Source organism: Hydrotalea sp. GW822-HT8A01, assembly GCF_058798575.1.
Map to the genome: position 1 here is coordinate 2,752,571 of NZ_CM179506.1, position 57,671 is coordinate 2,810,241.

A 57,671-nucleotide genomic window follows, 5' to 3' on the forward strand; every position below is an offset into this window, starting at 1 on the left:
AGGTAAAATTATTGTTGATAAATATCAGCAAACTATCATACCCGGTGTTTATGCAATAGGCGACTGTACGCCCGGTCAGGCTTTGGCACATGTTGCCTCAAAAGAAGGAATTAATGCAGCAGAGCATATGGCTTATTTAGAAAAAAAAATAGCACATTTGCCCGATGTAATTGATTATAACAATGTTCCAGGTTGTACCTATTGTACACCCGAAATTGCCAGTGTTGGTTATACTGAAAAAGCAGCAAAAGAAGCAGGGTATGATATTAAGGTTGGTAAATTCCCTTTTATTGCCAGCGGTAAAGCCAGCGCTGCAGGTGCTACAGAAGGTTTTGTAAAAGTAATTTTCGATGCAAAATATGGTGAGTTTCTGGGTTGCCACATGATTGGTGCCAATGTAACAGAAATGATAGCAGAAGCCGTTGTTGCCAGAAAATTAGAAACAACTGCCCATGAAATTTTAAATGCCATTCATCCGCATCCAACCATGAGTGAAGGCTTGAAAGAAGCTACTGCTGCTGCTTATGGTGAAGCAATTGATATTTAGTTGTAAAGTAAATTACTCATAGAAAAAGTTCAGTGCCAATTGAAACACTGAATTTTTTTTATGGTTTTATATGTTAAAAAATTTATATACAATAATTTTGAATGAACGCTTGTGAAAATTTTGATGGGTTGCTTTGTATGGGAGGGTGTTAAAACAAAAAAACCGGGACAAGCCCGGTAATGATTCATTCTGTCTGTTTTTTCTTACTTCACAGAAGCTACTAAAGATTTAAAGCTTTCAGGATTATTCATGGCTAAGTCAGCCAATACTTTTCTGTCTAAATCTATGCCTTTCACAGACAATTTGTGAATAAACTGGCTATACGTTAATCCTTCTTCTCTTACGGCAGCATTAATACGTGCAATCCACAATTGGCGATATTCTCTTTTTTTCAGTTTACGACCAACATAACTGTAGGTCATCCCTTTCTCAACAATGTTTTTAGCTACGGTATAAACGTTTTTACGTTTACCATAGTAGCCTTTAGCCTGATCTAATATTTTTTTTCTTCTTGCTCTTGAAGCAACTGCATTAACGGAACGTGGCATATTTTAATATTTTAACTCTTTTAAAAGAGATGGTGTAATAATTTTATTTTAAACGTAATAAGCGCATTACAAAATCTTTGTTGGTAGGACCAACAAGACCTTTTTTGTTGAGCGTTCTTTTTCTTTTCTTGGTTTTCTTGGTAAGAATGTGTCGTTTAAAAGCTTTTTGGAAGGTTATTTCACCTGTTCCGGTAACTTTAAAGCGTTTTTTTGCGCTTGAGTTTGTTTTAACTTTTGGCATAAATAATCTTTTATTCAGATTACACCCTGCTGGTGGTATCCACGGGGATACACTTGTTGAACCTTACGGGAAAATTTTGGAGTGCAAAGGTAGGTATAAATAAACATATTTAGCAAAATTAGTCCATAATATTTTTTGCAATCATTTTATGATAGCCAGATCAGACTGTATAACAAACATTTTCAAAGAATGGTCGTAACGGTTTACCTATCACTGGTCTGGCTGTGAGTTTCATCTGGTTTTTACTCAATTTTAGTTTTATAAAGCAATAAATGGTTGTTTCTGATTCGCAATCCATTGATTAATGGCAGGAACATTTTTTTGCAGCAGGTTTCTAAAATTGTTGAATTGTATGTCAATTTGCTCTTTTAGATTTTGATAGCTGCTGTACATAGAAGCAGTGGGAGGGGCATCTGCTTGCTGAACGGCTACATTGAGTGCCGACAATTTTTCTTCTAACCGAACCGAAAAACGTAAATCATCCTCACTTGCTAAAATTTTAGGATTCATTAAAGTTGTTTCAACTATCGTTAAACTATCTAATAATGGTTTTGTTAGTGCATTGAATTGTTGAATAGAATCTGAATGGGAAAGTGTGCCGGCAAAATCCTGAATTTTTTTCCTGATCTGCCGTATGTTTTTTGTTGTAGTTCCAATTGCATTGAGTGTATTGTGAATTTGTTGGGCTAATTCAAATTGCTTTGCCAGATCATTTGTTCCAAATGTATTTCTTGGGTCGTTTACAATGGTAAGGGGTTGTTTCTGAATCAATTTATCACTAACATACAATGCAATGGTATAATTTCCTGGCACTGCCATTGGGCCGGTTAAAGCACCTTCAAAAGTGGCAGAAGTATCAGCTTTTGCATCCGGGTAACGCAAATCCCAGATAAATGTATTCATTCCGCTATCTGCTGTTAAAATACCGGATTGTTTTTTCTTGCGATTTTCAATAAAATTTTGAGTGGGGGTGATGGGTTCGCCAAAATAATTTTTTTGAGAAGAATAGGTAATAACACTGTCGCCCTTTTCAGTTTGAATTGCTAAACGAACTTCACCGGATGGTTTATTTTTGAAATAATAATGCACAATAGCACCAGCAGGGGCATTTTGCCCATCATGCACGGGTGGGGTTGGGTTATTATTCCCTAAAGGAGTTCTGTATGTACATTTTGGTTTAAATAAAAAAGCCTTATTCATTGCCATTTGCTCATTTAACTGGTAAAGCGGTGTAATGTCATCTAATACCCAAAATGACCGGCCATGTGTTGCAACCACCAAATCATTATCGCGGGTTTGTACCTGTATGTCTCTTACCGGTGTGTTGGGTAAATTGAGTTGCAGGCTTTGCCAATGTTCTCCCTCATCAAACGAAACAAGAATACCGGTTTCTGTGCCGCAATACAAAATGTTTTGGTGGGTTGGGTCTTGTCGAATACAGCGGTTATAGCTTTGAACACCTTCAGAAATAGATGTCCAGGTTTTGCCATAATCATGTGTTTTAAATAAATAGGGTTTGGTATCATCACTTTGATAGCGTGTAGCAGCAACATAACAGGTAGCTGCATCAAAATGAGAGGGTTCCACATAACTAATGAGTGCCCATTTTGGTAGGGCCGATGGTGTAACGTTTTGCCATGTTTTGCCATCATCTTTACTTACATGCACCAACCCATCATCTGAACCGGCCCATAAAACACCTGATTGCACAGGCGATTCTGCAAATGCAAAAATGGTTCCGTATACTTCGGCTAAACTGTTATCTAAAGTAATGGGTCCGCCACTGGGCTGAAGGGTTGCCGGATCATTTTTGGTTAAATCCGGGCTAATGGTTTCCCAAGTTTGTCCGCCATCGGTTGTTCTGTGTACATGATTAGAAGTAACATACATCATTTTATTATTGTGCGGAGAAAAAGCGATGGGATAGGTCCAATTAAAGCGATATTTCATTACAATAGCCCCTTCTCCACTGTGCTGTTCGGGATAAACGGATATATTTCTGTTTTGATCGGTTGATTTATTGTAGGTACTAAGTTGTCCGTCATATTCTCCTCCATAAGTGATTTGTGCATTCAGGGGGTCAGGTACAATATAACCGGCTTCTCCACCTGCCACCGGGTACCAGTCACGTATACCAATTGCTTCATTGGCAGTTCGGCTGGCAATTCTAACACTTGTATTGTCTTGTTGTGCACCATATACATGATATGGAAATTCATTATCTAAGTTTACATGGTAAAACTGAGCAGTAGGTAAATCAGGTGCAGTAAAATTTTTACCACCATCAAAAGTAATTTGTGGGCCACCATCATCGCCCATTATCCAGTTAGATGGGTTTTGAGGATTTATCCACATATCATGGTTATCGCCATGCCTATTGGTAATTTTTTCCCAGTTACTGCCACCATCAATCGATTTCCAAAATTCTACATTCAACACATAAACTGTATTGGGGTTTTTGGTATCAGCAAAAATCTGGCTAAAGTACCATGGGCGTTGGGTTAAATCGTTTTTGGTACTTACCAATTGCCAGGTAGCACCACCATCCTCTGAACGAAATACACCACTGTGTTCATTTTCAACAATAGCCCAAATTCGTTCATGCTGCACCGGAGAGATGGTGCAAATCATTTTTCCTTTTAATCCCTTGGGCATACCCGGATTTTCGGAAAGCAACTGCCAGGTATTGCCCCCATCCAGCGACTTATATAAACCAGAGCCCCTGCCACCGCTGCTTAATGAATAAGGAGTTCGATAAGCCTGCCACATGGAAGCATAAACAATGAATGGGTTTACCGGATCTATTTTCACATCCACACAACCGGTACTATCATTCACATACAAAATTTGTTGCCAGGTATTGCCCCCATCATTGGAACGATATAATCCGCGTTCTTTATTGGCTCCATATACTTTACCCATGGCAGCCGCATAAACCTGATTATCATTTTCAGGATTAATGGCAATGGTTCCAATGGCATAAGTTTTTTCTAAGCCAATATGCTTCCAGCTTTTACCAGCATCGGTAGATTTGTAGATACCATCTCCAAAAGAAATATTGTTACGCATTTCTACCTCACCGGTACCGGCATAAACTATATTTTGATTGATATGTGCTACAGCAATGGCACCCACTGAACTTGAGGTAAAAAAAGAATCAGATACACATTTCCAGGAATTACCCCCATCTGTTGTTTTCCATACGCCGCCTCCGGTTTGTCCGGCATAGTAGGTGTGTGGATCATTGGGTATACCCATTACCGCCAAACACCGGCCTGAACGCCATGGGCCAATATTACGCCAATGCATCCCATTGTATAAATGAAGGTCATAGACGGGTTTGTTTTTTGAAGTGCTTTGATTCTGAGCAGATACTTGCAGCAATGTGCCTATCAATAAAATACCTAAACAGATTTTTTTAGAAAAGCATTTGAATGGAAGCATAGTGTTAGTCTTGTAAATATGATTAAAATCGGAAAAAATATTTCCAGTATACTAATATATAAATTTAAAATTTATTTTTTTCTTTTAACCAACACTATGCTATTTTAATTGTTTTATAATGTCTGAATTTTCACTTTTTCGCCAAAAGTTTATAAAAAAGCAGCATGTTTTGCAAAAATTGAATCTTCTTTATTACAATTGTAAAATGTGGAAGAAAGTTATTACCGGCTGTAATGCAAGTATTTAAAATAAAATATAATTAAAAAAAATAATAATTTTCTTAGGATTTATCGATAGAATACCGGTTTTATTGAAAATAATGTGTATTTTAACATGCTTATACAATATTTTATTCCCTCTGCCGTTTAATGAAATTAAGTAATTATATAATGGTTTTTCATTGATGCTTATCTGGGTGATAATTCATGAAAAATAAAAAAAACAATTACGACTCCCGGTTTCAGAATAATTTTTTTGAATATAAAACGGGAGTATCACTTTTATTTTGAACGCATGAATAAGTATTTTACTTTATCGTTCTTATTGGTAGTTTTTAGCACTGGTTTACTGGGTTTTGCACCTGGTGGTTTTTTTCATGTACATTCTTTACATAATGCAAACAGTTCATTAGGGGAAATAACATTCCCTTCCTTTGAAAGGAATACATCTGTCAAAATAAAACCTGCATTTTCAAACGAACATAATCCTATATCCATTTCATTTGATAGTGCAATTGCTCCTTTTTCTTGTCCGGCTAAGTTAATTGTACAAAAAGATACCACAATTTGTAAAGGAGATACCGTTACCCTTACTGCCATTAAACCGGTACATGTTGACAGTGAACCACCCGGGGTTTGGGTATTATTAATTAGTGGAAATAATATTGACCAAACTGCTTTTAACCTCAAGGCATATGGTTATGATAAGGTAAATCAGTATTTGTATTCAATCATTAACAAAAGAATTATTCGGTACGATTTAAAGAACAAAACCAGTACCGAAATTTTTGCCAATAACTGGCCGGGATGGCCTGGTAACTATACCGAATTTACGTATGACTATACCAACAACAGGCTGATTTTATGGCGTGCAGGAAAAGACAATGTTTATGCAGTACCGGCTACCGGTGGTGCATGGACACAAATAGGCAACGGTGCTTTTGATAATGCTGACTATAACGCCAGCTCATACTGGAATCCCATAACAAATAGTCCCGGTTTTTATGGAGGTTATGGTGGGTTTACTGTTAAGAACTGGATTTATGAAAATAATTTATCCTGGATACAAAAACGCCCCAATTTAAGTGATTGTAATCCACCAAAAGGTGGAAATTTAATGGGCACATCTGCTGATGGGAAAACTTTATTTTTATTTTCGGGGCAGGGTAGTTGCGATGGGAATGAATTAAGCGGCACCTGTTCTTTAGGAAGTCCTTGGGCTACAGCCAATGGTATGTTTTGCTGGTTGAAAGATTTATATGCATTGGATTTAAATACGTATACCTTTACCAATATTTTGCCCACTAATAACAGCACTATTCAATATGAAGGTGCTATGACTTACGATTATGACAAGAATAGATTTTATTTATTCGGTGGATTTCAACCAACAGGCGATTACCCATTGAATCAATATTTAGTGAATACCAAAAAAACTTTTCGGTTTAACTGGGGAACTGATAATGGATTCAGTGAGTTTGTAGGAACAGGTGCAGTACCACCTGCTGCTCCTTTAAATGCATCCAACGGTTATGCATATTATGATCCGGTTGATAAAAGAGTGATATGGGCTAGAATCGATGGAATTTGGGCATATTATCCTGATTCTTCTCTTATAAAACAACCCAAACCAACATTAGTATGGTCTACCGGTGATACTACTACTACCATCAAAGTTTATCCTTCACAAACTACCACATATTCTGTTACCTATACCGACAGTCCTTATGTTTGTAAAGATCAGGTTACAATAAAGGTGGATGCGCTAAAAACTTTGTTAGCTGCTACCACAACTGTTTGTAATGACACTTCTAAAGTATTGAATGCCGGTACAGGCTTCACCAGTTACTTATGGTCAACCGGCGATACAACGGCATCTACTACTGTTGATTCAAATGGAGTATATAAAGTTAAAGTAACAGATAGTATTTGTACGGTTACCGATAGTACAAAAGTTCAATTTGCAACAAGTCCGAAACCTTTTACCATTCAGGCAACATCAGATACAGTTTGCCCGGGTACAGCCGATACATTATCCATAGTGAATCCTGAAACAGGCGTAAATTATAATTGGTATAAAGTGGGTAACAATACACTTTTATTTACTGGTACTTCATATACAACACAACCCATTAGTCAGGCTACCAATTATGTTGTATTAGCCAACACAAATCCACCTATTTGTGCAGCTACAAATGCATCTATTGGCATTCAGGTAGCTTCTGCATTAAGCACACCCGTTGTTCAGGCAGACACCATAACCGCAAACAGTGTTTTGTTTAGTTGGTTACCGGTTCCAGGAGCAGTGAGTTATTTAATCAGTTTAGACAACGGTGCCACCTTTCAGTTACCCGCTGCCGGCCTCACTGCCTTAGAAGAATTGGTAACCGGATTAGTACCCAACCAAACTATCAATTTTAAAGTAAAAGCCTTAGGTAAGTTGGCTTGTCAGGAAAGTGCACCGGGCAGTATTACAGTTACAACTTTAAACCCTATTGGTGATGCCATTTTTATTCCTAATTCATTTACGCCCAATGGAGATGGTAATAATGATTTATTCTTTGTTTATGGGAATACTATAAAGACAATGAAATTGTCTATATACAATCAGTGGGGGCAATTAATTTTTTATACTTCCACACAATCTCAAGGATGGGATGGAAGTTATAATGGTACAAAAATGCCGGTAGGTGTATATTATTATTCCTTCGAAGCAACATTACAGAGTAATGAAAAAGTAAAACGAAGGGGTTCAATAACACTTATTCGTTAAGGAAATCAGGATTGTATGATTAAAATGAGATACTTAATGATTGGTTTATTATTTTGCGTTTCTATTGCAGAAGCGCAAATAGACCCTCATTTTACACAGTATTATGCAAGCCCTATGTGGTTAAATCCTGCAATGACAGGGGTAATAGACGGAGATTATCGAACTACAGCTAATATTCGTAATCAATGGGCATCTGTTGCTACACCATTATTAACGAAAGGGATTAGTTTAGATGCAGCATTACCGAATAGTTTTGGAGTTGGTTTAATGGTTTTAAATCAATCAGCGGGCGATGGTGGTTATAATTACACCAATAGTTATTTATCACTTTCTTATCAAGTTCATTTAAGTGAATATAAAAGATTAAGTGGTGGATTTCAATTCGGATTTATTTATCGGGGTGTTGATCCTTCCAAACTAAAATTTGGCAACCAGTTTAATCCATTGGTAGGTTACGATCCCACCTTTCCGTCGAATGAAATTTTTTCAAAAACATCAGCATATACTTTGGATGCAAGCGTTGGCGTAATGTATTATGATGGTGATCCTAATAAAAAAGTAAATCCATTTATTGGAGTAAGTTTATACCATCCCACACAACCAACTGATAAATTTTTACAAGCCAGTAATAGTTTTATACCGGTACGTTATTCCATTCATGCAGGTACCAGAATTGCAGTGAACGATTTATTGCAATTAACGCCACATGTTATTTATGAAAGACAGGGTGCTGCATCTGAAATTGCCGGTGGATTATATCTAAATTATACACTTGATTATACCAAAGATCTTATTGCAGGGGTTATGTACAGAAACAATGATGCCATTGCGCCTAATATTGGAATTAATTTAAATGGTTTTATTGTGGGGCTTAGTTATGATATCAATATTTCAACCCTAAACAGTGCGTCGGCTTACCGGGGCGGTTATGAAATTTCAATCAGTTATGTACATCGCAAAAAAATACCGGCTACTAAGTTTATTTGTCCCCGTCTTTAATCCAACTGCTATTCAGGTTAGTGAATTGTTATTCTGTTGCATTACAGAATAACTTTTTTATTTTAATACTGCACACTTTGCATGCTTCGTCGGTATAATTTCTAATAAATTTTCAAATATGCAATAAATGTTACCCACATAATGTTAAAAACTTATTGGGCTGTTTTTACATCCTTCCTGTAAAGTGTGCCTATATTCATACATAGAAAATCTCTTTTATAACATTAGCATGCTGTATAGAGTTACATTACTAACCTGTTTTTTATTTAAACGCATTACTATATTTTTAGTGGTGTTTTTTTGCGTATCTGTTGTAAATGGTCAATCTGTCAGAGCTTACACGAAAAGAGCAGACCAGTTGTTCAAGGAAAAAAATTATTATGGAGCTGCACAGTTGTATCATAAAGCACTTAATGGTAACATTGATAATGGGAATGGAGTATTGCCTTATATACCTGGAGTGCATAAAAGCGGCAGAAAGCCAAAAGGGGCAAAAGAAATTTATATTACCTATCAATTAGCTGAATCATACCGGTTATACCACGATTATCAGGATGCTTTGCCAAACTATGAACGATACCTAAGTCTTGAAAAAAAACCGGATATCATGGCCTATTTATGGTATGGAATATCACTGCGTGCCATGAACGAACCGGATAAAGCGATTAAAGCATTATCGAAATTTACGGCAGAACATACACAGGAAGATGCTTACTCAGCTTTGGCTTTAAAAGAAATGGCAGATTGTCGTTTTAATATTGAACAACAACAAAACCTGCAACGTTTTTCAATACAAAAAATGCCTGCACCTGTGAATGCGTTAGGGTCTAATTATGCGTATACTAAATTAAATGACAGCATTTTTGTTTTTAGCAGTTCCAGACCAGATACTGTTGGAAAAAATAAACAGGTAGTCTATCGATCAACACTGTATCAGTTTAATACCAATCAAAACAATATTAGTAAAGCTTTTCCGCAAGGTTTAGCTTATGATGCTGCCGCAGCACAGTTTTCGGCAGATGGATTGCATATTTATTTTACCGGATGGAATGAAGATCAGCAAAACGAAGCCAATAAATACATCATATATGCCGCAACACGTTCAGGTTTGGATGCTCCGTGGGATGCGCCTTATCCTTTAGATACTTTGGTGAATGCAAAAGGCCACAATGCACGTCATCCATTTGTTACAAGAGATGGTAAATTTTTATTTTTTGCTTCAGACAGGCCCGGCGGCATGGGAAAATATGATATCTGGAAAATTGCTTTAGAAGATGGTTTACCAACCGGTACACCTGATAATTTAGGTGCCGCCATTAATACCAGTGAAGATGATGTTGCGCCAGTTTTTATTGCGGATAGTGCCCTTTTGTATTTTAGTTCGAATGGAAGAGTTGGTTTAGGTGGTATGGATATTTATAAAAGTAAAGGCAACATCGTTACCAACCAGTGGAATACTGCTCAAAATTTGGGATTACCCATTAACTCTGTAAAAGATGATATTTATTACAACAGCATTGGCGATGCCGATACTGCTTATTTTACTTCCGATCGTGAATCACCCTGTTGTTTAGAAGTTTTTCAGTCTATTAAATTACCACCATTACCAGATACTTCAAAAGAGTCAGCTATTGATACATCAAAAGCTAATCAAACAGATAATACTACTGTACAAAATGCACCCCCTGTTATTACAGTGCCGGTAAATAAGTTAAGTGATGAAGAACAAATGCGCAGGCATATACTCGATTCATTAAACAACGCAACTGTAAAAAGAGTATCTGTTAATTTTGATTTCTACAAAGCGAAAGTACGTTCGGAAGATAGGAATAGTTTAGATACCATTATACACTTATTGAAAGAAAATCCGGAATTAAATGTAGTAATTGGTTCGTTTACCGATTGTAAAGGCAAATTTGAATTGAACCTGCGTTTATCGAAAGCCCGTTCATTGGCAGTAAAAATGTACCTGATTAAACATCATATTAATGCATCCAGAATTAATGTTGATTTTTATGGTGAACAGCATTTAATATTGCCTTGTAAAGATGATGATACTTACGATACTGCACAACAAATTGTAAATCGCAGATCGGATGTAATTGTAACCAGATCTAAAAATCCCAAATGGGTTCCATCAGGTAAGGAGTTGGATATTGACCAAATTTTAGATGATATTAGAAATGGAAGGCGTCCGTACAGATTTGAGCCGGATGAACCCACAACTAAATCCAACAACAATTTAAAAGCAGAAAGACAATTACTACGGGAAGAAAAAGCACGAGCCAGAGCAGAACATTTAGCTGAGGTGAGAGCAGAAAGAAAATTAAAACAACAACAGCAGGAAGAAGCTGCACGCTTAAGAAGAGAAGAAAAAGCAAGGGCAGCAGCTGAACACAAAGCCAGATTACAGGCAGAAAGAGAAGCCAAACAGGCAGCGCGTAAACAAAAAGAACAGCAAACTGCTGCGAACAATAATCCGTATGTAACTGCAAAACCATCAAAAGTTAACAATAATGCAGCTATTACTAAAAATAATATACCACCGCATATTGAAAACGAGTTGTTACAAAAAGACAAAAAAATTGCCACACTCGATTCTATTTCACAAATCAAGAGCAGATTGTTGTTAACTGCCATTAATCACAGATCCATCAATCAGGTGTTTACGGTTTATACTACCTCCGATTCTGTACATGTTGATTTGTATGACAATGGGACTTTTGATCACGATAGTGTATCTGTAATTTACAATTCAGAAATAGTGGTGTACAAACAGGAATTGAAAACTGATAGAGCCATTACTTTTAAAGTGCCAGTAGAGCCGAATGAGAAAAAGAATGAGATGATATTCTTTGCTGAGAATTTAGGCGATATACCACCTAACTCTGCATTGCTGGTAATTACAGATGATCAGGGAAAACGCACTGAAGTAAGTATTTCGAACGATTTAATGCATAATACTATTATTTACTTTGTAAAATTGAAGAAGCAATAATTACTAACCATTTCTATTCCTTTGGTATTGCAAACCCTTTTTAAATTTTGTTTGAAGAGGGTTTTTTATATACAACAGGTAACTGGATGAACGGGAAACGCGTAATCATAAATTTTGGATGTGATGAACATGTATACACATATGCCTGCTGCCAAATTTTCGGAACGATGAAGTGATTGCGACGCAACAGGCGATGCCATGTAAAACAAATGCCGGTATTATTATTTTATTGAGCTGGCATTGATGCAAGAAAATGGAGAAGCCAATTTATATACTATATAAAAACCGATGATTTATTTTTTGCCTGTTAGCAAAAATATAATCCAACCTAAAATAATTAAACTAACGGATCCGGCTATTGCACCAGGCCACAATGCCCATTTCCAAAGCAACAGCCCCATTGCAGAACCCAATGTGGTGCCTACAAAACTAAGACTCATGAAAATAGTATTTAATCTATTTCGGGCTTCGGGCATCAATGCATAAACCCTTGTTTGGTTGGTAACGTGAACGGATTGCTGTGCAATATCAATCAAAATGGTGCCAATAATCATCAGTATAACACTGCTTCGGCCAAAATATAAAACCGATAAACTTATGAGAAACAGCAATAACCCTACTTTTAAAGTGTTACGTGGTGTGCCCTTATCGCTCAATTTACCAACAAAAGGTGCAGTTATGGCACCGGCCGCACCGGCAATACCAAATAAACCAATTTGATGAGTAGCAAAATGAAAGGGAGCTTTGGAAAGCAGTAAAACCATGGTTGTCCAAAAACTGCCAAACACGGCAAAACAACACATATTAATGGCAGTAGCTTCTCTTAAAATAGGTTGCTCTTTAATCAGATGAATTAAAGATTGCATCAGGTGGCCATAGTGGCCTTCAAAAACAACCTGATTTTGAGGAAATCTTTTTTGCATGAAAAAGGCTAAAAAAATGCACAGTATGGCTGCTATCCAAAACATACTTCGCCAACCCAGCCATTCTGCAACAGCTCCACTTAATGTTCTCGAAAGTAAAATGCCCACCAAAAGCCCACTCATAACGGTTCCCACTACTTTACCTCTTTGAGTGGGATCGGAGAGGGTAGCTGCCAATGGCAGAATAAGTTGTGGTACAATAGAGCCTGCGCCAACAAAAAAACAGCAAATCTGCAAGGTTAAAAAATTGGGCGATATGGCTACACCTATCAAAGCAACAATTGCCAATACTGTGGTGGCAATAATTTGTTTACGACGCTCCATCATATCACCTAAGGGTACTAAAATCAGGAGCCCTGTTGCGTAGCCGGCCTGTGTTAAATAGGTTGTGCTTCCGGCTACATTTTCCGGCACATGAAAACTTTGTGCAATTAAAACAATCAGGGGTTGTATGTAATAAATATTGGCAACAATTAATCCGGTGCAAATGGCCATTAAAACCACATCTTTCTTTTGTAAATGCATGGCGCAAAATTGGGGATATTGTATGTAGTCTGCAAATTCTGTTTTGAATACATTTTTACAATGTTTTTTTAGCTGCCAGAGATCGTAAATATGGATGATATTTTATATCAATTGCTAAATTATTTAATTATGATAAAAATATTTAAAAACGGTTTTAAATTCAATAATAATAAGCTATTTTTAAGATTCAGATTTTTCACCAAAACTACACTTATGCAAAACAAATCAAGTATGTTGCTATTGTGTTGGCTATTGTTGCTTTTGCCCGCAATAGCATTTGCACAACAAAAAAACATTAGCGGAAAAATTACAGACCAAAATGCAAGTCCTGTAGCGGGCGCCAACATTGCAGTAAAAGGCAGTACAGGTGGTACTATGAGTGATGCGCAGGGTAATTTTTCATTGAAAGTATCTGTTGGTGCAACCATTGAAATTAGTTTTACCGGTTTTAGAACACAAACTTTAAAAATTACGAATGAAACCAATTCCTTTAATATTGCTTTAAAGGAAGACTATGCTCGTTTAGATGAAGTAGTTGTTACGGGTTTGGCAACTACAGTTAAAAGAAGCAATGCTGCCAATGCAGTTGCTGTAATTGGTGCCCGTGAGTTAGCAGGTACGGCACCGGCTCAAACTTTTGATGCTGCTTTGAACGGTAAAGTAGTGGGGGCAAATATTATTGCCAATTCAGGTGCGCCCGGTGGGGGTACATCTATTAAATTACGTGGAGTTACTACCATTTTTGGAAATTCGCAGCCCTTGTTTGTGGTAGATGGAGTAATTGTGAACAATTCAGCCACTTCTGCCGGTTTGAATGCAGTAACTGCTGCTGCTGCCGCCGGGAATTCATCCAATCAGGATAATGCATCGAATCGAATTGCTGATTTAAATCCTGAAGACATACAAACTGTGGAGGTATTAAAAGGTGCTTCTGCTGCCAGTATTTATGGTGCACAGGCTGCTGCCGGTGTGGTCATTATCACCACAAAAAGAGGTCGTGCAGGTAAAACGCGTTTTAATCTTTCACAGGATGTTGGATTCAACTCAATTATTAAATACTTAGGTCAGCGACCATTAACCGATAAAATAGTGCAGGATCAGGGTTGGGATGTTGCAGCTTTTGATGCAGCCAAAACAGCAGGAAAATTATATGATTATGAAAAAGAAATGTATGGACAAAAAGGCTTTATTCGCGACTCCCGCTTATCTATTAGTGGCGGAAATGATAAAACCACTTTTTATATGGCTGGTGGTTTACGAAATGAAGATGGAATTATTAAAGGTACCGGATATGCTAATAATTCATTGCGGGTAAATATTGACCATCATATTAGTGATAAAATTAAACTAAGTTATAGTTCAACTTATATAAATTCATCTGCAAACCGAGGGCTAACCAATAATGATAATGCCGGTGTTTCATTTGGAGTGGCATTATCTTCTACCCCTTCTTTTGCGCAATTGTTTCCAGATGCCAATGGTATTTATCCCAATAATCCTTTTGCGGCTTCCAATCCTTTGCAAACAAGAGATTTGATGACGAATAATGAATTAACCAATCGGTATATTGGTGGAGTAAATGTAGAAGCCATTTTGCAGGAGTCAGCAAAAATGACAACAAAACTCATTGCACGTGGCGGTTTAGATTACTATAATTTAAAAACAACAGCCTTATTTCCATCTTCATTACAATTTGAGGTGAACACTACAAAGGGACATAGTATTCAGGGAAATACCAATAATGTAAATACCAATTGGGCTGGCTTTTTGGTAAATTCTTATAAGCCTTCAGATAAACTTTCATTTGTAACTACTGCCGGTATTACGCATGAATTTGGCAAGTATGATAATATTCTGAATGTTGCAACGCAATTAATTGGTATACAAACAAATCTTGATCAGGCAGGCGCCATCAATGTATCGCAGTTTAGAATAAAATATAAAAACGATGGTGCATTTGTGCAGGAAGAATTTGCTTTGAATAATTATTTGAACATCACTGCCGGTGTTCGGTTTGACCAGTCAACCAACAATGGGGATTATAAAAAATACTTTACTTATCCCAAAGCCAATGTGGCCTGGAATTTATCTAAAATGAATTTTTGGAAAAGCAATACCATTAATGATTTGAAATTAAGAGTTGCTTATGGTGAGTCAAGTAATTTTCCTGCTTACATCAGCAGATTTACACCACTGAATTCTGCTAATATAGGAGGTTATGCAGGCTCGTTGGTAACTACTGTTTTAGGAGATGGCAACATTGGTTCAGAGCGGCAAACAGAATTAGAGGCTGGTGTGGATGTAAGTGTTTTAGAAGGTAAACTAAGTTTGGAAGCAACTTTCTACAATAAAGTAGTGAAAGACTTACTGTTACAAGGTCAGGTACCTGCATCAACCGGTTTTAGTACCCGCTATTTGAATGCAGGCAGTTTAAGAAACAGAGGTGTTGAACTAAGTTTAAAAGCCATACCGGTAGATAATAAAAATTTCAGATGGAGTTCAACTACTAATTTTTGGATGAACCGTTCATTGATTACACAGTTAAATATACCTGCCTTTCCGTTAGGTGCATTTGGAACCACTCTGGGTACCTATTTCATCCAGCAAGGTGCCACTGCTACCCAAATTGTAGGGCTGAATGGGAATGGTGGAGTTGGTAAACTTGGCGATGCTGAGCCCTATTTTCAAATGAATTTTCTGAATGATTTTACCATTCACAAAAACTGGTCATTGCGCTTTTTAATACATTGGAAACAAGGTGGCGATGTGATTAACTTAACACAGTTGTTAACAGATTTAGGTGGTACCAGTCCTGATTTTGATGTACTGCAAAGCAATGGCAAAACTGCAGGAGCAAACAGAATTGCAGCTTTAGGTGTTTCATCCAGACCATTTGTGCAAAATGCAAGTTTTGTAAAATTCAGAGAAATTGGTTTGTATTATACGCTACCATATAAAATAAAAAATATTGACAGAATTCAGTTAGGTGTATCCGGTAATAATCTTATTGTAATTACGCCATATGTTGGTTACGATCCAGAAGTCTCAAATTTTGGTGTGGGTTTCTCATCCGGAGTTGATGTAACACCATTTCCAACATCTAAACGTGTTCAGTTTCATGTATCCATTGCATTCTAATTTTATAAATAAAAATATTTATATATGAAAAAATATCTTGTACGAATCGGCATCATTAGTATATTTATTCTAATGAATACTGCCTGTAAAAAAGAACCCATCCCTTATTTGAATGGCCCTACTTCACAACAAATAACCACAGATGCTACGATTAGCGAATTGAATAATCTGGTAACCGGTACTGAATCGTCTTTGCGCAATAATGTTTCTATATATTTGGATGTGGTAAGCATGATTGGACGAGAAGGATATCGTTTTTCCGGTTCTGAACCGCGTTATACATCCGACTTACTGGGCGCAGGGAGTGCAATTTTGGATAACAATACATTTTATTTAACCAATCCCTGGGGTTCTCGTTACAATACCATTCGTAATGCTTATATCTTAATTCAGGCAGCAACGAATTCATCTTATTTAACTGATGCACAAAGAAAGGCTTATACCGGATGGGCCAAAACCATTATTGCGTATCAACTGTTATTGAATTTAAATTTAACCTATGAAAATGGTATCAGAGTTGATGTGGCTGATTATAATAAGATGGGACCGATAGTTAGTTTGAATGAAGCATTAACGGCAATCACTAACTTGTTGAATCAGGGCCAGGCAGATTTAAACGGAAGTAATGTTATTTTTAATTTGTCATCTGGGTTTAGCGGCTTTACAACAGCCAGCGGTTTGGTTCAGTTTAACAGAGCTCTGGCTGCAAGAGTAGATGTTTATCAACAAAACTGGACGGCAGCTTTAACTGACTTAAATGCATCATTCTTTAATTTGAATGGAAATTTTAATACAGGTATTTATCATGTTTTTTCTACTGCATCCGGTGATCAGTTAAATCCACTGTACCTGCCTTTAAACAATACCGGTGAAAATCGCCTGGCGCAACCATCCTATGTTACTGATATTGAGCCTGGTGATGACAGAATTCATAAAGTAGCTTTACGATCAGCACCTGCTACACAAAGTGGTTTAACCAGCAATTACGATTTGGCTATATTCAAAACAAATATAGATCCGGTTTCAATCATTCGTAATGAAGAATTGATATTAATTTATGCTGAAGCAAAAATTCAAAGTAATGCTTTGACCGATGCACAAACTGCTATTAATATTATTCGTAACGGGCACAACTTGCCGAATTACAGTGGCCCTTTAACACAGACAGCCTTGCTTACCGAAATGTTAAAACAAAGAAGGTACTCATTATTTTATGAAGGATACAGATGGATTGATGTGCGCAGGTATAATTTACTGAACACATTGCCTTTAGATCGCCCTACCGATCATATCTGGAAAGAGTTTCCTTTGCCTTTCTCAGAAAATTAATTATACTAATATTTTCAGAAAACAACCGCAGTTGAATTGCTGCGGTTGTTTTTTATTTGCCAAACTTCTTTTTTAATAATGAAAGTGCATCGGTAACGCTTAAATTACTTAAATCGTCAGTTTGCTGATGCTGTTTTTTGTGGATCGGTTTATTTGTTTTTTTATACTGTTGTGGTGTTTCCTCGGCCTGTTTAATGGATAGGGCAATTCTTTTTCTGGTTGCGTCTACTTCTAATACTTTTACTTTTACCTTATCATTTAGTTTTAATGCTTCTGATGGATCTGAAATAAACCGATTGGCAATTTCACTCACATGCACCAAACCATCCTGTTTTACACCAATATCCACAAAAGCACCGAAGCGGGTAATATTGGTAACAATACCGGGTAAAATAACACCCGGTTTTACATCATCAATGCTGTAAATACCTGCAAATTCAAATTGCTCTATTTCATTTCTGGGGTCTAAGCCGGGTTTTTTCAGTTCATTTAAAATATCCTGAATGGTTAAAGTACCAATGGTTTCAGAAATGTATTTTGAAGGTTTTATTGATTGCAATAAAGTTTCATTACCAATAATGTGTTGCACATCTGTTTGTAAGTCTTTGGCAATTTGTTCAACAATTGGATAAGTTTCCGGATGCACGGCACTGGCATCTAAAGGATTATCACCCGCTTGTATCCGCAAAAAGCCTGCACATTGTTCAAAAGTTTTTTGACCTAATCGCGGTACATTCAATAATTGCTTTCTATCGGTAAATTTTCCAATGGTGTTTCTGTATTCAATAATTTGTGCCGCCAATGTGCCACCAATACCGCTTACATAACTTAATAAATGTTTGCTGGCAGTATTTATGTTTACGCCTACCGCATTCACACAGTTAATGACAGTCTGGTCAAGCTTTTCTTTCAATCTGAATTGATTTACATCGTGCTGGTACTGGCCAACACCAATGCTTTTAGGATCAATTTTCACCAATTCGGCCAGAGGATCCATTAACCTTCTGCCTATACTTATTGCTCCGCGAACCGTAACATCATAATTACCAAATTCTTCTCTGGCAATTTCAGAAGCAGAATAAATAGAGGCACCATCTTCATTTACCAAAAACACCGGCAATCCTGTTTGCAGTTGTTTAATGAATTGCTCTGTTTCCCTACCGGCAGTACCATCGCCAATTGCAAATACCTGAATAGCATATTTTTGAATCAATGATACAATAACGGTAGCGCTTTGCTGTTTTTTGTTGGCTTCATGTATATAAATCAAATCGTGGTGTAATAAAGCTCCGGTTTCATCTAAGCAAACTACTTTACATCCGGTTCTGTAGCCGGGATCAATTGCTAAAATTCTTTTGCTGCCTAATGGCGCACTCAACAATAGTTGTTTTAAATTTTCAGCAAATACCTGAATGGCCTCCTCATCTGCTTTTAGTTTTAAGGCGGTTCTTAATTCCGATTCAAGACTAGGCTGCAAAAGTCTTTTATAGGCATCTTTAATGGCTTTTTTGATTTGTTCGGCCGATGGGTTTCCAAAAGTTGTAACATATTTTTCTTCTATAATAGCAATGGCTTCCTCTTCGTTGGGGGCAATGCTGATTCGTAAAAACCCTTCTAAAAATCCGCGAAGTATTGCCAGGATGCGGTGTGAAGGAATTTTGGAAACAGGTTCCTGAAAGTCAAAATAATCTTTAAATTTAATTCCCTCATTTTCTTTATCAGTGAGTACCTTACTTTGAAATATCGCTTTTTGTTCAAACAAATACCTGAGTTTGGCTCTTATTTCAGCATCTTCATTTATGGTTTCCGCAATAATATCTCTGGCGCTCTGCAGTGCTGCATTGGTATCTGTGATGGTTTCATTCAAAAATTGAACAGCAGCCTCTTCGAGGTCAATATTTTTTTGTTTCAGAATTAAGGTGGCTAAAGGTTCTAATCCATTTTCACGGGCCGTTTGAGCTTTGGTTTTTCTTTTGGGTTTAAAAGGAAGATATATATCTTCTAAAGTTGCAACGGTGGTGGCTTTGTTTAATTGTTCCTGTAAAGCCGTTGTCATTTTTCCCTGTTCTGTAATAGTTTTTTCAATACTGGCTTTTAATTGGAAAAATTGTTGTAAGCGTTTATGCTCTTCCTGAACTTTTTCAATTTGCACTTCATCTAAACCACCGGTACGGTCTTTTCTGTATCGGGCAATGAATGGAATGGTGGCACCTTCGGTTAATAACTGAATAACAGTTTCAACCTGCTTCAATGAAATTTGAACGTTAGCAGCAACCAGCGAAATAATGTTTTGTTCAGACATAGTTTTATGAATTATTTATATACAAATCAATTAGGGCAGCGAATATATGGGCTGTGCAGTAAAAAAAAATTTTTAAAATAAATAGAGAATGTTTAGCGGGAAGCAATATCAAAATGAATCACATCCTCCGGATGATTGCGGATATATTGCTGAATTAAATGTTTAATAACATCATTTTCCGGATAGGGTGTTAAAGCATTTTTAAGGGTTTCTATTGATAAAGTAGTTTGTTCCGCTTCTATCAACCCCATTCCAAAGAAAACACCTTTTTCAATCAGAATATAGTGTGCGCCATCTTTAATTGAACAGATAATGGAATCTGCTTCTAATGATTGTATTGCTGCTTGTACCCGTATATTGTATGATTCAGCATCGGGGATGGGTTGGGTAATTGCTGTTTTATCGATAAAACACAATCCGGGTAATAATTCAAACCGGCGAATCAGATTCCATAAAAGATTGTAAGCTTCCGGCAAATGCCTAAACGATGCCAAAGGATGTAATTGTTTCTTCCATTTATCAATGGCCAGTCTTTCATAGCCCTTGCTGTCAACAAAATGGTATAAGCCATATTTCTGTTCCTTAAATTTTTGGCTTTTATTGTATTTAGGCCACCATTTTTTTATTTCAATACTTTCTAAAATTGATGCAGTAAACTCACTGCTGCATGTTTTATAATTAATTTCATGTATTTCTCTTAAAAAAGCCTGTTTTTGTGCAGTGGTTTTATTATTGGCAAAATGCTGCGTTACTCTTTTTTTGATATTTTTTGCCTTGCCTATATATATAATTTTTTTTGTCTGGTTGTAAAAATAATAAATGCCCGGTTGTTCCGGCAATGCCTTAAACTGTTCTTCCTTTATATGCGGCGGCAAATATGCTGTGGCATTCTTCCCCTTCATCATTTTTTGCAAATGCCCGCTGGTATCATTTTGTATCAGAAATTTTAAAAGTTCGGTAGTAGCTAATGCATCGCCTGCAGCCCTGTGTTGCTGTGTGTGCTGTATTTGCAAGGTATTACAAATACTACCTAAACCGTATTTCGGCAAACCCGGGAAAATTTTTCTTGTTAAACGAATGGTGCATATTTTATTTGTATTCAATTCAAATCCGCAAAGTGCCAGTTGTTGTTTTACAAACGCGTAATCAAAATTTACATTATGTGCAACAAAAATTCTATCTTTTAGTAAATGGTAGATATGTGGTGCAATGGCCGGGAATACCGGCGCTTTGGCTACCATTTTTTGGGTAATGCCAGTTAAGGATTGCACATAGGGCTGAATGGGCATTTGCGGATTTACTAATGTTTCATAAATGCCTTCGGTTTTTTTACCGTCAAATAATACCACCGCAATTTCGGTAATACCACTATACTGTGCATGCCCTCCCGTTGTTTCAATATCTACAATTGCAAACATGTTGGTGTGAAATTAATATTTTTTTCTTTTCTTGGTTAAATTCAGTGCTTTTAAATCTATCATGCCCGAGGCATTTCCTTACATTTGCAGCATTTCAATGTTGTAAATGTATGTTTGAATTAAGTAAAAATTTTATTCCGGGAGCGATAGAAACCAAATGGTATACCCATTGGATGGAGCAAGGTTATTTTAATAGTAAACCCGATGACCGGGAACCATATACTATAGTGATGCCTCCACCAAATGTTACCGGTGTTTTGCACATGGGGCATTGTTTAAATAATTCTATTCAAGATATATTGGTACGAAGGGCAAGAATGCAGGGTAAAAATGCATGCTGGGTGCCGGGTACTGATCATGCATCAATTGCAACTGAGGCAAAAGTAGTGGCTATGTTGCGGGAAAGGGGTATTGCAAAATCTACCTTATCTCGCGATAAATTTTTAGAATATGCCTGGGAATGGAAGGAAAAATATGGCGGTATTATATTGGAGCAACTTAAAAAATTAGGCTGTAGTGTTGATTGGAACCGAACCACATTTACAATGGATGATGATTATTATAAATCTGTTATCCGCGTATTTATCGATTTATATCAAAAAGGGTTCATCTATCGCGGACAGAGAATGATACACTGGGATGTGAAAGCAAAAACTGCATTAAGTGATGAAGAAGTAATCAGAATAGAAACCCGTCAAAAATTATATTATATCAGGTATGCACTTGCTAACGCTGATGGGCTTACGCAGGAATATATTACCATTGCTACTGTAAGGCCCGAAACAATTATGGGAGACGTAGCAATTTGTGTACACCCAGATGATGAACGTTATCGGCATTTGCATGGTAAAAAAGTCATTGTGCCATTAATACATCGTGAAATACCTATTATTACAGATGAATATGTAGCAATGGATTTTGGTACAGGTGCATTAAAAATTACACCGGCGCATGATGCCAACGATTATATGTTGGGACAAAAACATCACTTACCTGTTATTGATATTTTGAATGAAGATGGTACTTTAAACGAAGCTGCGCAAATAGGAGTGGGCTTAGACAGGTTTGAAGCCAGAAAAATGATTGTAGAAAAATTAACTGATGCCGGCCATATTGTTTCAACGGAGGATTATACCAGTGAAGTAGGGTATTCAGAAAGAACAGATGTGGTAGTAGAACCAAGGTTAAGTTTGCAGTGGTGGGTAAAAATGAAAGAGCTGGCCGAACCGGCATTGCAAGCTGTAATGGAAGATGATATTTGTTTTCATCCTGTAAAATTTAAAAATTTATACCATCATTGGATGGCCAATATCAAAGACTGGTGCATCAGTCGGCAGTTATGGTGGGGGCATCGCATACCGGCCTGGTATGATCAGCAAGGCAATTTTGCAGTTGCAGAAAATGCGCAGGATGCTTTCATACAATTACAACAAAAAAATCCACAACTTACGCCGGAAGATATTGTTCAGGATGAAGACTGTTTAGATACCTGGTTCTCATCTTGGCTATGGCCTTTTGAAGTGTTTAAAGGGCTCAGTAAACCAGGAAATGAAGAGGTTCAATATTATTATCCCACCAACACTTTGGTAACTGCACCTGAAATTATTTTCTTTTGGGTAGCCAGAATGGTAATGGCTGGATTCGAGTTCATGGGTAAAAAACCCTTTAACAATGTTTATTTTACCGGCATTGTAAGAGATAAGCTGGGAAGAAAAATGAGTAAGAGTCTTGGTAACTCGCCCGATTTGCTGGGTTTAATTGATATGTATGGTGCCGATGCAGTGCGTTTCGGTATCATGATTGCTTCCCCTGCAGGCAATGATATTTTATTTGATGAAAGCAGCCTGGAACAAGGAAGAAATTTCAATAATAAAATTTGGAATGCTCTCAAATTAATTAAACTATGGGAAAGCAGAATTGCAGATCATACAGACACATCTAACGACAATGCCTTTGCGTTACATTGGTTTGAAAATAGATTGATACAGGCTCAATTGGAAGTAGAACAATTAATGGTTCAATTTAAATTAAGTGAAGCATTGAAAGTGATCTACTCACTCATTTGGGATGATTTTTGCAGTTGGTATCTGGAATGGGTAAAACCAGGTTTTGAAAAGCCGATAGATAGCAAAGTATATCAAAAAACCATTGCATTTTTTGATGAATTATTGCAGTTGCTGCATCCTTTTATGCCCTTTATCACAGAAGAAATTTATCACTTATTGGCAGATCGGACAGATGATTTGTGTGTAAAGCAAATTACACCTGCTAAAAATTATGATGCAATTATTTTACAGGAAGCTGAGTTTTTAAAAAAAGTGATTACAGCCATTCGTGAAACACGGGCAAAAAACAATATAAAGCCCAAAGATGCGATTGAAGTTTTTGTACAAACACATCAGCCCAAAGTTTTTAGAAGTATACAGCAAATTATTTGCAGGCAAATCAATGCTTCCTCATTTACAATTGTTGAAAGTGCTGTGCCCAATACCATTGTTGTAGCCATTGAAACAGATAAATTTTATATACTTTCTACAGCCGCATTAGATAATGACACATTAAAAGACACATTATTAAAAGATTTGGCATACCAAAAGAATTTTTTGCAAAGTGTAGAGAAAAAACTCAGAAATGAAAAATTTGTTCAAAATGCGGCCCCGGCTGTTGTTGCTATTGAACAAAAGAAAAAAACAGATGCTTTGGCCAGAATTAAAACCATTGAGGAATCACTTCAGGCATTAAGCTAAACAATTTGCCAGGCACTCAATCAAAAAATATGAAAAAGTATTTTCCTTTATTTGTTTTGTTGTTCGGTATATACCAGGTGAATGCCCAAAATATTGATATCAATATTTTGAAAAACATCAACCCACAACAACCCAATAATATTATTTGGCGGGGTGCTACCAGTTCTGCATATCCTGTTAGTATTGGTGTACCGGCAGGTATTTGGCTGGTTGCAACCATACAGGGCAACCAATCTTTGCAGCAAAAGGCTTATGCGGTTGGCAGTGGTGTTATTCTTTCGGCCGGAGTGGCTGAACTGCTCAAGCTTTCGGTAAACAGGGCGCGGCCTTATACTACTTATCCGCAATTGATACATCCTTTTGATGCCTCTGAAGCTGGTTATTCTTTTCCCTCTGGTCATGTTTCATTGGCTTTTGCCAATGCAACAGGACTGGCTTTGTCATTTAAAAAATGGTACGTAACGGTACCGGCTTTTGCATGGGCTACTGCGGTTGGTTATTCCCGTTTATATTTGGGTGAACATTATCCAAGTGATGTTTTGATTGGTGCTGCAGTTGGCTCCGGTAGTGCATTTTTGAGCCACTGGCTCACTGAAAAATATTTTCAAAAAAGAAAAAATAATCGTGCAAAACAAGAATAATTTATGAGCACTGTTATTCAAAAAGCAAAACTTTCTGATATTCCGGTTATTCAACATATTGCTTACGCAACCTGGCCGATTGCATATGGTACTATTTTAAGCAAGGCGCAAATTGAATATATGCTGAATTTAATGTACAGCAAGGATGTATTAATGAATCAGTTGCATGATGGGTACACCTATTTAATGGCAGTTGAAGATGAAAAATTGATAGGTTTTGCAGCTTACAATGCTATAACAGCAGTACAGTATAAGTTGCAAAAATTATATATTTTACCTACAACCCAAGGCTCAGGTATTGGTAAATTATTGCTGCAAACTGTTATAGACCAGGTAAAATCAGCAGGTGCCCAACAATTAATTTTAAATGTAAACCGACAAAATAAAGCCATTGGGTTTTATACCAAAATGGGTTTTCAGATTTTGAAAGAAGAAGACAATGATATAGGAAATGGGTATTTTATGAATGATTATGTAATGGCAATTGAGCTCAATTAAATTATTTTATCCTGATACATTCATTGCATCACTTTTATCAGTTATGATAATAAAGTATGGGTTTGTTTCACAATACCCATAACAAACACACTTTGTACATGACCTATGTTTTCAGCTTCGCTTAATTGATTTACATGAAAATCATAATATGATTCCATGTTTTTTACTGCCACCTTCAACATAAAATCAAATTCACCTGATATATTATAACATTCTTTCACTTCAGGCATGGCCTGTATGGCTTTTATGAATTTTGATCCTGCACTTTTATTGTGTTGTTTTAATGATACATAACAAATTACCCATAAACCTTTATTGACCTTGGCGGCATTTAATAAAGTAACATATTGCTGAATAATGCCGGATTGTTCTAATTTTTTTATTCTGTCATGAACCGGTGATGTACTTAAATGCACTTTGTCGGCTATTTCTTTAATCGTCATTCTTGCATTGGATTCCAACAATTGTAAAATTTGCCAGTCAATTTTGTCTAAATCATCTGGTAAAATGTTCTTTTGTTCTTTTTTCTGTGCTTCCTGCATACCATTTCAGTTTTTTATACTGTTATAATGAATAAAAGTATAATAATTTCCTGATTTTATAGCATTAACGAAGCTTTTTATTCTTCTCAACTATCTTTGTACGGAAAAAATACGCTAATATGTCAAATACCACTTATGCAATTGATTTTAAATTGCCTTATAAAGTTGCCGATTTAAGTTTGGCCGAATGGGGTCGTAAAGAAATTAAACTGGCTGAAGCCGAAATGCCCGGTTTAATGGCTTTAAGGGCCGAATATGGAGCCTCACAACCATTAAAAGGTGCCAGGATTGCCGGTTGTTTACACATGACTATTCAAACAGCAGTACTCATAGAAACCCTCGTTGCTTTGGGCGCTGAAGTAAAATGGAGTTCCTGCAATATTTTCTCAACACAAGATCATGCTGCTGCTGCCATTGCTGCTGCAGGTATTGGTGTATTTGCCTGGAAGGGACAAACCGTTGAAGAATCTGACTGGTGTATAGAACAAACATTATTCTTTGGTAGTGCAGACAAACCATTGAACATGATTTTGGATGATGGTGGGGATTTAACCAATATGGTTTTAGATAAATATCCAGAATTGGTAAAAAATATTCGTGGCTTATCTGAAGAAACAACAACCGGTGTACATCGTTTATACGAAAGAATGGAAAAAGGCACTTTACCTATTCCCGCAATCAATGTAAATGATTCCGTTACCAAATCTAAATTTGATAACAAATATGGTTGTAAAGAAAGTTTAGTGGATGCCATTCGCCGTGCTACGGATGTAATGATGGCCGGTAAAGTAGCCGTTGTAGGTGGTTATGGTGATGTGGGTAAAGGTTCAGCCGCCTCATTAAGAGGTGCCGGTTGCCGGGTAATTGTAACTGAAATTGATCCTATTTGCGCTTTACAGGCTGCAATGGATGGATATGAAGTGAAACCCATGATTGAAGCAGTGGAAGAAGCTGATATTGTGGTAACAGCATCGGGTTGCCGTGATTTAATTACGGAGCAGCATTTCCTTAAAATGAAAGATAAAGCCATTGTTTGCAATATTGGTCACTTTGATATTGAAATTGATATGGCCTGGTTAAATGCCAATTACGGGCATACCAAAAACACCATTAAACCACAGGTTGATTTATATACCATTGAAAACAAAGACGTAATTGTTTTGGCCGAAGGCCGTTTAGTAAATCTGGGTTGTGCAACAGGGCACCCCTCATTTGTAATGAGTGCCTCTTTCACCAACCAAACATTGGCACAAATTGAACTTTGGAACCATGCTGATCAATACGAAAACAAAGTATATGTGTTGCCCAAAGTATTGGATGAAAAAGTGGCACGCTTGCACTTAAGCAAAATTGGTGTTCGTTTAGATGCTTTAACCGATACGCAGGCCAGTTATCTGGGTATTCCTAAAAACGGACCATTTAAAGCAGAAATGTATCGTTATTAAAATTACTTTATTGATAAAGAAAAAAGCCTGTGGGATATACCTGCAGGCTTTTTTGTTGCACACTTCAATATTAAATTTTCTTAATTAGTAAATGGAAGTGGTTGCATTTTCGCCGCTTTATCAGAACTTGCAACCTTTAATGATTATACTATGGCAGGTATTTTAGATTGTATTGGTAATACTCCTTTGGTGGAACTAACATCAATTACCCAAAATAAAAATGTACATATTTTCGGAAAATTAGAAGGTAATAATCCCGGTGGAAGTGTGAAAGACAGGGCTGCCTATGGTATGATAAAAGGTGCAGTTGACAGAGGCGAATTAAAGCCGGGTATAAAATTGATTGAAGCTACAAGTGGCAATACCGGAATTGCATTGGCTATGATTGCACGATTATTTAATGTGGAAATTGAATTAGTGATGCCCGAAGATGCTACACGTGAACGCGTATTAACCATGCAGGCTTATGGAGCCAAAGTAGTGCTAACCCCAAAATCAGGTTCAATGGAAGCTGCCATTGATTATGCCAATGCCCAGGTGGCCAAAGGTGGTTATTTAATGTTGAATCAATTTGCCAATCCGGATAATTATAAAATGCATTACGCTACCACAGGCCCGGAAATATGGCGCGATACAAAAGGAGCAGTTACTCATTTTGTATCATCAATGGGTACTACCGGAACGATTATGGGTGTTTCCCGGTTTTTGAAAGAAAAAAATCCTAGCATACAAATTGTAGGTTGTCAGCCTACTGATGGGTCTAAAATTCCAGGCATTCGTAAATGGCCGGAAGCTTATTTGCCAAAAATATTCGACAGGAGCCGGGTAGATAGAATAATGGATATTGATGAGAAAGATGCCCGTATTATGGCGAAGCGATTGGCAAGAGAGGAAGCAGTTTTTGCCGGTATGAGCAGTGGTGGTGCGGTTCATGCTGCATACCGGCTATCTGCAGAATTAGATAAGGGGGTAATTGTTTGTATTATCTGCGACCGTGGTGACAGATATCTGTCTTCCGATTTATTTGATTAAATTTTTGATGTTTTTATTGCGCATAGCTTTTGATATTGGTAAACATATTGGTTAATAGCCCCATCCTTTCATAATACCTAAATTTTCTTTGGCACAATCCAATGGAGCTTTTCCCTGATATGATTCCTGCTCAATAATAAATAAATGGGTGCCCCCTCTTTCTCTACCAAAATCAATCACCTCCTTCACCGGTACAATACCATTATTGAGTAAACTGCTTTCATACATTTCTTTACCATCCGTTGCTTTTATTTCATTCTTTACATGCATGGAGGCAAACCTGCCAGGATACTTTTCAACAATGGGCATTACAGTGGCATTGCCATTGTACAGGTTACCCATATCTAATTGCTGAATTACGAGGTTGGGGTCTGTATTTTGAAGAATTACATCATAGATGGTGGTGCCCGGTATAATTTCTTTGAATTCAAAATCATGGTTGTGATAGCCAAACTTCAATCCCCATCTGTTGCACAGCATACCACATTTATTAAAAACATCCATAAAGCTTTTTAAGCTATCTATATTGGTACGCATAGAATTATCCAACCAAGGACTGATTACATATTGCTGGCCTGCAATGGCTGCATCTTCAATGGTATGTTTCCATTCTTTGGTAAAATCTTTTTTCTCTCCATTCCAATGTTTGGGCTGTAAAACAGTATGTCCACTGGGCATATTCATTCCCAGATTACTCAATATTTTTTTAAATGCTTTTGGCGAATAGCCATAAAATTTTCTTTCTATATAATTCGCATGCTCCACTTGTGTATAGCCCATTGCAGCCAATTGTTGTAATGTTTGAAGTGGATTTAGTTTCATGTCATCACGAACCGAATAAAGCTGTAGTCCGGTAATAAATGGATTTCCTGTCAATAATCCGGTTACGTATTTGGGTAATACAGCTGCGCTAATGGCCGCCATTGAACTGGTATATAAAAACTTTCTTCTTGAGGTTGGCATAAGCAATTTTTTAGAATGATTTGTAATGTTCTAAAATTATGGATTTTTTTTTAACTATCCACATGCTATCTTTAACAGGTATAAATCTTTTGAATTGAATATTTTTACGCAATCATTTTCATTATACAATTTCACTTCATTACTCAAATCTTTTTATGGTGTCAGGAAAATTTTTATTTAGTATCACTCTATGCCTGGGCAGCCTGTTCCTATTTTCATGCAATAACGGTTCTCAGCAATCCAAATCTGCCGATTCAACACAAAAAAAAGCAGTAGTCAATACCATGGTTCCGGGAACACCCATTCATTATGATAGTTCAAAACGATATATATTTTTAACCTGGGACGATTCTCCGCAACCGCCCGGTACCCAAAACTGTGCACGTACTTTTAGAGAACAAGGTGTAAAAGCTACTTTTTTTTCAGTGGCGGCTCATTATAATATTGATCCGTTGCGTAAAAGAATTTTAGACAGTTTGAAAAAGGCGTATCCGGAATTTTTGGTAGCCAATCATAGCTATACCCATGCATTCAGAGATAATTATAGTTTTTATTATACCCATGTTGATAGTGCCGTGAACGATATTTTAAAAGCGCAGCAGGATATGCAAATTCCATTGAAAATAGTCAGGCTGCCCGGAAGAAATACATGGGCAGGAAACGGAGAATTCAGAGTACCTAAAACCAGCGAAAAGGTAGCACGCAGGTTAGATTCGCTGGGATATAAAATTATTGGATGGGATATAGAATGGCAATTCATTAAAGGTAATATTCCTAAACAAAGTGCAACTGCTTTGGCCAAAGAAGTTAATGATAAATTTGATATTGGTTACACCAATCAGCCCAATACCATGGTGATATTGGCACATGACAGGATGTTTGCCAAACAACAATACGTTGATTCTTTGAAAACATTTATTCAACTACTTAAGCAAGATCCACGCAACGTTTTTGAAACCATTGATCATTATCCAATTGTTCAACAAAAATAACATATATTAAAAATTAATTTTATTTTCAGCACTATTCAGCAATGTTTTTATTAGTTTACAAGCATGTGCTCATGATAAAAGCAAGCGACCAAGTCCGCCTGCTACCGTTACTACTACAACCAATATTCTGGAGTAACCATTCAAATTGATTATAGCCAACCCGCGGTAAAAGGCAGAACCATTGGTAAAAATATTGCACCTTTTGGTGCAATATGGCGCACCGGCGCAAACGAAGCCACTGTATTTCAGGTAAATAAAGATGTTATGATTGATGGTAAAGCACTGAAAGCAGGAAAATATAGTTTATCATTATTGTCCGGCAAAACTTAACTTAAAAATTGCTGTAATACTTTGCTGTAAAGAATTACAGGCTAAAAAATGATTGTTTCAAAATTGGAGGGAGTGCCCCATCTTTTGAAATCGACTGAAATATGGTTCTGTAAAGGGTTTTAACCATTATTTTACAATTTTAGTCGGACAACAATGATAGTTTATATAGTATTCCAGGAGCAAATGAATAGACTATTATATTGAATAAATCCTGGAATCAGTGGGGAACCATTTATAATCAAAAGGATGATGTAATGCGCATTCAGGTAAAGCCCATGCAGCATGCATTTACAGAAAGAATGACTTTTACCATCAATCAATCAGGCGGGGTTGCTTTGCTATGGGGTAATATACATGTAGATTTTATAGTTAAATAATTGTGATATCCATATTTTTAAAACTCCGGTGATTAATCCGGAGTTTTTTTATAAGCTGTTTTAGGCAACACCATCTTATAATTTTGATGATCTTTATTATTTATCTTAACTTTCTATTGATTATATTGCCCGGCTATAAACAAATTCACCAAACCCGTCAATGCGGCTTAACAAGCATCATATAAGTCCCTATATTCTAAGTATATGTATGCTGCTTTTCATAGGTACAGCATCTTCTGCGCAGGAAAAAAAATCGGTAGAGGATACTACTTTGCAGTTTTTAACACCCAAAAAAGGGTTGTTGGAAAAATTGGTGAAAAGCATTACCAACAATAATCCTGTTCCGGAAGATACTGCAATTGTTACCATCAATAACATTACACCATTTGCTTTGTACCGGGGTGCTATCATTCGTAGTGTTAATATTGTAAATGTGCGTTTTGGCGAATCGGTGAATGATACTGCCATTAAAAAAAAGAATTTGTTTGATGAAATTGGAAATTCCATTCACCGTAAAACAAGAAAAACTTTCATCAACAATAATTTATTTTTTAAAGCGGGAGAGGAGCTTTCCCCTTATCTGGTTGCAGATAATGAACGTTTTTTGCGCGAACAGCCTTATTTGCAGGATGCCAGAATTCAGATCACCGGAATTTCTCCCAACAATGATTCAGTTGATCTTACCGTATTTTATAAAGATGTATTCTCTATTAGTGGCTCCGGTGATGCCGGTAGTGGCAACAGTATTTATGCAGAAGTGCAGGATGAAAATTTTATGGGTGATGGGCAACGAGTGAAAATAGAAAACCTGTACGATTTAAACAGGCGCAACAGATACGCCTTTGGTATGGAATACGTGCGCAGAAATATTGCGCACACATTTGCAAATATTACAGTGGGCTATCAGGGCAATGCACCTGCCTTTAACAGTGGTAGAAGAGAAGAAACTACTGTTTATTCTTCTTTAGATTTGCCATTGGTGAGTCCGTACGCTTTATGGACGGGGTCTTTTAACGCAGCATTGCATTATACCACCAATCAATACATCAGCGATTCATTGTATAATGCAAACTTTAGGTATCGTTATGCCTCATACGATTTATGGGCCGGCTATAATATTTCTGCAAGAAGATTATTGCATGAAACTACTTCCAGAAAACCCAAAGATTTTGTAGCACTTCGGTTGGTGAAAAATGATTTTTTAGAAATACCCAATATTTATGAAACCCAATACAATTTTCAATATGCCAATTTGGTAAGTGTATTGGGGGCATTTACCCGGTTTAAACAAGATTATTACAGAACCAACTTTATTTATGGCTTTGGCCGAAATGAAGATATTCCATCCGGATATAATGTATCAGCATTGGCCGGATGGACTAACAAACAAGGTTACACCCGTCCTTATGCCGGCTTCGATTTGCAGAAATATGTAGTTACACCCAAACAGGCCTTTTTCAATTATGAACTAAAATTTGGTGGTTATTTTAATGATGGAAATTTTCAGGATATCAGTTTTCTGGCCAGTTTAGAATCCTTTTCAAGGTTAAGAAGATTGGGTAATAGCAGATGGTTAGTGCGCCATTTTATTAATGGTAGTTTTACTCAACAAATTAATACTTTTTTAAATGAACCATTACGGGTAAACAGTACTTTTGGTATTCCTTCTTTCAATAATATTATTGGATACAATGGTTCCAGCCGCGCAACCGGTAGTTGTGAATCTGTTTTTTATAATACCTGGAAATTTTTTGGATTTAGTTTTGCACCCTTTGCATTTGGAAATGTTTCTTATTTAAAACCAATAGGGCAGGGGTTTAGTTATGGTGATGTATATACCGCCTGGGGTGGAGGTGTACGAACCAGAAATGAAAACTTAGTTTTTGGTACCATTGAATTGCGTATTCAGTATTTTCCCAGAACTACAGTCGGCATGTCGCCCTGGAATATTGGCATTCAATCTAATTTACAATTCAAGTATAACAGTCAGTATATTAAAAAACCCGATTTTGTAACTGTAAATTAATGTGGATGATTATTGATTATTTAAACAATATGCCTAATTATAATTTTCAACAGCATTTATTAGATGCTATTTCATTTTTAAAACAACCGAATTTAGAAAATTTGCCCAATGGAAAATATGCAATTAAAGGCAATGATATTTTTGCGCTGGTAAGTACATATGAAACAGTGTTGCCTGAAGAGGAATGGATGGAATCTCATCTTGTTTATACCGATATTCATTACATCATTGATGGGAAAGAGCAGATTGGTCATGGCTTTTTAAACCAACAGCCCGAGCAGCAATTATTGGATGTTGCCAATAATTGCATAACCTATCAAACACCTCCTTCTTTTTATTCTATATTAGAGCAGGGTATGTTTGCTATTTTTTTCCTGCTGATATACATATGCCGGGCATTTACTTACATGAAAAATCTTTTATAAAAAAAATTGTTATCAAAGTGAAATTATAATTCGCAACAAATTGGAGTTGCAATTGTAATCATTACAATTTTAAAATGAATAGAGTAAGCAATGGTACAAGCGTATAATTTTTTAGCCAGTTGGCAATTATTTCCTGAAAAATGTGTGTACGAATCCGGAATTGTACCCAAAAGCGGCAATTACAAAATAGAATCTATTTTAAATGGAAAATCGCTTCAAATTAGCATAAACTGGATTACAGTTGAAAATGAAGCCTATTATGCACAGTTTTCGGTAGTTCCTGATGGTAGCCAGCAACCCTGTGAATACCAGGAATTAGCAGATACCGTAACAGCAGTTATACCCGATACCTCCACGCTAATTCATACTTTTTATAAAAATGAAGCTCAGGTGTTATCTGTGCAACATCGCATTTTATCAAATTGGTTTCTTGAATTGGTTTATGAGGGCATTACTACTAATGGCGCTGCATTTGTGAATAAAGAGGTATATCACAAACAAATGAGTGTATTGCCTTATGCTTCATCAGTGGGCAGTGTAGTCATTCAACCAACCAAACAAGGAATGATTAAGCATAAAGCATTAACTGCAATGGAAGAACAAACCAATATGCAGTTAGAGCAAATTAAACAACAAATTGAATTACTAGCCAGACAGGCTCAGGAAATCAGAAAACGCCGGGAATTAAGTTTAATGATTTATGATGCCCAAATCAACTTCAAACCACAAATTGGACAGGTGTATTATTTATATGAGAAAAAAGATGGTAATTATTTATTGTCATTGGTTGCACCCAAGGAGTGGGCGGGCAGTGGGCCCTTTAAACAATTTTTGGCATCTGTTCAGTTATTAACTGATCATACCTGGGTCGAAGTAGCCTGAAACCTAAATATAAATAATTGATACAAAAAAAGAGGATGTATCAAAAGCAAAATGAAGGGGCTGAGATTTGCATAAACGAAAATTTTCTCCAATGCCCCAATGCCCTCTCTTACCGAGTAAAAAGAGGCTGCATAGCACTTTTGATACAGCCTCTTTAAATTTTTTGTGACCCCGTCAGGATTCAAACCTGAAACCTTTTGATCCGTAGTCAAATGCTCTATTCAGTTGAGCTACGGGGCCTTAGCCCTAATTAGGGCTGCAAATATAAAGGGTTAATCTTTAAAAGCAAAAAGGTAATGAAAAATTTTATTCCTTATAAATTCCTGCAGCAGCTTTTTCAATCCATTTTTTAGGGAGTAACCAGGCAAAAAATACACCTAATTGGTTCATCCAGCCTGTAATTTTTTCTGTTTTGCCGGCATACATGGCATGAATTGCCATAGTAGCCACATCTTTAGCAGACATGTTTAAACGCGCTGCCGCTTTTTGTGCTTTTAAACCAACTTGTGCTCTGTTCGGAAAATCAGTATCTGTTGCACCGGGGCAAACAACGGTTACTGTTACATTGGTATTTTTTAATTCATATTGTAAACCCCTGCTAAAACTGAGTAAAAAAGATTTGGTGGCAGCATATAAAGTTAAACCCGGTACAGCCTGATAGGCTGCAGCACTGGCAACATTCAGAATATAACTTCTGGCTTGTTGTTTTAAAAGTGGAAGTAACAAATAAGTAAGCTGCACGGGTGCCAGCATGTTTAAGCGCATCATATCTTCATGTTGCATCAGCGGATACTTTTCAAAAGAACCGCTTAATCCATAACCGGCATTATTAATCAGGGCCTGTATAGGATAGTTGTTGTGTTGTATCCAATTATATACTTTTTCAGCTGCATTTTCTTTCGCTAAATCTATTACCAGATATTGCACATCAATGCCACATTTATCGGCCAATTCTTTTGAAAAACTTGCTAAAATTTGTTCGCTTCTTGCAATCAGTAACAGGTTGTTTTTTTGTTTAGCTAATAATTCGGCCATGGCTTTGCCAATGCCTTTACTGGAACCTGTAATAAGTATATAAGGTTTCATATCAAAATGCAATAAAGATTTACTGCAATATAACAAAGCCAGGTTAATTAAATAGCTTTTCTTTTAATGGTGTACGGCACTTGTAAAACGGTGGTAAAAAGGCGTTTTACTTTTTTCGTGTTTGGGTTTAAATTTACCGGTAATAATGGGTACATACATTACTCTTCTTCTGCTGGCTTCACCCACTAAAGGAGATTGCTTTACCCGATGCCAGGTACGACCATCATGTACAGTTAAATCGCCGGCAAAAATATCAAACCCAACTTCTCTGGGGTCATCGCTGTAATCAACAAAATACTTTTTACCAAACAGTAATTGTAAAATGTTTTGCTTATGTGTTCCGGGTAAAACACGCAGACCGCCATTTTCAAATAAACAAGTATCTAAATGTATACCCACATTCAGCATGGGCATAATTTTTTGTCCTAAAAATAAATCTCTGGGACTGTCGGTATGCCAACCCATTTGGGTAAAAGTACTGTTGGGTATATTGATATAATTATTGATCACCAAACCATCTTTTTCATTTTCTGCTATACGACCTTCATAAGGACCCAGCAGAGCTATCAAAGCTTTTAAGCGCTCATCCCCTAGTAAATTATGAAGTGCATCGCTGTACAATGATGTAAAGCAAAGCCTTTGTATGGTTTTGTTATCTTGTTCATCCTTGCCAAATTTTAATGGAACGCCATTTATTTTATCGCGTCCTTCAGCAAGCCAAACATGCTCAAGCCGGTGTAATTCATTTAAATAAAGGGATATTTCTTGGGGAGTTAGAAAATCTCTAAAAACAATGACACCGTTTTTATCGAAAAATTCTTTTTGTTCCACAGTTATAATATCACCTAATTTAAAATTACTATTCCATTTGTTCATTCGAGGGTTATGTTTATCAAAGTAACTGCAATGTTAATTAATTATTATAAAATTGTAAACATTACGTGAACTAAAAGTAAATTAAATCTTTCAATTTAGCATCCCTTTCGTGTTTTACATCGTTTTTACCTATATTTTTGAGTACTAACCCATATGTTGAAGATAGCTTACTTACTGTTTTTTTTATTTTTTGTGCTGATGAATGGCTACTCATTTGCGCAAACGTTTAAAAAAGATACCCTTCCTTCAAAAAAAATATTGTATTTCCCGGTTATTGCAAAATCAATTGAAACTAATTGGTCATTTGGACTGGCCGGTTCGGCAACTTTCCGTTTATCTAAATCTGATACCACTTCCCGAACATCTAATATACAGTCGGTTGTGTTGTATTCACTAAAAAAACAATTTATTACAGCAATCAATGGTGCTGAATATTTTAAGAATGAAAAATATATTTTGAATGAACAAATTTCGTATAGTTCTTTTCCTGATAAATTTTGGGGTATTGGTAATACAACACCAGATTCTATAGTGGAGCATTATAGTTTTCAACAGTATTATTTATACTTGCATTTATTGCGGAATTTAGGGCACCATTTTTTTGGTGGGGTGTTGTATGAAATGCAACATGTTTATAAAATTAATTATATAACTGGTGGTTTATTTGATCAGGAAAATATTGCAGGCCGATCAGGGTATTTTGTTTCTGGCCTGGGATTAAGTTTAACGTATGATGACAGAAATGATGCATTTGCGCCGGATAAAGGCAATTTTGCACAGATCTATTTTAATCATTTTGATCCTTTAATCGGTTCCTCTTTTAATTATACCAACTTAGTAGTTGATCTACGCAAATTTTTAAGGATTTACCGAAAACAGGTATTGGCATTACAGGGATTTAGTTTTTCTAATATTGGCGCTGAAGTGCCATTAAGAAGTTTGGCCTCGTTAGGTGGTGCCAATAGCATGCGTGGTTATTATGGCGGCAGGTACAGAGACAAACAGGCTTTTGTTTTGCAGGCTGAATACAGAGTACCTATTTATAAAAGTGTAGGTATTGCTTTATTTGGTAGCAGTGGTGAAGTGGGGCATGCAATAGATGATTTTGCTTTAAACGGATTGAAGTATGCTTATGGTGCAGGTTTGCGAATACGATTAACCAAAAAAGAAAAACTAAATCTTCGTTTAGATTATGGCATAGGGCAGGGTAATAATCAGGGATTTTATTTACAGTTAGGAGAAGCCTTTTAAATTAAGCGGCATGAGGATAGGATACAGCAGGCGCAACCCATGCTTTGGCAATTACAAATACAGCATATGCAAATAGTGGTGCAGAAATTACATCTATGGTGTAATGTATATGTTGTATTAAAACCAATATGCCAATTGCAATTGTTGAAAGTAATGCCGCCAGTTTTAAATTTTTATTTTTAAAGCAAAGAAACATTAGAAATTGTGTAGATGTATGCCCTGAATAAAATAAATCTTTAGTCACGAAGCCTCCACCATAAAATCTATTACTTATAGGGTCTACCAACGGAATTAAATCATTAGGCGGGTTTAGCGGCACAAAATAAATGGTCAATAACCTGGAAATGGTTAAAAAAATAAATGACCATAAAAACAAAATGAAAATATTCGGATCTATGAGGGCATTCCGAATAAGCATTCCTGCCATAATCCAGATGATAATAAAAATGGGAGTGGATACATTCATGGGGGCAAAATGATTCACCAGCCAATCATTTAACTGAAACCCATCTCTGTTTTCAATATTTTGAAAATAAAAAGGCAGGATAACCAGTAAAATAATCAGTAAAAGCACACCGCTAATTAATTTCGATTTGAAATAGTGTTGTTGCCATGCACTTTTCCATTGCTGGTGCAGTATTTTTTTCTCATGCATCACCGGTGCAAGATAGCAGATATTTTTTTAATAGTGCCATCTTACGAATGCTTCCATTGCTGCATATTGTGTAAGCCCAAGGCTGGCATACAGTTGCGCAGTGGTAGCATTTCTGTCTTCAGCCCTTTGCCAAAATTCTCTGCTATCACTTCCCTGAAAAGGCACCATGTCTTTTTGTGATTGATGAATAAAAATACCAAAACGTTTTTTCATGACCTGATCGGGACTCATAGGTATGGCCATTTCTATTTCAGAAATATCCCATTCCTGCCAGGCACCTTTGTACAACCATAACCAGCAGTATTCAATCCATTTTTCGCCTGAAGCTTTAATTCGTTTCAAACTTTCTAATACAATATCTAAACAAACTTTATGAGTGCCGTGTGGATCGGCTAAATCGCCGGCACAATACACCTGATGGGGCTTTAATTTTTGTAAAAGTTCAATAGTAATTTCAATATCTTTTTCTGTATAGGGATTTTTTTCTATGGTACCTGTTTCATAAAATGGCAGGTTCATAAAATGAGCATTTGAATCGCCAATACCTACATATCGGCAGGTAGCACGGGCTTCGCATCTTCTTATCAATCCTTTAATGGCCCTAATTTCAGGTGTATCAATTTCATTTTTTTTCTTGGAGGCTAAAAATCTTTTAGCTTCTGAGAGTATTTGTTCGCTTTTTTTATTGTCAATACCAAATTGTTCTTCGAAGCCTACGGCAAAATCTAAAAACCGTGTTACAAATTCATCGGTTACGGCAATATTTCCGCTGGTTTGGTAACCCACATGCACATCGTGTCCCTGATCGTGCAGGCGCATAAAAGTGCCACCCATGCTAATAATATCATCATCAGGATGAGGAGAAAAAATTAAACATGTTTTAGGATATGGCTTACTTCTTTCTGGATGCCCCGGAATAGCGGCATTGGGTTTTCCACCAGGCCATCCTGTAATGCTATCGCGTAGCATATAATAGACTTGCAAATTAATATCGTAAGCATCTCCTTTTTCAACCAATAAATCACTCAGGCCATTTTCATTATAATCATGTGTTGTTAAACTTAAAACAGGTTTGTTCAATTTTAAAGCCATGTTTACAACTGCCCGTTTAATCATATTCGGAGTCCATTCAATCTCACCCGTTAACCATGGTGATTTTATCCTGGTAAGTTCGGCTGCTGCACTTTGGTCAATCACAAAGGTGCAATCGTTGTGCTGTTGTAAAATACTGGCAGGGATTTGTTCTGTTACGGCACCTTCCACGCTTTTAGCAATAATGGGCGCTTTTAAGCCCCATGCCATTAATAATATTTTTTTTGCTTTTAAAATTGTGCCGATACCCATGGTAATGGCCATCCGAGGTACTTCTGATATATTTTGAAATTCGTATGCATTATTAATACGGGTTGAATTATCTAATGATACCAACCTGGTTTTAGAAAAAATACTGGAGCCGGGTTCATTAAAACCAATATGTCCATTGGTACCAATTCCTAAAATTTGCAAATCAATACCACCGGCATCTTCTATCATTTGTTCGTATATTTCGCAGGCTTTTTTTGTTGCTTCTTTCGATAGTTCGCCATTGGGTAAATGAATATTTTCCGGTAAAATATCAATGTGGTTAAATAAGTGTCGATGCATATAGCTCCAATAGCTTTGCAGGGCATCTCGCTCAATGGGATAATATTCATCTAAATTGAATGTAATTACATTTTTAAAACTAAGCCCTTCATTCCGATGCATATTCACCAAGTGTGTATATAACCGTAATGGCGTTGATCCGGTGGCCAATCCCAGCACACAGGTTTCATTTTTGGCTTGTTTTGCTTTAATCAAAGCGGCAATTTCACGGGCAACAAATAAAGAGCCATCATTAGAACTATCGAAAATTTTTACAGGAATTTTTTCAAAACTGTCAATTAAATCAATGTCTAATTTGTGTGGTTTGACTGGTGCGGACATAACAAAATAGTTTGCGTTTTTTTGCAGGCTAAAAGTACAACTCTTTATTTAAAAATGGATAATAATGGCAAGCGTTTGCGTTTTTAATTACTTGAATTTGCATTTTGATTCCATTTTTCGTTGAAATGAACTTGCCATAGCTGATAGCGTTTGGTATCTTTTATTAATTTATTTTCAAAATTGTTCCAATTCTTTTTATTGGCAGGACTCCAAAGCACTTCACTCAAAGCACTCATCCGCGGTAATATCATGTATTCAACTTTTGTGGGATATTGCATGTATTCTGTCCAAACATTGCCTTGTGCACCCAAAACATATTTTGCTTCATCCGCACTTAATTCTTTGGGAACGGGTTCATAACTGTACACTTTTTGAACAGGGGTATAGCCTCCAATGGTAAGTGAATCTTCCTGCTTATTGGGGCTGTGGTCAAAATAACACCATGCACCGGGTGTCATAATTACATTGTGTTTTTGTTGGGCAGCTTCAATACCTCCTTTTTCGCCACGCCAACTCATTACCGTGGCATTGGGGGCAAGGCCGCCTTCTAAAATTTCATCCCAACCAATAATTTGCCGGCCTTTGATGTTAATATATTTTTCAATGCGCTGAATAAAATAGCTCTGTAATTCATGTTCATCTTTTATTCCTTTTTCCTTCATCAGTTGCTGGCAAAATGGCGATGCTTTCCAATAGTTTTTGGGACATTCATCACCGCCAATATGAATATATTTTGAAGGAAATAATTCCATTACTTCATCTAATACATTTTCCAGAAAATGAAAGGTGTAATCACTCGGACAAAATACATCATCAAACACACCCCAGCTTTGTTGTACTTGTTTGCCGGTGGTATCGCCACTCCATAAATTTTTGTTTTTGGGTGTAGGCGTATTTTTGTCGGGAAAGCAACTTAACTCAGGATAAGCAGCTATGGCAGCAGATGCATGCCCGGGCATTTCAATTTCGGGTATTACTGTAATAAAACGATCGGCAGCATATTGTACTACTTCTTTAATTTGTTCCTGGGTATAATAATCACCATATTTTAAACCATCATTTGCTGTACCCGGCGCATGGCCAATAATGGTACCGTTGCGATATGCGCCAACAGAAGTTAGTTTAGGATATTGTTTAATTTCTATTCTCCACCCCTGGTCTTCGGTTAAATGCCAGTGGAAGGTGTTCATTTTGTACAACGCAATTAAATCAATGTATTCTTTAATAAAGTCAACCGAAAAAAAGTGTCGTCCTACATCTAAATGCATTCCTCTGTATGTAAAACGTGGTTGGTCTTCAATATTCACTGCAGCAATATTGAGTTGGTTTGCGGTAGCATTTACCGGTAATAATTGAATTAAAGTTTGAATGCCATAAAAACTGCCTGCGTAGCTATTACCTGAAATATCAATACCCGATGGCTTTGATTGGAATGAATAAAACTCAGGATTATTGGGTGCTTCGATGAATTTTTTTGTATGGATGGTAATACTGCCGGGTGTGGGATGTTCTTTTATCTGTAATTGAAAATGATAATATTTTTTCAGGTATTGATTGAAAAAATTTGCAGCATGTAAATCGCCTTTATCAGAAACTACCAAAGCCGTTTTTGGGGTAATGGTAAAAATACCTTTTTGAACGGTGAGTTTTACTGGTTCCGGTATAATGCGAATGTTTGCATTTTGGGCTACAAGCATTTTTGTGGCGAAAAGCAGAAACAGATATAATGTTTTTTTCATGATGGGTTGTTTATAAAAATTGTAATGATGTATTCAATTGGATAGTATGGATGAATAGCATATTATCGTCTTCAATTGTTATTTAAAATTGGGTAAAATAGGAAGCTGTACATACGAATCGTGATGAAAGACTCGAATGGTTGCTTTTTTAAAGTCGCTGTTTTTTGCGTGGTATATGTCAATAAATTGTTGTGGGTTTCTATCTGCCAAAGGAAACCAACTGCTTTGTACCTGTATCATTATTTTATGACCTTTTTTAAAAGTGTGTGCAACATCGGGCATTGTGTATTGCACAATAGTGGGTACGTTAGGTATAAAAGCCTCCGGTTTTTCGAAACTGTTTCTGTATCTGCCACGCATAATTTCACCACGAACCAGCATTTCATATCCGCCCATTGGGTAGGTTTGGTGTATGGTATAACTAAAATCTTCCGGAAAAGCATCAATTAATTTTACCACAAAATCGGCATCGGTAGTTGAAATACTTACTTTTAAATGTGCCATAAGCGGCCCTGCAAGTGTTATGTCTTCTTCTAACGGTGGTGTTTCATATACCAAAACATCCGGCCTTGTGGCGGCAAAACGCTGATCATCATCCATATATTCCCTGGTTCTGTATTCATGTATACCGGCAGTATACGGTACCGGCCTTGCGGGATCACTGATGTATTCATCATAACTAATGGCTTTTTCTTTTTTAGATAAAAAAGAGAGCACTCCATTTTTTTCTAAATAAACAGGTTGTGGTTGTGTGTTATCGGGTGGCCAAGCATTGAAACGGTGCCACTCATTTGCGCCACTAAAAAATATATTGGCTTCTGCAATACTATCAACTGTTCCAATTCCTTTTAAGTAATAATTAAAATACGGAATTTCAATATGCTGTGCATACCAGTCTGACGTATTGCTATTAAAATAAATATTTCCTAAATGTGTGCCATTACCGCTTGCCCATTGGCCATGATACCATGGGCCTATCACTAATTTGTTATTGTTTTTTGCATTGCTTTCAATGGCTTTGTATAAATTCCATGCACCAAAACAATCTTCTGCATCAAATAATCCACCCACCACCAATGATGCTGTTCCGGGTAAAATATGTTGCATAAAATTCCGATCATTACGTTCCTGCCACCAGGCATTGTAGTTGGGGTGATTCATCAAATTATTCCAAAATGCAATGCTATCGCCCAATAAACGGGTTAAATTGGGTAATGCGCCGGTGGTAAGATAAAACCTGTAATTATCTTTGATTGGGTAATTAAAAGCAGTTGGACCAACGGTAGTGGGTTTAGGTCGCGGTTTTCCAAACGATGAGTAAAAAGCAAATGCATCCATGGCAAAGAATGCACCATTATGGTGAAAATCATCCCCCATAAACCAATCGGTAACCGGTGCCTGCGGACTTACTGCCTTCAATGCAGGGTGATTACTTAATGCAGCCATAGCGGTATAAAAGCCGGGATAAGAAATGCCAAATACGCCTATGTTACCATTGTTATTGTTTATGTTGTGTATTAACCAGTCAATGGTATCATAGGTGTCTGATGCTTCGTCAATATCTGTTTTATTTTTTTTATTGGGTAGATAGGGACGAATATTAACAAATTCTCCTTCGCTCATCCAGCGTCCTCTAACATCCTGTATCACCATAATAAAATTTTCTTTTAAATAGGTTTTATAATGGTTACGCCAAAATTTTCTAAATTCATTTTCGCCATAAGGGGCACAAGAGTAGGGGGTGCGTGTCATTAAAATGGGATGTTTTTCTGAAACATCTTTTGGAATATAAACAGATGTAAATAATTTAACACCATCCCGCATAGGAATGTACACTTCTTTTTTGATGTAGTTTTGTACAATCCAGGCAGAATCAGTGTTTTGTGCAATAGAAATGATGGGGATCAGGAAGAGTAAGCAAAAAAAATTTCGCATGGCAGTTTATTTTGTTGAGCGTTATGAAAATAAAAAAGATTCTTCATTTGAAGAATCTTTTTTTATGAAAAACGAATGATTTGCTATTAATCAATTTTTGTAACTTTTAATACGTTGGTAGGCAAATGTTTATCAACAGGTGTACTTCCTGTATTTACTACCACATCATTTGGTTTTATGAAACCACGTTGTTTTAAAATATTAATTTGATCGAAGATAATATCATCCAAACTTTCTTCTTCATCATAGTGAAAAGCCCTGACACCCCAGCTTAAACTTAATTGGTTCACCAAAGTTTTTTCTTTTGTAAAAATATACAATGGTGCTCTGGGTCTGTAACTGCTCAACATGAAGGCAGTGTAACCACTTTGCGTCATACCAATCAATGCCTGTGCATTTACATCTTCTGCCATTTTACAGGCATTGTAACAAACGGCATCACTTAAAAAGGAAGGCGAGTGGGGCTGTGGTTTTAAATCTTCTTCGCGGTTATATCTGTATTCCGTATTTTCTACTTCTGTAATAATTTTACGCATGGTTTCCACCACCAATTGCGGGTGATTACCTGTTGCGGTTTCACCGCTTAACATTACTGCATCGGCACCTTCTAAAACAGCGTTGGCAACATCTGTAATTTCACTGCGGTTGGGTTTTACCCTGTCCATCATACTTTCCATCATTTGTGTTGCAACAATAACGGGCTTGGCTCTGTGTATGCATTTGCGAATAATATCGCGTTGTGCCATCGGTACTTTTTCAACCGGTAATTCAACACCTAAATCGCCCCTGGCCACCATAATACCATCCGATTCAATAATAATATTTCTTAAATCAACCAAAGCGGAGGGCATTTCAATTTTTGCCATCACTTTAATTTTGCTTTTCTTTTCCTGCACTCTTCTTTTCAGGTCAATAATATCTTCTGCTTTTCTTACAAATGAAAGGGCTATCCAGTCTAATTCATTGTCAACAATAAATTCAAAATCGGTAATATCTTTTTCCGTCATGGAAGGAAGGGATATTTTCGTATCGGGAAGATTGACGCCTTTTTTGGGTAATAATATTCCGCCATAAGTTACTTTTACTTTTACATCGCCGGAAGCAGTGATGGAATCTACTACCACTTCCAACTTGCCATCATCAATTAAAATTTTATTGCCAATCTCCACATCATTGTGCAGATTGGGATACGATACATAAATTTTTTCTTTTGTACCTACTACTTTTTCTTTTGAAGTAAAAGTGAGTATATCGCCCGGATTAATTTGCAGCGAACCATTTTCAATTTCGCCTACGCGTAATTTAGGGCCTTGCAAATCGCCTAAAATGGAAATGTTATAAGGTTGTGTTGCATTAATTTTTCTGATATATTGAATAATTTCGAGTTTATCTTCATGTGTGCCATGAGAAAAGTTAAGCCGAAAAATGTTAACACCTGATTTAACGAGGCCCAACAATTTATCATAAGTATTACAGGCGGGGCCAACTGTTGCAACAATTTTGGTTCTGTGATAAGCGTGTTCAATACCTGCTTCTTTGTTCATTTCTGAGTATAGGTACTTGTCAATGTTTTTAGACATATAGTTGGTTTGTTTGCTTTGCTAAATAATTAAGATGCAAGAATTTTTACAATTTTCATCCATTCCTGCCCAATAGCCTGCCTTTCTTTTACGGCCATATCCAATGGGGTATAATGAATTTTATTATTGATAACACCCACCATTACATTATGCCTGCCAATTAACAAACTTTCTACAGCATAATAGCCCATGTGGCTGGCTACCAGTCTGTCGTGACAGCTTGGAGCGCCCCCGCGCTGAATATGCCCCAGAATACATACCCTGGTATCGGCGTTGGGCACTCTTTCTTTAATTACTTTGGCAATTTCTTCTGCACCGCCAAATTCTTCACCTTCAGCCACAACAATTAAATTTACTAATTTTTTCCGTTTTTCTTTTTCTGTTAATGAATGTATGAGTTCTTCAATATCAGTTTTAGTTTCGGGAATTAAAATATTTTCTGCACCGGTTGCAATTCCGCTGTGTAAAGCAATGTAACCCGCATCACGGCCCATTACTTCTACAATAAATAAACGGTCGTGTGCATCCATTGTATCTCTTATTTTATCAATGGCATCCACAGCAGTATTTACGGCAGTATCGAAACCAATGGTATAATCAGTACCTGCCATATCTTTATCAATAGTGCCGGGTATACCTATGCAGGGAATATCGAATTCGTTGGCAAAACGTTGTGCGCCTCTAAAACTTCCATCTCCTCCAATAATCACCAGTCCATCAATGCCATATTTTTTTAAATTGGTATAAGCCCTCTTTCTGCCTTCGGTTTCAAAAAAATCTTTGCTTCTGGCTGTTTTTAAAATGGTGCCGCCACGTTGAATGATATTGGCAACACTTCTGCTGTTCATGGGTATAATATCATCTTCCAACATACCATTATACCCCCGCATAATACCAAATACTTCCAGGCCATAATATAAGCCCGTTCTAACAACAGCTCTAATGGCTGCGTTCATACCGGGGGCATCACCACCCGATGTTAATACACCTATTTTCGTAACTTTTTTCTTGTCTGTCATTTTTAATTAAAAAATTATCGGCTATCAATGGTTTTGTTAATAATTTTTAAAGCACAAGGCTTTTTATTTTGAAGGTGCAAAAGTAAGCAATTACCGGTATACCACCATTTAGCCCCGGGGTATTAAATTTTTCTTTATCAAAACATAATGGCAAATTGGTTTGTAGGGCATATTTGCTGTATCATTTGATTTTTGTCAAATTAATTGATATACATATCCAATTATGGGTTAAGAAGTGTTTCTATGTGTAGAATATGAATATGTTGGGGGATATACTGTCGTTAAAAATATTTCTTTCAAAATGATGCAATAGCAGAAAATAGTTTCATCCATGTATTAATTTTGTAGTATTGGTGATGAAAATTTTAATTACCGGTGCCAACGGTTTTATTGGTGCACATTTCATTCAATATTGTTTACAACACAAATTAAATTTTGTGGCTACAGGAACCAAGCCTGTTTGTAGTATTGATATACCGAATGGTTATGCCACGATGGATATTACCAATAGAAAAAATATTCGGAAAGTATTGGAGCAATATCAGCCCAATGTGATATTGCATGCTGCAGCCATGAGTAAGCCGGATGAATGCCAATTGAATCAGGAAGCCTGTCTGCAGGTAAATTTGTTGGGAACACATCACCTTTTAATGGAGGCAGCAAACCTGAATCAGGCTGTACATTTCATATTTATATCAACCGATTTTGTGTTCGGGGGTAATGGGCCTAATGCGGAAGAAGATGTAAAGCAACCACTTAATTTTTATGGTGCTTCAAAATTGATGGCGGAATTATGTTTATTGCAAACATCCCAACCGGTTACAGTAGTGCGGCCGAGTTTTGTTTTTGGCCCGGAAATAAAAGGTGTGAGAAAAGATTTTTTGCATCAGGTGTATGATAAAATTCAACAGCAGGAAGTGTTTCCAATTGTAAACGACCAGTACCGCACTCCAACATTCATTGTAGATTTTTGTAAAGGCTTGCATCAAATTATAGACACTGGTTCAACAGGTACATTTCATTTGTCCGGCAGTACCTACATTACGCCTTACCAAATGGCAGTTACAATGGCAGACATACTGCAATTGCCTAAACATACCCTGAAAGCCGTAACAGCAAATGATTTTCCTGAACCGGTAAAGCGAGCAAAACAAGGTGGATTAAACATTCAAAAAGCAGAAAAAATATTGGGTTATACTACTACTGATTTTGAAACAGCCATCCGGTTGAGTTTTGAAAAACAGGTTTCATACCAGTAAAATGATGCTGTTTGATAAGTTCAAGCCATAAAATATGCAGGAATGAAACCGTTGTTGTAAATTTATGTGCCAATGTAATAACTATTTTATTACATAAAAGAGGTATTCAATTTTTATGGCATCGCCATTTCAAAAATATTATGCACTCAGGGTAAAGAATGTTTTCAACAATCTTTATGAGGTAGAATTAACTGCCAGCAGCACTGCACTGCATGATATGCGGATTGAATTGAAGAAATTCAAAACCATTTTACATTTTTTAAAAACAGTTTATCCCAGGCATCGCATCAAAAAAGCAGCGAAATTAGTGGCTTCTGTTTTTGATGAAGCCGGGGTATTACGTGAAACACAATTGTTGCAACAATGGCTGCAGCAGCATAAAATGAACGAATTAGAAACCATGTTGGGGTTACAAGGTTCTTTATTGTATTCGCAACATATTTTTTTACAACATATACCAAAACACAAACAAGCCCTGCAAAAGGTGATTGATATTTGTGGCCCTTTGGTTGAGGAAACCAATGCGCTTTTACCCGAACAATACATGCAAAAATTGAAAATTGAAATTCAAGAACAGTTGAAAAAAAATTTAACGATAGAAGAGTGGCACGACTTCAGAAAAAAAATTAAACGTTGGATGAATGCTATTCGATGGGTGGCTATTGAAGGGGATGATTTTGAAGAAGCGCATTTTCCTTATTTTAATAATTTGCAAGAAGCAATCGGTAATTGGCACGACCTTATTATTATACAAGATTACTTTGTTGCATTACAGGCACAGAAATCAATTGACAAACAATTGCAGCAACAATTAAGTGCCGCACAACTCACATTATTATCGGGTTTGCAATACCGCGAAAAGCAGGTTAAGCACCTGCTGCAAATGCCGGTGCAACCTGCTCAGCTAAAATAGTTGTTATTTATTGTGCCTGTTGAACTGGTAAAAACACTTCTGCCAGCATACATCTGGCGCTGCCACCGCCATTTGTTTCAATAGTATTTAAGCTGGAATGAATGATGCGATTATAATTTTCTAAAATTTTTATTTGGTCAGCAGTTAAACTTTCATAGGCCTGTGTTGACATAATCAGCAGTTTTTCGCCCCTATTGTTTTGCACCTGTAACATATTGCCGGCAAAATGTTCCATTTGATGGAAGCTAATGGGGATAATGCTTTTATCCGTTTTATGAATGGCATCACGCACTAATTTTTTTTCATTTTCATCCGTAATACTTTCCATGCAAACCACAACAAATTGATCTGCCACACACATCATTACATTGGTATGGTAAATGGGCAAACCATTTCGATCGTTTGCGTGAAAAGCAACTGTTGTAAAACCGGTTTTTTCAGCAAAATTGTTTAATGCACTCATGTGGGTTCTGGGCGATAAACAGGCATAAGCAATTTTATGATCACGATCTAAAACCATACTGCCTGTACCTTCCAAAAATTGATGGTTGGCTTCTAATGCAGTTAAATCAATTTTATTTTGAATCCTGAATTTTTTTTCAATGGCTTTCAATACATGTGGTTTCCGCTCGGCACGCCGGTTAACTGCAAACATGGGATATAAAATAATGTTTCCATCTTCATGAAAAGATATCCAGTTGTTCGGGAAAATTGAATCTGGTGTATACGGTTCGGGGGTATCTTCCACAATGGTAACATCTACACCATTGGCCTGTAATTTTTGTGCAAAAGCATCAAATTCACGGGCTGCCATTTCTGCTACATTATTGTTGGTATCATTTTGCTGAAAAGCATTATTCACGGCAGTTTGTTCATTAAATGAAAACTTAACCGGACGTATCATTAATAAATGGGAAGTGTTTTGCATAACTTATTCATTAACTGTTTCTCTTAATAAGGGCATACTCATACAATGAAAACCGCCTCTGGCCCTCGATAATTCTGCAGATGGCATTAAAATAAGGGTATCCGTAATTTGTTGTGTATTAATTTTTCCTAAAACAATTTGTGGAATTAATTCTTTGGCATGTATTACCTGAAAACCTGCTGCTTTAAATGCTTCGGCGGTTTTGTCGTTTCGGTCGTAGCCCAAAACTACCCCTTCTTTAATAGCCAATAAATTACAGGAGTCTGTCCATTGCTCTCTGGCGCTATAAGGAAATTCATTATTGCCCGAAAAAATAATTTTAATATCTGCTTCCCTGCAATGAAAATCGTTTTTACTGATATCTATCAGCAGTTCTTCAAGACTATCGAAATGTACACTATTTTCCGGATCGTTTTTATGGAATTGTTTAATCTTTATTTTTTCATCTTTTTTCAGTTCCAGTGTGCGTTCAATGGCATCTTCATCTTCATGTAAAACTGCCTTTTTTGAAAAATTACCCAACATTACCCATACATTTTTTTTTACCTGTGTAAAAACGGTATCAATATGCATGTAATCGCGTTTTTTGGGTATTTTAATGATGGTTACTTTTTCCATCAGGTTTTTCTTAAATACGATATGTGCAATTTTAGCTGCTGCTTCCGGCGATGTTCTTTCACTAACCCCCACCAGTAAATGATCATTACTGATCACCATAATATCGCCTCCCTCTAAAGTAATTTTTCTCTCATCTTCCTCTTTTGGTAATAAAAGATTTTGATAGGTATCGGTTAATTCAATGATATTCTGCTGGTATGCCTTAAAAAATGGGTGGTTAAAGAAAATATATTTCGCCAGCAAAGCTTCTCTGGTTCTTGCTTTTTTAGCAGGTTTGTTCAATAAAACATGATCTTTAATAGTAATGCCAATATCTCGTGTAAAAATAAAATTGGGTATGGGTGCAAACAGCATTTCTTTGTTTTTTGCTGAACCGCTGATAAATGTTTTGGCTAATGCAACTGCATCATAATCCATTAATGCATTCTGTGTTTTAAAAGTGCAACCCTCTATGGCACAAACCGAAGCAACTAAACTGTGTTTAATAGCATCATTCATTAAAATTTCAGCCAGTAACCATTCTAATTCAATTACTTTATCCGATTTGAAGAAGGCAGGATTATCCGGTTTATAAAAACTTCGGTTGGCTTTTTCTGCATCAATTTCAGGAAGTTTATCCTTTATTTTTTCGGGATCTAAAAAAAGCAGCAATATTTTGGTGTAATAATCATATTCTTCTTTCCGAATGGTATTTAAGTGCACAATATCTTCAAATAACCAGTCCTGCGCTTTTGAAGGAACTACTTTCCCCAAACCGCTATCCGGACTATGAACCAATAATCGTTTTAGGGTACCAATTTCAGAGTTTACAAATAAACTTTGCGCATTTTGCATATACAAAAAATTTTATGTTATAAGTAATGAGGAATACGGAAAAACACAAGTGGTAATCCGTTGTTATAATCAAAAAAATATGGGAAGTATATAGCTGCCAAGCTAATGATCAGGCATTGCATTTAGACCGGCGTAAAGCCAGGCAAAATGAATAATGTAGGGTAATATGTTTCTAAAAGTTCTATTCATTGAGGCGCAAGTTACAATTTTCCGATGAAAGGATCAATGCCCTGCAAAGTTCCTTCAGCAGCTAAAGGTATAAAACGTACAAACATATCTTCTGCATACCAGTTTTCTTTTCTGGTTTTCACAATTACCTCTTGATGAAAAGGTTGTGAATAGGCAAATGAGTGCATGTGTGCTTTTGTTTCCCAAACACTTAATGTTCCACCTCTGAACCAAGGCATCTCTCCAATGCCAATAGAAGTAATTAATCCCTGTGCCTGTTGCATTTCTACTGAAACAGCATCTACATGTTGCCAAAATCGTTTTACTTTTCTGCTACGAATGGTAGCTCTTGTTAATATGGCAATCGGGCCCTCATATTCCGACTTTTGGGGTAACTTTCCAAAACAGTATTGTTTATCCCATTTGCCATGGCCTTCAATAGGTTGCAGTTTTAACCAGAGTAATTCACATTTAAAAAATTGCCACCACCATTGAATGAATGGGGTTATATGATGAACTCTATCTTCTTGTACACTTGAAATGGTTAGAACAGCCCATTGCCGCCAGTCGGGTTGTAAATCGAAACTGCCATTTTTACCGCAGCCCAGCAGTTTATAAAAATGAACCGATTTGTTAAAAAACAGTGGAATTCTGAAAATAGCCATAGAAAGCATTCCAAAAAATCCCAAATATTTTGGGTATCTTACAATATGTACATAACAAATCATATTTTTAGCCGGTTCCATTGCAATATAAGTGTAACAAGGTTTATATTAGAATTTGTTTTAGAACCGCAGTTGCATAAAAGTATACAGGCATGCATTTATTAATTACTAACATACATCAGTTGCTAAATGTTCGGGCGCATACTGTGTTGCTTAGAGGAAAAGCGATGACTGGTTTACCAATAATTGAAAATGCTTTTATGGTAATACATAAAGGCAGAATTGATGCGTATGGCAGCATGGATGCATTGCCTGAAAAGGCTTATGATGCCGTGTATGATGCCGGTGGCGCCACGGTACTGCCTGCCTGGTGCGATAGCCATACCCATTTGGTATTTGCAAAAAGCAGGGAGCAGGAATTTGTGGATAAATTGAATGGCTTGAGTTATGCCGATATAGCTGCAAAGGGTGGGGGAATTTTACATTCTACCGCTGCATTACAGGTAACATCTGAATCCGTTTTATTTGAAGCTGCCTTTATGCGATTACAGGGATTAATGCATTTAGGAACGGGTGCTATTGAAATAAAAAGTGGTTATGGATTAACGGTAGCCGATGAATTAAAAATGTTACGGGTAATTCGGCGTTTGAAAGAGGTTGCACCCATGCCTGTGAAAGCTACTTTTTTGGGAGCACATGCTATACCGCTCACTTATCGTGAAAATAAACAGGGCTATGTTCAACTCATTATTCAGGAAATGCTGCCCGAAATTGCAGCGGAGAATCTCGCCGATTATATTGATGTATTTTGTGAACAAAATTTTTTTTGTGTGAGCGATACAGAAAAAATTCTGGAAGCTGCTGATAAATATGGATTACCTGCCAAATTGCACGCAAATCAACTGTCTGTTAGTGGTGGGGTAGAAGTGGGAGTAAAATACAAAGCCGTATCCGTTGATCATTTAGAAGCGATGAACGAAAAAGCCATTCATGCCCTTGCAGCATCTGACACTATCGGAACCATATTGCCTACTGCTGCTTTTTTTCTACGGATGCAATATGCACCGGTACGTAAAATGTTACAGGAAAATTGTGCGCTGGCATTGGCATCTGATTATAATCCCGGTTCATCGCCAAGTGGTAATATGAATTTTGTTGTTTCATTAGCCTGCATACAAAATGAATTTTTACCCGAAGAAGCCATTAATGCAGCTACGCTGAATGGTGCTTATGCCATGGGGGTAGAAAAAGAAGTTGGTAGTATTACCATTGGTAAAAAGGCAAATCTTATCTTCACCAAACCAATACCGTCAGTTGCTTATTTACCTTATCATTTTGGAACGCCGGTAGTTGATAAGGTAATGATTGAGGGTAAATGGGTTTAACCAACAATTTCAAGTAAGAATAGCGCGAATGTTAAAATGCAATCACCAAATTTTTATTTAAAACTTTTCTGTTATATTGCTTTAATAAATAAAACAGTTAACATTTAGCTTTTAATTTTTGAATTTATGAACGATTTTTTCAAACATTTTATCCATGAATTTCAATTACCGTTACAAAATCCTGTATTGACATTTTCATTAATATTATTTATAATATTATTATCGCCCATTATTTTAAAAAAATTAAACATACCCGGAATTATAGGTTTAATTATTTCAGGAGTTATTATTGGGCCACATGGTTTTAATGTACTTGAAAAAAATTCGGCTGTTGATTTATTTTCAACCATCGGCTTACTATACATCATGTTTATAGCAGGATTGGAATTAGATATTAATGAGTTTAGGGCCAATAAAAATAAAAGTTTCCTGTTTGGTTTTTTAACATTTATCATCCCATTGGGTATTGGTTTTCCGGTATGTCATTATTTATTGGGATACGATGTAAATGCCAGCTTTTTAACTGCGAGTATGTTTTCTACACATACTTTGGTAGCATACCCTATTGTCAGCAAATTAGGGATTGCTAAAAATCAGGCGGTGGCTATTACTGTGGGGGCAACGGTATTAACAGATACTGCAGTGCTGATTATTTTAGCCATTATTATGGGTAATCATGCAGGAACATTAAACTCCGATTTTTGGATACGGTTGCTGGTATCGCTCTCTATTTTTTCAGCCATCATGTTTTTATTGGTTCCACGAATTGCCAAATGGTTTTTCAGAGAATTAGAAAGTGAACGCCATTCACATTATATATTTGTTTTGGCTGTAGTTTTTTTTGCTGCCTTTCTGGCTGAAGTAGCCGGTGTAGAGCCCATTATTGGTGCATTTGTTGCGGGCTTAGCACTCAATAAACTCATTCCACATTCATCAGCCTTAATGAACCGGATTGAATTTATGGGTAATTCGCTGTTTATTCCTTTTTTCCTGATTTCCGTGGGAATGATTGTTGATGTGAGTGTAATTACGCATGGACCGGCTGCTTTAATTGTTGCAGGTACTTTAATTGCAGTGGCATTATCTGGCAAGTGGCTTGCAGCCTGGCTTACACAATTATTTTTAAAGTACTCAAAAGCGCAGCGCCAACTTATTTTTGGTTTAAGCAGCTCACATGCTGCTGCCACTTTGGCTATTATTTTGGTAGGGTTCAGAGCTAATATTATTGATGAAAATATTTTAAATGGTACCATTATTCTGATTTTAGTGACTTGTGTTTTTTCTTCATTTGCAACTGAAAAAGCTTCCAAAAAAATATTGCTGAATAAGGAAAAAAATGAAATTGATATCTTGGAATCGAGTGTAATGAACAGTGAACAAATTTTAATACCTACTGCAAATGTTGAAACAGTTGATAAAATATTGGATTTGGCTATTTTAATTAAAGACAAAAAATCAGCTAATCCCGTTACTATTTTAACAGTTGTTCCTAATGATGAAACTGCAGAAAAAAATATTATATTATCGAAAAATAAATTAGAAAAATATATACAACAGGCATCTGCTACTGAAAATAAGGTTAATACCGTTACTACCATTGATCATAATGTTTCCAGCGGTATTTCAAGAATTACCCGCGAAATATTGGCTGATTATATTTTATTAGGCTGGCCTCATAAAAATGGAATTTTGGAAAACCTGATTAGCGATAAATTTGAAAATATATTAACAAAAGTTAATAAAAATATTTTCATTACCCATTTATCGAAGCCATTTGTTTATAATAAGCGTATTGTTGTAATTATACCGGCTCTTGCCGAACTGGAAATAGGCTTTAATGCCTGGTTAAAGAAGTTAATTTATCTGTCGCAGGAACTCTCAATCCCTATTTTAATATTTGGAAGCAACAAAACCTATACATCCATTCAACAATTTTGTACCCTCAATAAAATTAATTTTGTTCCTTCTTTCAAAGAATTTTCAAATTGGGAAGATTTCCTAATTTTATCAAGAAATATTGTAAAAACCGATTTGTTGTTTTTTGTGTCTTCCCGAAAGGGAACAATGTCTTATAATAGCTTTCTCGAAAACATTCCCTATAAATTGGAAAAATATTTCGATGAGAATAATAAAATCATTATTTATCCGGAGCAAAATAATGCATATCAGGAAAATGAATATGATGGCATTCCATTAGCGCCCATAGCAAAAGGAATTGAATCCTCCATCGGAAAGGGAATTGACCTGATTTTTAAAAAGAAAAAAGATGGAGATAAATAAGCTTCGAATAATTTTATATTACTTATAAACTTTTTAATTATGCCCTATCTGCACCCATTTAAAAAAGAAGACATTTTATCGTTGGTTCGTATACGCAGGTACGAAACGAAATTAGGGGAGCGGGTGCAGACCATGCATCAGGTGCAGCAATTTAGAGAAAGTATGATGGAATCGGATGCGGATTTTGTTGTGCTGGGTATTCCGGAAGATATTGGCATAAAGGCCAATGAAGGGATTGGTGGCGCACATACCGCCTGGTCAGCATTTTTGCAAACTTTTCTCAACATTCAAAGCAACGATTTTTTAGATGGCCGGGAAATACTAATGGCAGGCTATTTCGATTTTGGTTCTTTACAGGATATAATTGAAATGAATGCATATAATTATGAAGAAAAAATAGAAGCATACCGACATGCAGTAAATACCATTGATGATGCTGTAGAACAGATGATTCATGAAATAACTCAGCAAAAAAAAATTCCCATTATTATAGGCGGTGGCCATAACAATGCCTACCCCTGTATTAAAGGTGCTGCAAAAGGCTGGTATAAAGCCGGTATGATTGATTTGCCGCAGATAAATGTAATTAATTTAGATGCGCATGCCGATTACCGTGCCATGGAAGGAAGGCATAGTGGCAATGCTTTCCGCTATGCGGAAGAAGATGGTTATTTGGAAAAATATTGTATTCTGGGCCTTCATGAAAATTATATTGCACAAAACATCTGGATGGATATTGTGAACAATCCCTTTATTGATTGCATTACGTACGAAGATATTTTTCTGCACGAAAAACGTAGTTTTCAACAGGCAATGGCACATGCTGCCGGTTTTACGGAAGGAGGTTTATGTGGCATTGAATTAGATGTGGATGCTATTGAAAATGTATTGAGTAGTGCCGGCAGCCCAACAGGTATTGGTGTTATCCATGCCCGGCAATATGTTAATTTTATGGCATGGAATACTCGGCCTGCCTATTTACATATCTGCGAAGCTGCTACCAGACTGGAAGATGGCCGTCAGAATATTGCTTCCGGAAAATTAATCAGTTATCTGGTGTCCGACTTTATTAAGGCCATGCTGGCGCAACTGTGAATAAAAAGAAAAAAAATAACAATGGTTTTAAAAAGGAGGCATAGCAATAACGATACCGTTTTTTATACCTATTTCCAATCCGGATTTGATGGGTTACCCAATGCCATTAGTGAATATCAGGCCGCTTTTGATAATGTAAAAGCTGCAATGGGAGAGGGCTATGTTTATTATTTTCAGAAAAAACAGCCCTGCAGAAGCAAAAGTTGTATTTGCAAAATTTTCTGATATTACCAAAGCAACTTATCCGGTAGTTACCATGCAATTACAAAAAAATATCAACATTGCCACGCTTTCAAAACAACAATATAAAATTGTGCTTGAGGTTGTAATGCCGGGCTATTAACCCTCTAATTCCATCAATTTTTCAAATAAAATTTCATATTGCTGCTGAGCGGCATCCCATTCATTTTGAATCGCAGTATAGGCTTTTTCAAATTCAGAAAATTTTGCAGGATCCTTGTACAAATCGGGGTGTACCAATGATATTTCCAAAGCTGATTTTTTCTCGTTCAGTGTTTCTAATAAAGCCTCTGTTTGTTGAAATTTTCTTTTTACCTGTGCTAATTCCTTTTTTTGTTGTTTTTCGGGTTGATTGAATGGGGTGTTATTTTTTTGAAAAGCTACTTCCTTAACCGGCTGAGGTGTTGCCGCTTTTCCTTCTTTTTTGGAAGAATTTTGCTTCGCCATTCTTTCATTCCATTCTACCCATTCCTGATAAGTTCCTTTAAATTCTTTAATCTGATGGTCAACAATTTCCCAAATTTTATTGGCTGTTTTTGAGATAAAAAACCGGTCGTGACTAACTAATAAATAACTGCCTTCATAATTATTCAGTGCCTCGGCCAATAGTTCAACAGAATGCATATCTAAGTGGTTGGTAGGTTCATCCAGTAATAGAAAATTACTTCGGCTTACAATTACTTTGGCCAAAGCAACACGAGCTTTTTCACCTCCGCTGAGTAATCTGATTTTTTTATCGCTGTCGTCCCCGCTGAATAAAAAACAACCTAACAAGGTGCGCAGTTCCAATTCATTTTTGTTGCTGCCACATTCTTTCATTTCATCCAGAATTGAATTGTTGAGGTTTAAGGCCTCTAATTGGTGTTGCGCATAAAAA

The 57,671-nt window shown here is 36.6% G+C and carries 44 protein-coding genes and 1 tRNA gene (2 of these 45 running past the window's edge); 24 read left to right on the top strand and 21 right to left on the bottom strand.

Features of this window, described 5'->3' with window-relative positions:
* Positions 1-547 carry the 3' end of a dihydrolipoyl dehydrogenase gene (gene lpdA / locus AC3QLY_RS12285; protein ID WP_492989816.1) on the top strand. It extends 860 nt beyond the left edge of the window, so only the last 547 of its 1,407 coding nucleotides appear in the window; its start codon lies off the left edge, out of view; its stop codon occupies positions 545-547.
* 203 nt (positions 548-750) lie between these two features.
* Here the strand turns inward: lpdA and rplT are convergent, their stop codons facing one another.
* The 3 genes from rplT to AC3QLY_RS12300 form a co-directional block, all read right to left on the bottom strand.
* On the bottom strand, positions 751-1,095 hold the full coding sequence (rplT, locus tag AC3QLY_RS12290) for a 50S ribosomal protein L20 (RefSeq protein ID WP_068241817.1): 345 nt from the start codon (positions 1,093-1,095) through the stop codon (positions 751-753).
* Positions 1,096-1,138: 43 nt separating this feature from the next.
* The gene (gene rpmI, locus AC3QLY_RS12295) at positions 1,139-1,336 is read right to left on the bottom strand and encodes a 50S ribosomal protein L35 (protein ID WP_074417781.1); all 198 of its coding nucleotides are present in this window, start codon (positions 1,334-1,336) and stop codon (positions 1,139-1,141) included.
* Between the two features lie 258 nt (positions 1,337-1,594).
* The gene (locus AC3QLY_RS12300; RefSeq protein WP_492989817.1) at positions 1,595-4,780 is read right to left on the bottom strand and encodes a WD40/YVTN/BNR-like repeat-containing protein; all 3,186 of its coding nucleotides are present in this window, start codon (positions 4,778-4,780) and stop codon (positions 1,595-1,597) included.
* Positions 4,781-5,293: 513 nt separating this feature from the next.
* Here AC3QLY_RS12300 and AC3QLY_RS12305 point away from each other — a divergent pair.
* From AC3QLY_RS12305 to AC3QLY_RS12315, 3 genes are all read left to right on the top strand, one after another.
* The gene (locus tag AC3QLY_RS12305; protein WP_492989818.1) at positions 5,294-7,771 is read left to right on the top strand and encodes a T9SS type B sorting domain-containing protein; all 2,478 of its coding nucleotides are present in this window, start codon (positions 5,294-5,296) and stop codon (positions 7,769-7,771) included.
* Between the two features lie 15 nt (positions 7,772-7,786).
* On the top strand, positions 7,787-8,770 hold the full coding sequence (locus AC3QLY_RS12310; protein ID WP_492989819.1) for a PorP/SprF family type IX secretion system membrane protein: 984 nt from the start codon (positions 7,787-7,789) through the stop codon (positions 8,768-8,770).
* A 229-nt stretch (positions 8,771-8,999) separates the two neighbouring features.
* On the top strand, positions 9,000-11,768 hold the full coding sequence (locus AC3QLY_RS12315) for an OmpA family protein (protein WP_492989820.1): 2,769 nt from the start codon (positions 9,000-9,002) through the stop codon (positions 11,766-11,768).
* A 293-nt stretch (positions 11,769-12,061) separates the two neighbouring features.
* On the opposite strand, the gene AC3QLY_RS12320 is transcribed toward AC3QLY_RS12315, so the two are convergent.
* Positions 12,062-13,216 (bottom strand): MFS transporter, encoded by a 1,155-nt coding sequence (locus AC3QLY_RS12320; RefSeq protein ID WP_288096280.1) that lies wholly within the window; start codon positions 13,214-13,216, stop codon positions 12,062-12,064.
* A 213-nt stretch (positions 13,217-13,429) separates the two neighbouring features.
* Between AC3QLY_RS12320 and AC3QLY_RS12325 the strand changes: the two genes are divergently transcribed.
* Both AC3QLY_RS12325 and AC3QLY_RS12330 read left to right on the top strand, forming a co-directional pair.
* Positions 13,430-16,354: a SusC/RagA family TonB-linked outer membrane protein gene (locus AC3QLY_RS12325; RefSeq protein ID WP_492989821.1), complete on the top strand. Its 2,925-nt coding sequence runs from the start codon at positions 13,430-13,432 to the stop codon at positions 16,352-16,354.
* Positions 16,355-16,378: 24 nt separating this feature from the next.
* Positions 16,379-17,683 carry a RagB/SusD family nutrient uptake outer membrane protein gene (locus AC3QLY_RS12330; RefSeq protein ID WP_074417787.1) on the top strand — a complete coding sequence of 435 codons (1,305 nt, stop codon included), beginning with the start codon at positions 16,379-16,381 and terminating at the stop codon, positions 17,681-17,683.
* 52 nt (positions 17,684-17,735) lie between these two features.
* On the opposite strand, the gene AC3QLY_RS12335 is transcribed toward AC3QLY_RS12330, so the two are convergent.
* On the bottom strand, positions 17,736-19,985 hold the full coding sequence (locus AC3QLY_RS12335; RefSeq protein WP_074420786.1) for a Tex family protein: 2,250 nt from the start codon (positions 19,983-19,985) through the stop codon (positions 17,736-17,738).
* Positions 19,986-20,077: 92 nt separating this feature from the next.
* Positions 20,078-21,403, bottom strand: a complete 1,326-nt coding sequence (locus tag AC3QLY_RS12340; RefSeq protein ID WP_288096275.1) for an exonuclease domain-containing protein — start codon at positions 21,401-21,403, stop codon at positions 20,078-20,080.
* Between the two features lie 110 nt (positions 21,404-21,513).
* Between AC3QLY_RS12340 and AC3QLY_RS12345 the strand changes: the two genes are divergently transcribed.
* Genes AC3QLY_RS12345 through AC3QLY_RS12355 form a run of 3 tightly spaced genes read left to right on the top strand, consistent with a single transcriptional unit; the run spans position 21,514 to position 25,289 of the window.
* On the top strand, positions 21,514-24,150 hold the full coding sequence (locus AC3QLY_RS12345) for a valine--tRNA ligase (RefSeq protein WP_074419527.1): 2,637 nt from the start codon (positions 21,514-21,516) through the stop codon (positions 24,148-24,150).
* Positions 24,151-24,179: 29 nt separating this feature from the next.
* Complete coding sequence (locus AC3QLY_RS12350) at positions 24,180-24,791, top strand: phosphatase PAP2 family protein (RefSeq protein ID WP_074419528.1); 612 nt, start codon at positions 24,180-24,182, stop codon at positions 24,789-24,791.
* Positions 24,792-24,794: 3 nt separating this feature from the next.
* A complete protein-coding gene (locus AC3QLY_RS12355; protein WP_074419529.1) occupies positions 24,795-25,289 on the top strand; it encodes a GNAT family N-acetyltransferase in 495 nt (164 codons plus the stop codon).
* Positions 25,290-25,330: 41 nt separating this feature from the next.
* Here the strand turns inward: AC3QLY_RS12355 and AC3QLY_RS12360 are convergent, their stop codons facing one another.
* Positions 25,331-25,831, bottom strand: coding sequence for an Lrp/AsnC family transcriptional regulator (locus AC3QLY_RS12360; protein ID WP_074419530.1), 501 nt, complete (start codon positions 25,829-25,831; stop codon positions 25,331-25,333).
* 119 nt (positions 25,832-25,950) lie between these two features.
* Here AC3QLY_RS12360 and ahcY point away from each other — a divergent pair, with 119 nt between their 5' ends.
* Both ahcY and cysM read left to right on the top strand, forming a co-directional pair.
* A complete protein-coding gene (gene ahcY, locus AC3QLY_RS12365) occupies positions 25,951-27,276 on the top strand; it encodes an adenosylhomocysteinase (protein ID WP_074419531.1) in 1,326 nt (441 codons plus the stop codon).
* A gap of 150 nt (positions 27,277-27,426) precedes the next feature.
* The gene (cysM, locus tag AC3QLY_RS12370; RefSeq protein ID WP_074419532.1) at positions 27,427-28,308 is read left to right on the top strand and encodes a cysteine synthase CysM; all 882 of its coding nucleotides are present in this window, start codon (positions 27,427-27,429) and stop codon (positions 28,306-28,308) included.
* Between the two features lie 51 nt (positions 28,309-28,359).
* Here cysM and AC3QLY_RS12375 read toward each other — a convergent pair whose 3' ends face one another.
* Positions 28,360-29,271, bottom strand: a complete 912-nt coding sequence (locus AC3QLY_RS12375) for a sugar phosphate isomerase/epimerase family protein (RefSeq protein ID WP_074419835.1) — start codon at positions 29,269-29,271, stop codon at positions 28,360-28,362.
* 155 nt (positions 29,272-29,426) lie between these two features.
* Between AC3QLY_RS12375 and AC3QLY_RS12380 the strand changes: the two genes are divergently transcribed.
* The 6 genes from AC3QLY_RS12380 (at position 29,427) to AC3QLY_RS12405 (ending at position 34,303) form a co-directional block, all read left to right on the top strand.
* Positions 29,427-30,263 carry a polysaccharide deacetylase family protein gene (locus tag AC3QLY_RS12380; protein WP_074419701.1) on the top strand — a complete coding sequence of 279 codons (837 nt, stop codon included), beginning with the start codon at positions 29,427-29,429 and terminating at the stop codon, positions 30,261-30,263.
* Positions 30,264-30,443: 180 nt separating this feature from the next.
* Positions 30,444-30,593 carry a DUF2911 domain-containing protein gene (locus AC3QLY_RS12385; RefSeq protein WP_245634914.1) on the top strand — a complete coding sequence of 50 codons (150 nt, stop codon included), beginning with the start codon at positions 30,444-30,446 and terminating at the stop codon, positions 30,591-30,593.
* Between the two features lie 200 nt (positions 30,594-30,793).
* Positions 30,794-30,970, top strand: coding sequence for a DUF2911 domain-containing protein (locus tag AC3QLY_RS12390; RefSeq protein WP_179853225.1), 177 nt, complete (start codon positions 30,794-30,796; stop codon positions 30,968-30,970).
* Between the two features lie 208 nt (positions 30,971-31,178).
* Positions 31,179-32,996 (top strand): BamA/TamA family outer membrane protein, encoded by a 1,818-nt coding sequence (locus AC3QLY_RS12395; RefSeq protein WP_074420787.1) that lies wholly within the window; start codon positions 31,179-31,181, stop codon positions 32,994-32,996.
* Positions 32,996-33,421: a NanQ anomerase/TabA/YiaL family protein gene (locus AC3QLY_RS12400; protein ID WP_074419837.1), complete on the top strand. Its 426-nt coding sequence runs from the start codon at positions 32,996-32,998 to the stop codon at positions 33,419-33,421. Before AC3QLY_RS12395 ends, AC3QLY_RS12400 begins: the two co-directional genes overlap by 1 nt.
* Positions 33,422-33,511: 90 nt before the next feature.
* Positions 33,512-34,303, top strand: a complete 792-nt coding sequence (locus tag AC3QLY_RS12405; protein ID WP_218331003.1) for a DUF2452 domain-containing protein — start codon at positions 33,512-33,514, stop codon at positions 34,301-34,303.
* 166 nt (positions 34,304-34,469) lie between these two features.
* Here the strand turns inward: AC3QLY_RS12405 and AC3QLY_RS12410 are convergent.
* From AC3QLY_RS12410 to AC3QLY_RS12420, 3 genes are all read right to left on the bottom strand, one after another.
* Positions 34,470-34,543: transfer RNA gene (locus tag AC3QLY_RS12410), tRNA-Arg, on the bottom strand.
* A gap of 66 nt (positions 34,544-34,609) precedes the next feature.
* Entirely contained in the window at positions 34,610-35,389 is a 780-nt protein-coding gene (locus AC3QLY_RS12415) for an SDR family NAD(P)-dependent oxidoreductase (protein WP_074418420.1), read from the bottom strand.
* Between the two features lie 63 nt (positions 35,390-35,452).
* Complete coding sequence (locus AC3QLY_RS12420) at positions 35,453-36,265, bottom strand: phytanoyl-CoA dioxygenase family protein (RefSeq protein ID WP_074418419.1); 813 nt, start codon at positions 36,263-36,265, stop codon at positions 35,453-35,455.
* A gap of 153 nt (positions 36,266-36,418) precedes the next feature.
* On the opposite strand from AC3QLY_RS12420, the gene AC3QLY_RS12425 reads away from it, so the two are divergent.
* The gene (locus tag AC3QLY_RS12425; RefSeq protein WP_218331004.1) at positions 36,419-37,516 is read left to right on the top strand and encodes a BamA/TamA family outer membrane protein; all 1,098 of its coding nucleotides are present in this window, start codon (positions 36,419-36,421) and stop codon (positions 37,514-37,516) included.
* A gap of 1 nt (position 37,517) precedes the next feature.
* Here AC3QLY_RS12425 and AC3QLY_RS12430 read toward each other — a convergent pair whose 3' ends face one another.
* From AC3QLY_RS12430 to pfkA, 6 genes are all read right to left on the bottom strand, one after another.
* Positions 37,518-38,171, bottom strand: coding sequence for a phosphatase PAP2-related protein (locus tag AC3QLY_RS12430; protein ID WP_074418418.1), 654 nt, complete (start codon positions 38,169-38,171; stop codon positions 37,518-37,520).
* Between the two features lie 27 nt (positions 38,172-38,198).
* On the bottom strand, positions 38,199-40,136 hold the full coding sequence (nagB, locus tag AC3QLY_RS12435; protein WP_218331005.1) for a glucosamine-6-phosphate deaminase: 1,938 nt from the start codon (positions 40,134-40,136) through the stop codon (positions 38,199-38,201).
* 83 nt (positions 40,137-40,219) lie between these two features.
* Positions 40,220-41,875 carry a beta-N-acetylhexosaminidase gene (locus AC3QLY_RS12440; RefSeq protein ID WP_218331006.1) on the bottom strand — a complete coding sequence of 552 codons (1,656 nt, stop codon included), beginning with the start codon at positions 41,873-41,875 and terminating at the stop codon, positions 40,220-40,222.
* Positions 41,876-41,953: 78 nt separating this feature from the next.
* Positions 41,954-43,810, bottom strand: a complete 1,857-nt coding sequence (locus AC3QLY_RS12445) for a CocE/NonD family hydrolase (protein WP_228733169.1) — start codon at positions 43,808-43,810, stop codon at positions 41,954-41,956.
* An 86-nt stretch (positions 43,811-43,896) separates the two neighbouring features.
* Positions 43,897-45,390 (bottom strand): pyruvate kinase, encoded by a 1,494-nt coding sequence (gene pyk / locus AC3QLY_RS12450; RefSeq protein ID WP_218331007.1) that lies wholly within the window; start codon positions 45,388-45,390, stop codon positions 43,897-43,899.
* 29 nt (positions 45,391-45,419) lie between these two features.
* Positions 45,420-46,409: a 6-phosphofructokinase gene (gene pfkA, locus AC3QLY_RS12455; RefSeq protein ID WP_218331008.1), complete on the bottom strand. Its 990-nt coding sequence runs from the start codon at positions 46,407-46,409 to the stop codon at positions 45,420-45,422.
* 356 nt (positions 46,410-46,765) lie between these two features.
* Here pfkA and AC3QLY_RS12460 point away from each other — a divergent pair, with 356 nt between their 5' ends.
* Together AC3QLY_RS12460 and AC3QLY_RS12465 are read left to right on the top strand one after the other, a co-directional pair.
* On the top strand, positions 46,766-47,668 hold the full coding sequence (locus AC3QLY_RS12460; protein ID WP_218331009.1) for an SDR family oxidoreductase: 903 nt from the start codon (positions 46,766-46,768) through the stop codon (positions 47,666-47,668).
* 115 nt (positions 47,669-47,783) lie between these two features.
* The gene (locus AC3QLY_RS12465; protein ID WP_218331010.1) at positions 47,784-48,581 is read left to right on the top strand and encodes a CHAD domain-containing protein; all 798 of its coding nucleotides are present in this window, start codon (positions 47,784-47,786) and stop codon (positions 48,579-48,581) included.
* 7 nt (positions 48,582-48,588) lie between these two features.
* On the opposite strand, the gene ctlX is transcribed toward AC3QLY_RS12465, so the two are convergent.
* From ctlX to AC3QLY_RS12480, 3 genes are all read right to left on the bottom strand, one after another.
* A complete protein-coding gene (gene ctlX, locus AC3QLY_RS12470; RefSeq protein WP_218331011.1) occupies positions 48,589-49,509 on the bottom strand; it encodes a citrulline utilization hydrolase CtlX in 921 nt (306 codons plus the stop codon).
* 3 nt (positions 49,510-49,512) lie between these two features.
* Complete coding sequence (locus AC3QLY_RS12475; protein ID WP_492989822.1) at positions 49,513-50,961, bottom strand: arginine deiminase family protein; 1,449 nt, start codon at positions 50,959-50,961, stop codon at positions 49,513-49,515.
* A gap of 200 nt (positions 50,962-51,161) precedes the next feature.
* The gene (locus AC3QLY_RS12480; RefSeq protein ID WP_492989823.1) at positions 51,162-51,875 is read right to left on the bottom strand and encodes a spheroidene monooxygenase; all 714 of its coding nucleotides are present in this window, start codon (positions 51,873-51,875) and stop codon (positions 51,162-51,164) included.
* A gap of 71 nt (positions 51,876-51,946) precedes the next feature.
* Between AC3QLY_RS12480 and hutI the strand changes: the two genes are divergently transcribed.
* From hutI to AC3QLY_RS12500, 4 genes are all read left to right on the top strand, one after another.
* Positions 51,947-53,179, top strand: coding sequence for an imidazolonepropionase (gene hutI, locus AC3QLY_RS12485; protein WP_492989824.1), 1,233 nt, complete (start codon positions 51,947-51,949; stop codon positions 53,177-53,179).
* A 126-nt stretch (positions 53,180-53,305) separates the two neighbouring features.
* A complete protein-coding gene (locus AC3QLY_RS12490) occupies positions 53,306-55,459 on the top strand; it encodes a cation:proton antiporter (protein ID WP_492989825.1) in 2,154 nt (717 codons plus the stop codon).
* A gap of 39 nt (positions 55,460-55,498) precedes the next feature.
* Positions 55,499-56,554, top strand: coding sequence for an arginase family protein (locus tag AC3QLY_RS12495; protein ID WP_492989826.1), 1,056 nt, complete (start codon positions 55,499-55,501; stop codon positions 56,552-56,554).
* A gap of 160 nt (positions 56,555-56,714) precedes the next feature.
* Entirely contained in the window at positions 56,715-56,897 is a 183-nt protein-coding gene (locus AC3QLY_RS12500) for a hypothetical protein (RefSeq protein WP_074420386.1), read from the top strand.
* Here AC3QLY_RS12500 and abc-f read toward each other — a convergent pair.
* Positions 56,894-57,671, bottom strand: partial view of a ribosomal protection-like ABC-F family protein gene (gene abc-f, locus AC3QLY_RS12505; RefSeq protein WP_492989827.1) — the end only. 1,163 nt of this gene lie beyond the right edge of the window; only the last 778 of its 1,941 coding nucleotides appear in the window; its start codon lies beyond the right edge, outside the window; the stop codon is at positions 56,894-56,896. The two genes, AC3QLY_RS12500 and abc-f, sit on opposite strands and share 4 nt — an antisense overlap.

Excerpts from the sequence above, each read along its gene's own strand:
- rplT (WP_068241817.1), bottom strand. The coding sequence starts at position 1,095 with ATGCCACGTTCCGTTAATGCAGTTGCTTCAAGAGCAAGAAGAAAAAAA.
- rpmI (WP_074417781.1), bottom strand. The coding sequence starts at position 1,336 with ATGCCAAAAGTTAAAACAAACTCAAGCGCAAAAAAACGCTTTAAAGTT.
- AC3QLY_RS12300 (WP_492989817.1), bottom strand. The coding sequence starts at position 4,780 with ATGCTTCCATTCAAATGCTTTTCTAAAAAAATCTGTTTAGGTATTTTA.
- AC3QLY_RS12305 (WP_492989818.1), top strand. The coding sequence starts at position 5,294 with ATGAATAAGTATTTTACTTTATCGTTCTTATTGGTAGTTTTTAGCACT.
- AC3QLY_RS12310 (WP_492989819.1), top strand. The coding sequence starts at position 7,787 with ATGATTAAAATGAGATACTTAATGATTGGTTTATTATTTTGCGTTTCT.
- AC3QLY_RS12315 (WP_492989820.1), top strand. The coding sequence starts at position 9,000 with ATGCTGTATAGAGTTACATTACTAACCTGTTTTTTATTTAAACGCATT.
- AC3QLY_RS12320 (WP_288096280.1), bottom strand. The coding sequence starts at position 13,216 with ATGCATTTACAAAAGAAAGATGTGGTTTTAATGGCCATTTGCACCGGA.
- AC3QLY_RS12325 (WP_492989821.1), top strand. The coding sequence starts at position 13,430 with ATGCAAAACAAATCAAGTATGTTGCTATTGTGTTGGCTATTGTTGCTT.
- AC3QLY_RS12330 (WP_074417787.1), top strand. The coding sequence starts at position 16,379 with ATGAAAAAATATCTTGTACGAATCGGCATCATTAGTATATTTATTCTA.
- AC3QLY_RS12335 (WP_074420786.1), bottom strand. The coding sequence starts at position 19,985 with ATGTCTGAACAAAACATTATTTCGCTGGTTGCTGCTAACGTTCAAATT.
- AC3QLY_RS12340 (WP_288096275.1), bottom strand. The coding sequence starts at position 21,403 with ATGTTTGCAATTGTAGATATTGAAACAACGGGAGGGCATGCACAGTAT.
- AC3QLY_RS12345 (WP_074419527.1), top strand. The coding sequence starts at position 21,514 with ATGTTTGAATTAAGTAAAAATTTTATTCCGGGAGCGATAGAAACCAAA.
- AC3QLY_RS12350 (WP_074419528.1), top strand. The coding sequence starts at position 24,180 with ATGAAAAAGTATTTTCCTTTATTTGTTTTGTTGTTCGGTATATACCAG.
- AC3QLY_RS12355 (WP_074419529.1), top strand. The coding sequence starts at position 24,795 with ATGAGCACTGTTATTCAAAAAGCAAAACTTTCTGATATTCCGGTTATT.
- AC3QLY_RS12360 (WP_074419530.1), bottom strand. The coding sequence starts at position 25,831 with ATGCAGGAAGCACAGAAAAAAGAACAAAAGAACATTTTACCAGATGAT.
- ahcY (WP_074419531.1), top strand. The coding sequence starts at position 25,951 with ATGTCAAATACCACTTATGCAATTGATTTTAAATTGCCTTATAAAGTT.
- cysM (WP_074419532.1), top strand. The coding sequence starts at position 27,427 with ATGGCAGGTATTTTAGATTGTATTGGTAATACTCCTTTGGTGGAACTA.
- AC3QLY_RS12375 (WP_074419835.1), bottom strand. The coding sequence starts at position 29,271 with ATGCCAACCTCAAGAAGAAAGTTTTTATATACCAGTTCAATGGCGGCC.
- AC3QLY_RS12380 (WP_074419701.1), top strand. The coding sequence starts at position 29,427 with ATGGTGTCAGGAAAATTTTTATTTAGTATCACTCTATGCCTGGGCAGC.
- AC3QLY_RS12395 (WP_074420787.1), top strand. The coding sequence starts at position 31,179 with ATGCTGCTTTTCATAGGTACAGCATCTTCTGCGCAGGAAAAAAAATCG.
- AC3QLY_RS12400 (WP_074419837.1), top strand. The coding sequence starts at position 32,996 with ATGTGGATGATTATTGATTATTTAAACAATATGCCTAATTATAATTTT.
- AC3QLY_RS12405 (WP_218331003.1), top strand. The coding sequence starts at position 33,512 with ATGGTACAAGCGTATAATTTTTTAGCCAGTTGGCAATTATTTCCTGAA.
- AC3QLY_RS12415 (WP_074418420.1), bottom strand. The coding sequence starts at position 35,389 with ATGAAACCTTATATACTTATTACAGGTTCCAGTAAAGGCATTGGCAAA.
- AC3QLY_RS12420 (WP_074418419.1), bottom strand. The coding sequence starts at position 36,265 with ATGAACAAATGGAATAGTAATTTTAAATTAGGTGATATTATAACTGTG.
- AC3QLY_RS12425 (WP_218331004.1), top strand. The coding sequence starts at position 36,419 with ATGTTGAAGATAGCTTACTTACTGTTTTTTTTATTTTTTGTGCTGATG.
- AC3QLY_RS12430 (WP_074418418.1), bottom strand. The coding sequence starts at position 38,171 with ATGCATGAGAAAAAAATACTGCACCAGCAATGGAAAAGTGCATGGCAA.
- nagB (WP_218331005.1), bottom strand. The coding sequence starts at position 40,136 with ATGTCCGCACCAGTCAAACCACACAAATTAGACATTGATTTAATTGAC.
- AC3QLY_RS12440 (WP_218331006.1), bottom strand. The coding sequence starts at position 41,875 with ATGAAAAAAACATTATATCTGTTTCTGCTTTTCGCCACAAAAATGCTT.
- AC3QLY_RS12445 (WP_228733169.1), bottom strand. The coding sequence starts at position 43,810 with ATGCGAAATTTTTTTTGCTTACTCTTCCTGATCCCCATCATTTCTATT.
- pyk (WP_218331007.1), bottom strand. The coding sequence starts at position 45,390 with ATGTCTAAAAACATTGACAAGTACCTATACTCAGAAATGAACAAAGAA.
- pfkA (WP_218331008.1), bottom strand. The coding sequence starts at position 46,409 with ATGACAGACAAGAAAAAAGTTACGAAAATAGGTGTATTAACATCGGGT.
- AC3QLY_RS12460 (WP_218331009.1), top strand. The coding sequence starts at position 46,766 with ATGAAAATTTTAATTACCGGTGCCAACGGTTTTATTGGTGCACATTTC.
- AC3QLY_RS12465 (WP_218331010.1), top strand. The coding sequence starts at position 47,784 with ATGGCATCGCCATTTCAAAAATATTATGCACTCAGGGTAAAGAATGTT.
- ctlX (WP_218331011.1), bottom strand. The coding sequence starts at position 49,509 with ATGCAAAACACTTCCCATTTATTAATGATACGTCCGGTTAAGTTTTCA.
- AC3QLY_RS12475 (WP_492989822.1), bottom strand. The coding sequence starts at position 50,961 with ATGCAAAATGCGCAAAGTTTATTTGTAAACTCTGAAATTGGTACCCTA.
- AC3QLY_RS12480 (WP_492989823.1), bottom strand. The coding sequence starts at position 51,875 with ATGGAACCGGCTAAAAATATGATTTGTTATGTACATATTGTAAGATAC.
- hutI (WP_492989824.1), top strand. The coding sequence starts at position 51,947 with ATGCATTTATTAATTACTAACATACATCAGTTGCTAAATGTTCGGGCG.
- AC3QLY_RS12490 (WP_492989825.1), top strand. The coding sequence starts at position 53,306 with ATGAACGATTTTTTCAAACATTTTATCCATGAATTTCAATTACCGTTA.
- AC3QLY_RS12495 (WP_492989826.1), top strand. The coding sequence starts at position 55,499 with ATGCCCTATCTGCACCCATTTAAAAAAGAAGACATTTTATCGTTGGTT.
- AC3QLY_RS12500 (WP_074420386.1), top strand. The coding sequence starts at position 56,715 with ATGTTTATTATTTTCAGAAAAAACAGCCCTGCAGAAGCAAAAGTTGTA.